This window comes from Streptomyces sp. NRRL B-1347 (assembly GCF_000720325.1).
In the GTDB taxonomy this organism is placed as follows: Bacteria; Actinomycetota; Actinomycetes; order Streptomycetales; family Streptomycetaceae; genus Streptomyces.
Map to the genome: position 1 here is coordinate 1 of NZ_JOJM01000062.1, position 56,588 is coordinate 56,588.

General features: G+C 72.3%; 50 protein-coding genes, 9 tRNA genes and 1 riboswitch (1 of these 60 running past the window's edge). Of the genes, 30 read left to right on the top strand and 29 right to left on the bottom strand.

The window, feature by feature from the left end; translation table 11 throughout:
- Positions 1-144: 144 nt before the first annotated feature.
- The 5 genes from purD to IG74_RS0135315 all read left to right on the top strand — a co-directional run bounded on the left by purD (position 145) and on the right by IG74_RS0135315 (position 7,199).
- Positions 145-1,398, top strand: coding sequence for a phosphoribosylamine--glycine ligase (purD, locus tag IG74_RS0135295; protein ID WP_030685647.1), 1,254 nt, complete (start codon positions 145-147; stop codon positions 1,396-1,398).
- A gap of 48 nt (positions 1,399-1,446) precedes the next feature.
- Positions 1,447-2,316, top strand: coding sequence for a hypothetical protein (locus IG74_RS0135300; protein ID WP_051856031.1), 870 nt, complete (start codon positions 1,447-1,449; stop codon positions 2,314-2,316).
- A 210-nt stretch (positions 2,317-2,526) separates the two neighbouring features.
- Entirely contained in the window at positions 2,527-4,425 is a 1,899-nt protein-coding gene (locus IG74_RS0135305; protein WP_030685651.1) for a hypothetical protein, read from the top strand.
- A gap of 245 nt (positions 4,426-4,670) precedes the next feature.
- Positions 4,671-6,185, top strand: coding sequence for a N,N-dimethylformamidase beta subunit family domain-containing protein (locus tag IG74_RS0135310; RefSeq protein WP_030685654.1), 1,515 nt, complete (start codon positions 4,671-4,673; stop codon positions 6,183-6,185).
- Between the two features lie 117 nt (positions 6,186-6,302).
- A complete protein-coding gene (locus tag IG74_RS0135315; protein WP_030685656.1) occupies positions 6,303-7,199 on the top strand; it encodes a phosphoribosylaminoimidazolesuccinocarboxamide synthase in 897 nt (298 codons plus the stop codon).
- Between the two features lie 51 nt (positions 7,200-7,250).
- Here IG74_RS0135315 and IG74_RS0135320 read toward each other — a convergent pair.
- The 8 genes from IG74_RS0135320 to IG74_RS0135355 all read right to left on the bottom strand — a co-directional run bounded on the left by IG74_RS0135320 (position 7,251) and on the right by IG74_RS0135355 (position 11,940).
- A tRNA-Gly gene (locus tag IG74_RS0135320) sits at positions 7,251-7,323 on the bottom strand.
- Between the two features lie 23 nt (positions 7,324-7,346).
- Positions 7,347-7,955 (bottom strand): response regulator transcription factor, encoded by a 609-nt coding sequence (locus tag IG74_RS0135325; protein WP_030685658.1) that lies wholly within the window; start codon positions 7,953-7,955, stop codon positions 7,347-7,349.
- Positions 7,952-9,253, bottom strand: coding sequence for a sensor histidine kinase (locus IG74_RS0135330; RefSeq protein ID WP_234334552.1), 1,302 nt, complete (start codon positions 9,251-9,253; stop codon positions 7,952-7,954). Before IG74_RS0135330 ends, IG74_RS0135325 begins: the two co-directional genes overlap by 4 nt.
- A gap of 13 nt (positions 9,254-9,266) precedes the next feature.
- Complete coding sequence (locus IG74_RS0135335; protein ID WP_107059101.1) at positions 9,267-10,076, bottom strand: ABC transporter permease; 810 nt, start codon at positions 10,074-10,076, stop codon at positions 9,267-9,269.
- Complete coding sequence (locus IG74_RS0135340) at positions 10,073-11,077, bottom strand: ABC transporter ATP-binding protein (RefSeq protein WP_051856033.1); 1,005 nt, start codon at positions 11,075-11,077, stop codon at positions 10,073-10,075. Before IG74_RS0135340 ends, IG74_RS0135335 begins: the two co-directional genes overlap by 4 nt.
- A 173-nt stretch (positions 11,078-11,250) precedes the next feature.
- Positions 11,251-11,326: transfer RNA gene (locus IG74_RS0135345), tRNA-Gly, on the bottom strand.
- Positions 11,327-11,403: 77 nt separating this feature from the next.
- Positions 11,404-11,478 (bottom strand) — tRNA-Gly (locus IG74_RS0135350).
- A 144-nt stretch (positions 11,479-11,622) separates the two neighbouring features.
- On the bottom strand, positions 11,623-11,940 hold the full coding sequence (locus IG74_RS0135355) for a histone-like nucleoid-structuring protein Lsr2 (RefSeq protein WP_030685668.1): 318 nt from the start codon (positions 11,938-11,940) through the stop codon (positions 11,623-11,625).
- Positions 11,941-12,373: 433 nt separating this feature from the next.
- Here IG74_RS0135355 and purS point away from each other — a divergent pair, with 433 nt between their 5' ends.
- The 8 genes from purS to IG74_RS0135395 all read left to right on the top strand — a co-directional run bounded on the left by purS (position 12,374) and on the right by IG74_RS0135395 (position 19,664).
- Positions 12,374-12,646 (top strand): phosphoribosylformylglycinamidine synthase subunit PurS, encoded by a 273-nt coding sequence (purS, locus tag IG74_RS0135360; protein ID WP_030685671.1) that lies wholly within the window; start codon positions 12,374-12,376, stop codon positions 12,644-12,646.
- Positions 12,643-13,326 carry a phosphoribosylformylglycinamidine synthase subunit PurQ gene (gene purQ, locus IG74_RS0135365; RefSeq protein ID WP_030685673.1) on the top strand — a complete coding sequence of 228 codons (684 nt, stop codon included), beginning with the start codon at positions 12,643-12,645 and terminating at the stop codon, positions 13,324-13,326. Before purS ends, purQ begins: the two co-directional genes overlap by 4 nt.
- Positions 13,323-15,572, top strand: coding sequence for a phosphoribosylformylglycinamidine synthase subunit PurL (gene purL / locus IG74_RS0135370; protein WP_030685676.1), 2,250 nt, complete (start codon positions 13,323-13,325; stop codon positions 15,570-15,572). The genes purQ and purL overlap by 4 nt, the downstream gene beginning before the upstream one ends.
- Positions 15,573-15,694: 122 nt before the next feature.
- The gene (locus tag IG74_RS0135375; RefSeq protein WP_030685678.1) at positions 15,695-16,207 is read left to right on the top strand and encodes an ArsR/SmtB family transcription factor; all 513 of its coding nucleotides are present in this window, start codon (positions 15,695-15,697) and stop codon (positions 16,205-16,207) included.
- A 71-nt stretch (positions 16,208-16,278) separates the two neighbouring features.
- Positions 16,279-17,184: a M23 family metallopeptidase gene (locus tag IG74_RS0135380; RefSeq protein ID WP_051856036.1), complete on the top strand. Its 906-nt coding sequence runs from the start codon at positions 16,279-16,281 to the stop codon at positions 17,182-17,184.
- A gap of 59 nt (positions 17,185-17,243) precedes the next feature.
- Positions 17,244-17,921, top strand: a complete 678-nt coding sequence (locus IG74_RS0135385) for a TetR/AcrR family transcriptional regulator (protein ID WP_051856038.1) — start codon at positions 17,244-17,246, stop codon at positions 17,919-17,921.
- A 9-nt stretch (positions 17,922-17,930) separates the two neighbouring features.
- Positions 17,931-18,728 carry a maleylpyruvate isomerase family mycothiol-dependent enzyme gene (locus IG74_RS0135390; RefSeq protein ID WP_030685683.1) on the top strand — a complete coding sequence of 266 codons (798 nt, stop codon included), beginning with the start codon at positions 17,931-17,933 and terminating at the stop codon, positions 18,726-18,728.
- A gap of 90 nt (positions 18,729-18,818) precedes the next feature.
- On the top strand, positions 18,819-19,664 hold the full coding sequence (locus IG74_RS0135395; RefSeq protein ID WP_030685685.1) for an META domain-containing protein: 846 nt from the start codon (positions 18,819-18,821) through the stop codon (positions 19,662-19,664).
- A 57-nt stretch (positions 19,665-19,721) separates the two neighbouring features.
- On the opposite strand, the gene IG74_RS0135400 is transcribed toward IG74_RS0135395, so the two are convergent.
- Positions 19,722-21,131: a sulfatase gene (locus IG74_RS0135400; RefSeq protein WP_030685687.1), complete on the bottom strand. Its 1,410-nt coding sequence runs from the start codon at positions 21,129-21,131 to the stop codon at positions 19,722-19,724.
- A 268-nt stretch (positions 21,132-21,399) separates the two neighbouring features.
- The gene (locus IG74_RS54785; protein WP_420709999.1) at positions 21,400-21,498 is read right to left on the bottom strand and encodes a putative leader peptide; all 99 of its coding nucleotides are present in this window, start codon (positions 21,496-21,498) and stop codon (positions 21,400-21,402) included.
- A gap of 260 nt (positions 21,499-21,758) precedes the next feature.
- Between IG74_RS54785 and purF the strand changes: the two genes are divergently transcribed.
- Positions 21,759-23,285 carry an amidophosphoribosyltransferase gene (gene purF, locus IG74_RS0135405; protein ID WP_030685689.1) on the top strand — a complete coding sequence of 509 codons (1,527 nt, stop codon included), beginning with the start codon at positions 21,759-21,761 and terminating at the stop codon, positions 23,283-23,285.
- A gap of 32 nt (positions 23,286-23,317) precedes the next feature.
- Complete coding sequence (purM, locus tag IG74_RS0135410) at positions 23,318-24,400, top strand: phosphoribosylformylglycinamidine cyclo-ligase (protein ID WP_030685691.1); 1,083 nt, start codon at positions 23,318-23,320, stop codon at positions 24,398-24,400.
- A gap of 116 nt (positions 24,401-24,516) precedes the next feature.
- On the opposite strand, the gene IG74_RS0135415 is transcribed toward purM, so the two are convergent.
- Together IG74_RS0135415 and IG74_RS0135420 are read right to left on the bottom strand one after the other, a co-directional pair.
- Positions 24,517-24,774 (bottom strand): DUF3073 domain-containing protein, encoded by a 258-nt coding sequence (locus IG74_RS0135415; protein WP_030685695.1) that lies wholly within the window; start codon positions 24,772-24,774, stop codon positions 24,517-24,519.
- 384 nt (positions 24,775-25,158) lie between these two features.
- The gene (locus tag IG74_RS0135420; RefSeq protein WP_030685697.1) at positions 25,159-26,241 is read right to left on the bottom strand and encodes a Leu/Phe/Val dehydrogenase; all 1,083 of its coding nucleotides are present in this window, start codon (positions 26,239-26,241) and stop codon (positions 25,159-25,161) included.
- A 236-nt stretch (positions 26,242-26,477) separates the two neighbouring features.
- Between IG74_RS0135420 and IG74_RS0135425 the strand changes: the two genes are divergently transcribed.
- Together IG74_RS0135425 and bldC are read left to right on the top strand one after the other, a co-directional pair.
- Positions 26,478-27,350, top strand: a complete 873-nt coding sequence (locus tag IG74_RS0135425) for a hypothetical protein (protein WP_030685698.1) — start codon at positions 26,478-26,480, stop codon at positions 27,348-27,350.
- Between the two features lie 531 nt (positions 27,351-27,881).
- Positions 27,882-28,088, top strand: a complete 207-nt coding sequence (bldC, locus tag IG74_RS0135430; RefSeq protein WP_003949541.1) for a developmental transcriptional regulator BldC — start codon at positions 27,882-27,884, stop codon at positions 28,086-28,088.
- Between the two features lie 514 nt (positions 28,089-28,602).
- Here bldC and IG74_RS0135435 read toward each other — a convergent pair.
- From IG74_RS0135435 to hrpA, 3 genes are all read right to left on the bottom strand, one after another.
- On the bottom strand, positions 28,603-28,830 hold the full coding sequence (locus tag IG74_RS0135435; RefSeq protein WP_030685700.1) for a DUF6274 family protein: 228 nt from the start codon (positions 28,828-28,830) through the stop codon (positions 28,603-28,605).
- Positions 28,831-29,069: 239 nt separating this feature from the next.
- Positions 29,070-29,144: transfer RNA gene (locus IG74_RS0135440), tRNA-Asp, on the bottom strand.
- A gap of 92 nt (positions 29,145-29,236) precedes the next feature.
- Positions 29,237-33,178: an ATP-dependent RNA helicase HrpA gene (gene hrpA, locus IG74_RS0135445; RefSeq protein ID WP_030685703.1), complete on the bottom strand. Its 3,942-nt coding sequence runs from the start codon at positions 33,176-33,178 to the stop codon at positions 29,237-29,239.
- An 83-nt stretch (positions 33,179-33,261) separates the two neighbouring features.
- Between hrpA and IG74_RS0135450 the strand changes: the two genes are divergently transcribed.
- From IG74_RS0135450 to IG74_RS0135460, 3 genes are all read left to right on the top strand, one after another.
- Positions 33,262-33,642: a hypothetical protein gene (locus IG74_RS0135450; protein WP_158857881.1), complete on the top strand. Its 381-nt coding sequence runs from the start codon at positions 33,262-33,264 to the stop codon at positions 33,640-33,642.
- 68 nt (positions 33,643-33,710) lie between these two features.
- The gene (locus IG74_RS0135455; RefSeq protein WP_037826597.1) at positions 33,711-34,481 is read left to right on the top strand and encodes a DsbA family protein; all 771 of its coding nucleotides are present in this window, start codon (positions 33,711-33,713) and stop codon (positions 34,479-34,481) included.
- Positions 34,478-35,329 (top strand): cytochrome c biogenesis CcdA family protein, encoded by an 852-nt coding sequence (locus tag IG74_RS0135460; RefSeq protein WP_030685708.1) that lies wholly within the window; start codon positions 34,478-34,480, stop codon positions 35,327-35,329. Before IG74_RS0135455 ends, IG74_RS0135460 begins: the two co-directional genes overlap by 4 nt.
- Positions 35,330-35,632: 303 nt before the next feature.
- On the opposite strand, the gene IG74_RS0135465 is transcribed toward IG74_RS0135460, so the two are convergent.
- From IG74_RS0135465 to IG74_RS0135480, 4 genes are all read right to left on the bottom strand, one after another.
- Positions 35,633-35,709 (bottom strand) — tRNA-Phe (locus tag IG74_RS0135465).
- Positions 35,710-35,736: 27 nt separating this feature from the next.
- Positions 35,737-35,811, bottom strand: a tRNA-Asp gene (locus IG74_RS0135470).
- A 39-nt stretch (positions 35,812-35,850) separates the two neighbouring features.
- Positions 35,851-35,923 (bottom strand) — tRNA-Glu (locus tag IG74_RS0135475).
- A gap of 80 nt (positions 35,924-36,003) precedes the next feature.
- On the bottom strand, positions 36,004-37,599 hold the full coding sequence (locus tag IG74_RS0135480; RefSeq protein WP_051856052.1) for a metallophosphoesterase family protein: 1,596 nt from the start codon (positions 37,597-37,599) through the stop codon (positions 36,004-36,006).
- A gap of 66 nt (positions 37,600-37,665) precedes the next feature.
- Between IG74_RS0135480 and IG74_RS0135485 the strand changes: the two genes are divergently transcribed.
- The 4 genes from IG74_RS0135485 (at position 37,666) to IG74_RS0135500 (ending at position 41,567) form a co-directional block, all read left to right on the top strand.
- Entirely contained in the window at positions 37,666-38,016 is a 351-nt protein-coding gene (locus IG74_RS0135485; RefSeq protein ID WP_030685713.1) for a metallopeptidase family protein, read from the top strand.
- Between the two features lie 155 nt (positions 38,017-38,171).
- Entirely contained in the window at positions 38,172-38,726 is a 555-nt protein-coding gene (locus tag IG74_RS0135490) for a hypothetical protein (RefSeq protein WP_030685715.1), read from the top strand.
- Between the two features lie 349 nt (positions 38,727-39,075).
- Positions 39,076-41,313, top strand: coding sequence for a DEAD/DEAH box helicase (locus tag IG74_RS0135495; RefSeq protein WP_030685717.1), 2,238 nt, complete (start codon positions 39,076-39,078; stop codon positions 41,311-41,313).
- Positions 41,314-41,494: 181 nt separating this feature from the next.
- A tRNA-Lys gene (locus IG74_RS0135500) sits at positions 41,495-41,567 on the top strand.
- A 115-nt stretch (positions 41,568-41,682) separates the two neighbouring features.
- Here the strand turns inward: IG74_RS0135500 and IG74_RS0135505 are convergent.
- A complete protein-coding gene (locus tag IG74_RS0135505; protein ID WP_030685720.1) occupies positions 41,683-42,564 on the bottom strand; it encodes a GNAT family N-acetyltransferase in 882 nt (293 codons plus the stop codon).
- 49 nt (positions 42,565-42,613) lie between these two features.
- Complete coding sequence (locus IG74_RS0135510; RefSeq protein WP_030685722.1) at positions 42,614-43,402, bottom strand: VOC family protein; 789 nt, start codon at positions 43,400-43,402, stop codon at positions 42,614-42,616.
- Between the two features lie 290 nt (positions 43,403-43,692).
- On the opposite strand from IG74_RS0135510, the gene IG74_RS0135515 reads away from it, so the two are divergent.
- On the top strand, positions 43,693-44,346 hold the full coding sequence (locus IG74_RS0135515) for a TetR/AcrR family transcriptional regulator (protein ID WP_030685725.1): 654 nt from the start codon (positions 43,693-43,695) through the stop codon (positions 44,344-44,346).
- A 40-nt stretch (positions 44,347-44,386) separates the two neighbouring features.
- On the opposite strand, the gene IG74_RS0135520 is transcribed toward IG74_RS0135515, so the two are convergent.
- The 4 genes from IG74_RS0135520 to IG74_RS0135535 form a co-directional block, all read right to left on the bottom strand.
- Complete coding sequence (locus IG74_RS0135520) at positions 44,387-44,584, bottom strand: hypothetical protein (protein WP_030685728.1); 198 nt, start codon at positions 44,582-44,584, stop codon at positions 44,387-44,389.
- Between the two features lie 59 nt (positions 44,585-44,643).
- Positions 44,644-45,867, bottom strand: coding sequence for a mannosyltransferase family protein (locus IG74_RS0135525; RefSeq protein WP_051856070.1), 1,224 nt, complete (start codon positions 45,865-45,867; stop codon positions 44,644-44,646).
- A gap of 132 nt (positions 45,868-45,999) precedes the next feature.
- Positions 46,000-46,470, bottom strand: a complete 471-nt coding sequence (locus tag IG74_RS48235) for a hypothetical protein (RefSeq protein WP_051856072.1) — start codon at positions 46,468-46,470, stop codon at positions 46,000-46,002.
- Positions 46,463-46,960, bottom strand: coding sequence for a SigE family RNA polymerase sigma factor (locus tag IG74_RS0135535; RefSeq protein ID WP_030685735.1), 498 nt, complete (start codon positions 46,958-46,960; stop codon positions 46,463-46,465). Before IG74_RS0135535 ends, IG74_RS48235 begins: the two co-directional genes overlap by 8 nt.
- A gap of 268 nt (positions 46,961-47,228) precedes the next feature.
- On the opposite strand from IG74_RS0135535, the gene IG74_RS0135540 reads away from it, so the two are divergent.
- From IG74_RS0135540 to IG74_RS0135560, 5 genes are all read left to right on the top strand, one after another.
- Complete coding sequence (locus tag IG74_RS0135540) at positions 47,229-48,479, top strand: alginate lyase family protein (protein ID WP_078869307.1); 1,251 nt, start codon at positions 47,229-47,231, stop codon at positions 48,477-48,479.
- A 67-nt stretch (positions 48,480-48,546) separates the two neighbouring features.
- Positions 48,547-48,620: transfer RNA gene (locus IG74_RS0135545), tRNA-Met, on the top strand.
- A 237-nt stretch (positions 48,621-48,857) separates the two neighbouring features.
- On the top strand, positions 48,858-49,970 hold the full coding sequence (locus IG74_RS0135550) for a PP2C family protein-serine/threonine phosphatase (protein ID WP_051856078.1): 1,113 nt from the start codon (positions 48,858-48,860) through the stop codon (positions 49,968-49,970).
- Between the two features lie 231 nt (positions 49,971-50,201).
- Positions 50,202-50,371, top strand: a riboswitch (cyclic di-AMP (ydaO/yuaA leader).
- A gap of 11 nt (positions 50,372-50,382) precedes the next feature.
- Complete coding sequence (locus IG74_RS0135555) at positions 50,383-51,519, top strand: M23 family metallopeptidase (protein WP_030685742.1); 1,137 nt, start codon at positions 50,383-50,385, stop codon at positions 51,517-51,519.
- A 180-nt stretch (positions 51,520-51,699) separates the two neighbouring features.
- Positions 51,700-52,644: an aldo/keto reductase gene (locus IG74_RS0135560; protein WP_030685744.1), complete on the top strand. Its 945-nt coding sequence runs from the start codon at positions 51,700-51,702 to the stop codon at positions 52,642-52,644.
- A 2-nt stretch (positions 52,645-52,646) separates the two neighbouring features.
- On the opposite strand, the gene IG74_RS0135565 is transcribed toward IG74_RS0135560, so the two are convergent.
- From IG74_RS0135565 to IG74_RS0135580, 4 genes are all read right to left on the bottom strand, one after another.
- Complete coding sequence (locus tag IG74_RS0135565; RefSeq protein ID WP_030685746.1) at positions 52,647-53,975, bottom strand: PrsW family intramembrane metalloprotease; 1,329 nt, start codon at positions 53,973-53,975, stop codon at positions 52,647-52,649.
- A 61-nt stretch (positions 53,976-54,036) separates the two neighbouring features.
- On the bottom strand, positions 54,037-54,804 hold the full coding sequence (gene trmB / locus IG74_RS0135570; protein WP_030685748.1) for a tRNA (guanosine(46)-N7)-methyltransferase TrmB: 768 nt from the start codon (positions 54,802-54,804) through the stop codon (positions 54,037-54,039).
- 72 nt (positions 54,805-54,876) lie between these two features.
- On the bottom strand, positions 54,877-56,085 hold the full coding sequence (lhgO, locus tag IG74_RS0135575) for an L-2-hydroxyglutarate oxidase (protein WP_030685750.1): 1,209 nt from the start codon (positions 56,083-56,085) through the stop codon (positions 54,877-54,879).
- A 97-nt stretch (positions 56,086-56,182) separates the two neighbouring features.
- Positions 56,183-56,588, bottom strand: partial view of a hypothetical protein gene (locus IG74_RS0135580; protein ID WP_030685753.1) — the end only. Its footprint extends 1,043 nt past the window's final position; the window shows 406 of its 1,449 coding nt (coding positions 1,044-1,449); its start codon lies off the right edge, out of view — the gene reads right to left on this strand; the stop codon is at positions 56,183-56,185.

Genomic DNA, 56,588 nt, shown 5'->3' on the forward strand with positions numbered 1-56,588 from the left:
CGCGAGCTGCAGTTACTCCTCGCGATCTGGATCGGCGCCTGCCCCACCTGTCACCGCGACATCCCCGACCCCGCACCAACCTGACCAAGCCCTACTAGGACACCCGTACCAAACCCACCCGCCCCGCCGGGCTAGGCTGACCCCGTGAAGGTCCTCGTCATCGGCAGCGGTGCCCGCGAACACGCCCTGTGCCGCTCCCTGTCCCTCGACCCGGCGGTCACCGCCCTGCACTGCGCGCCCGGCAACGCCGGCATCGCGGACGCGGCCGAGCTCCACCCGGTGGACGCCCTGGACGGCGCCGCCGTGGCCGGGCTCGCCCGTGAGCTCGGGGCGGATCTCGTCGTCGTGGGGCCGGAGGCGCCCCTCGTCGCCGGAGTCGCCGACGCCGTGCGGGAGGCGGGGATCCCCTGCTTCGGGCCGTCCAAGGAAGCCGCGCGCCTGGAGGGCTCCAAGGCCTTCGCCAAGGACGTGATGGCCGGCGCCGGAGTGCCCACGGCACGCTCGTACGTCTGCACCACCGCCGCGGAGGTCGACGAGGCGCTCGACGCCTTCGGCGCGCCGTACGTGGTCAAGGACGACGGCCTCGCCGCGGGCAAGGGCGTCGTGGTCACCGGCGACATCGAGCAGGCGAGGGAGCACGCCCGCGCCTGCGGCCGCGTCGTCATCGAGGAGTTCCTCGACGGCCCCGAGGTGTCGCTGTTCGCCGTCACCGACGGCGAGACCGTCGTCCCGCTGCGCCCCGCCCAGGACTTCAAGCGCGCGCTCGACGGCGACGAGGGCCCCAACACCGGCGGCATGGGCGCCTACTCGCCGCTGCCGTGGGCCGACCCCAAGCTCGTCGACGAGGTCCTCGACACGGTGCTGCGACCGACGGTCGACGAACTGCGGCGCCGCGGCACGCCGTTCGCGGGACTGCTCTACGCGGGGCTCGCGATCACCAGCAGGGGCGTGCGCGTCATCGAGTTCAACGCCCGCTTCGGCGACCCCGAGACGCAGGTCGTCCTCGCCCGGCTCCGGACCCCGCTCGCGGGCGTCCTGCTCGCCGCGGCGAACGGCACGCTCGCGGACCTGCCGCCGCTGCGCTGGAGCGACGACGCCGCCGTCACCGTCGTCATCGCCTCGCACAACTACCCGGACACCCCGCGCACCGGCGACCCCATCGTGGGCCTCGACGCGGTCGCCGCGCACGACGCCCCGACCGCGTACGTCCTGCACGCGGGCACCAAGCGCGACGGCGACGCGGTCGTCAGCGCGGGCGGCCGCGTGCTGTCCGTGACGGCGACCGGCGCCGACCTGACGCAGGCCCGCGAGCGGGCGTACACGGCGGTGGCTCGCATCAGCCTGGACGGCTCCCAGCACCGCACGGACATCGCGGAGAAGGCCGCCCGCGAGCAGTAGGAACGCCGGATAGCCGGGGGCGACCAGGTCGTGACGTAACGTAAAGCCATGGCCTCGACCCGTCCCCGCGCCCGCCTCCTGTACGTCACCGACCTCGGCTACGAGGCGCGCGGACGGCGCTACTGCGACGAGGACATCCACCTCTCCGCCCGGCTGCGCGAGGACTTCGACGTCGCGCTCTGCCACCCGCTGGACGCGGCCGCCCTGATGGACGGCTTCGACCTCGTCGTCGTACGCAACAGCGGACCCGTCATCCACTACCAGGAGGCGTACGACGCCTTCCGGGACCGCGCCCTGCGCGACGGCGTACGCGTGTACAACCCGCTGACGGGCCGCGCCGACATGGCGGGCAAGCAGTACCTCGTCGAACTGACCGCCGAAGGCCTTCCGGTCATCCCGACCGTCGACCGCAGCGAGGACCTCGACCGGCTGCCCGACGCCGCGTCGTACGTCGTCAAGCCCAAGCTCGGCGCCGACTCCATCGGCCTGCGGACGGTCGCCCGCGAGGACCTCGCGGGCCTGGACTTCACCGAGGGCGGCGGGCTCCTCGCCCAGCCCCGGATCGACTTCGGCTACGAGGTGTCCTTCTACTTCGTCGACGACGCCTTCCAGTACGCGCTGTACGCGCCCCGGCCCGACCGGCGCTGGGAGCTCGAACGGTACGACCCGACGGCCGCCGACCTGGACTTCGCGCGGAGGTTCGTCGGCTGGAACACGCTCCCGTACGGCATCCAGCGCGTCGACGCCTGCCGGGCGCCGGACGGGCGGCTGCTCCTGGTCGAGCTGGAGGACCTCAATCCGTATCTGTCCCTCGACCTCATCGGCGCCGAGGGGCGGCGGGACTTCGCCGGGAACCTGGCGGCCTCGCTCCGCCGTTACCTGGTGGACAGCTCTGCCCAAAGCCATTCCATCGAGTGACCGCTGGCCCATCCGGCTGACGCTGACCAGCGTCCCAACTAGGGTGCGGCGCAGGCGTTCCGGCACTCACAGCCAAACAGCCCACCGGCATTGCGATGTCGGTGGCGGGTGCCACAGTGGGGGAGTGAGCAACGCCATCGACGTGCGCCGCCGGCTCCGGCCGACGGCCGAGCTGTGAGGCAGTAGGGGGTGTCTTCGGTCGTGTCAGGTATGGGTGAGGAGGCGGGCGCGCAGGCCGCGCGCTCCCGGGCTCTCGCCGTGCTGCGCATCCGCGGCAGGGCGCTGGCCGTCGCCCTGCTGCCCGCGGCCGTCGCCGTCGTCCTGCTGGCCGCCACGGCCACGGGCCGCGTCGAGGGCACCGCCTGGGCGGCGGCCCGCTGGACCGTCACGGTGCTCGCCGTGCTCGCCCTCGCCGCCGCCGCGGTCGTCGCCCTGGTCGTCGCCCGCGCCAGACCGGCCCTGAGCCCCACGGTCCCGATCAGCGAAGCCGCGGCGCCCGACCTGTACCGCCTGGTGCGCGACCTCGCCGACCGCCTGGACGTCCCCGCGCCCTCCGCGATAGCGCTCACCCCGGACTGCGACAGCTGGCTGGAGGACCGCACCCACCCGGCCCACGGCGCGTGCGCGCGACGCCGCGACGCCGGGGCACCCCAGGACGACGCGGCCCCCGCGGGCGGTGACGACCACGCCGAGGACGCCGAGGAAACGGACTCCGGCACGCGCATACGCGGCGGCCGCCCGGCCAAGGGCCGCGCCCCCGCCGCCCCGGTGCTCGTCATCGGCTCGCCCTTCCTGTGGTGGATGCGGGTCGGCGAGCTGCGCGCGGTCCTCGCCCCCGTCGTCGCGGGCACCGGCCCCTCGGCCCACCCGGACATAGCGGCCGCCCGCCGCTTCGTGCGCGGCCTGGACGCGGCCGTCGCCGTCGCCTCCGCGCCCGGCCGCGGACCGCTCTCGCGCACCGTGCTCGGCGGTGTCGGCTGGGTGGCGCGGCTGCTGCTCCGCGGCTGCCGGATGCACGCGGCGGAGATGGAGCGCGGCGTCGCGGCCGCCGCCGCCGAGCGCGCCCAGACCGTGGACTACGGCGCGCGGATCGTCGCCCAGGAGCAGGTGGGCCTCGCGTACGCGGGCTGGGACCGGCTCCTGACCCGGGTGGCGCTGCCCGCCTGGCGCATGGGCCGGTGGCCCTCGCGGCTCGACGCGGGCGTGGTGTCGGCCCTCACCGAGCTGTCCCGCAGGGACCGCCTCGCCGAAGGCTTCGCCTCGCGGCTCGGCGAGCGCCCCGCCTGCGACCTCCTGGAGGAGCCCGGCGCGGTGGACGAGGCCGCCTCGCTCCTCGCCGCCCGGCTCTTCCACGGCGGCCCCGCCGAGTCGGGGCCCGGCTGGGCCCCGGTGGCCTGGCAGGAGTACCCGGACGAGATCGTCGACCGCAAGTGGCGCATGGACGCCGCCCGCCTTCACCGCGTGCTCGACGCGCTCGGCGTCAGCCGCTCCTCCGACCCCGAGGCCCCCGACCCCGAGGGCCCGACGCTCGGCCGGGTCATCGACCACCTGACGGACCCGGAGCGGGCGGCCCGCCGCGGCCCCGGCACCCGGGAAGCCGACGCCTCCTACGCCGACGCGGACCCCGAGGACGCAGCCCTCGCCGACGAAGACCACGCGGGCGGCGACGAAGACCACGAAGACGCCGACCAAGACCACGAAGACGCCGACGAAAGCCGCAGCGGCCGCCTCGCCGCCGGGCTCAGCGCCGAGCTGGCCCGCGAGGAGGCCGCGGCCCCCGCCCGGCCCGCCCCCACGGGCCAGTCCCCGGACGACGCGCTCTGGGACGACGGCGCACTGCCCCTTTTCCCGCTCCAGCCGCCCCGCTCGGGCCGCGAGCTGCTCGCCGACCACGTCTCCGCGATGGTGTGCTGCGCGGCCATGGACACCGCGGGCGCCGCCCCCGGCCTCGACTGGCTGGACGGCCCCTCCCTGCTCCTGGGCGGCGAGCGCGCGGCCGACCTCACCCCGCGCGTCCTCACCCTCGTGGAGGACGGCGACCCGGAGCCGCTGCGCGCCTGGCTCACCACCCAGGGCATCCGCCCGGAGAAGCCCCTGCGTCTCGTCTGACGCTCCGCCCCCCAGGGCACCCCGCCGTCCTCCCCCTCCACTCCCGGAGCGAAACGTTCCGGTCATCGCCGGTCTCGTTAATTCACGACGAACGGTGACGGACCGCGTGCGTAATGTGATGTGCTGGTGCAGGGAAAGGGAAAGACCGCCGCGGCCCGCGGCGGCTCCGCCTCCGCACCGGCACGGAGCCATCGACCACGCAGCGGCGGAGAACAGGCTCGGGGGAGCGAGGGAGGGGACAACGCATGGGACCGGAGCCGATCCGCCGCTGGGAGTCGGGTGCCCTCGCCCACGCCGTGACCGACCCCTTCGGCCAGGGCCCGCTGCCCTGGCTCCGGGGCACGGAGCACTACTTCGACGACACCGGCCAGGTCGTGCCCTGGTACGTCGACCACGCCCCGGCGCCCGGCGCCACCGGGCCCGCCCCCGCCCCGCGCACCGGCGGCGGCCCCCGCACCGCCGACGACGTGCACCGGCAGATCAAGGGCTTCACGAGCACCGGCGCCGCCGCCCCCGGCGAGGCCCTCGACTTCCACATCACGGTCGACCCGCCGCAGCAGTTCAGCGTGGACATCTACCGCATCGGCCACTACGGCGGCGACGGCGCCGCGAAGATCACCACGAGCCCCCGCCTCGCCGGCATCGTGCAGCCCCCGCCGCTCACCGCCGACCGCACCGTGTCGTGCCACCACTGGTGGCTGTCCTGGCGCCTGCAGATCCCCGCGTACTGGAACATCGGCGCGTACGTCGCCGTCCTCACCACCGTCGACGGCTACCGCTCCCACGTGCCCTTCACCGTCCGCGACAGCCTCTCCCAGGGCGAGCTGGGCCACGCCCCGTCCGCCGATCTGCTCGTGGTGCTGCCCGACATCACCTGGCAGGCGTACAACCTCTACCCGGAGGACGGCCGCACCGGCGCCAGCCTCTACCACGCCTGGGACGACCACGGCCGGCTCCTCGGCGAGGGCGAGGCCGCCGTCACCGTCTCCTTCGACCGGCCGTACGCGGGCGCGGGCCTGCCCCTGCACGTGGGCCACGCCTACGACTTCATCCGCTGGGCCGAGCGGTACGGCTACGACCTCGCCTACGCCGACGCCCGCGATCTGCACGCGGGCCGCATCGACCCCTCGCGCTACCGCGGCCTGGTCTTCCCGGGCCACGACGAGTACTGGTCCGCCGCGATGCGCCGCACCGCCGAACTGGCCCGGGAGAACGGCACGTCGCTCGTCTTCCTCTCCGCCAACACCATGTACTGGCAGGTGGAGCTGGGCCCGTCCCCGTCCGGCGTCCCCGACCGCCTGCTGACCTGCCGCAAGCGCCGCGGCCCCGGGAAGGCCGCGCTGTGGCGGGAGATCGACGTCCCCGAGCAGCAACTGATGGGCATCCAGTACGCGGGCCGGGTCCCCGAGCCGCACCCGCTGATCGTCCGCAACGCCGACCACTGGCTCTGGGAGGCGACGGGCGCGCACGAGGGCGACGGGATCGAGGGCCTGGTCGCGGGCGAGGCCGACCGCTACTTCCCGCGCACGGCGCTGCCCGAGCACCAGGACCGCATCCTGCTCGCGCACTCCCCGTACGAGGACAGCGAGGGCAGCGTCCGCCACCAGGAGACCTCGCTGTACCGGGCCCCGTCCGGCGCCCTCGTCTTCGCCTCCGGCACCTTCGCCTGGTCCCCGGCGCTCGACCGCCCCGGCCACATCGACGCCCGGGTCCAGCGCGCCACCGCCAACCTCCTCGACCGGATCTGCAAGCGCGACTGACCCCGGCCCGGGCCCCGCCGCGGACCCGTCCCGTCGAGACTCGGCCAACCCTTGGCCAAGACCACTCCCCGCATACGGGAGAATCGGAGCACTTGGACAGAACCACGGGGAGGAACCGTGTCCGGATTCGTCGAAAAGCCTGAGCCCATCCAGGTTCCGGGCCTGGTGCATCTGCACACCGGCAAGGTGCGCGAGCTGTACCAGAACGAGGCGGGCGACCTCGTGATGGTCGCCAGCGACCGCATGTCCGCATACGACTGGGTGCTGCCGACCGAGATCCCGGACAAGGGCCGCGTACTGACCCAGCTGTCGCTGTGGTGGTTCGACCAGCTCGCCGACATCGCCCCGAACCACGTGCTCTCCACGGACCTTCCGGCCGGGGCGCCCGCCGACTGGGAGGGGCGCACGCTGATCTGCAAGCGCCTGGAGATGGTGCCCGTCGAGTGCGTCGCCCGCGGCTATCTGACGGGCTCGGGCCTCGCCGAGTACAACGAGACGCGCACCGTCTGCGGCCTCGCCCTTCCCGAGGGCCTGACCGACGGCTCGGAGCTGCCCGCGCCGATCTTCACGCCCGCCACCAAGGCGGCGGTCGGCGAGCACGACGAGAACGTCTCGTACGAGGAAGTGGCGCGCCAGGTCGGCGCCGAGACGGCGGCCCAGCTGCGGCAGACCACGCTCGCCGTGTACGGCAGGGCCCGGGACATCGCGCGCGACCGGGGCGTGATCCTCGCCGACACGAAGTTCGAGTTCGGCTTCGAGGGGGAGAGCCTGGTCCTCGCCGACGAGGTCCTGACCCCGGACTCGTCCCGCTTCTGGCCCGCCGACTCCTGGGAGCCGGGCCGCGCCCAGCCGTCCTTCGACAAGCAGTTCGTCCGCGACTGGCTGACGTCGGCCGCGTCCGGCTGGGACCGCCACGGCGAGCAGCCGCCCCCGCCGCTGCCCCAGGACGTGGTGGCGGCCACCCGCGCCAAGTACGTCGAGGCGTACGAGCGGCTCACCGGCACCGCCTGGTAGCCGGGCGCACGACGAAGCCCCCCGGTTCCGAGAATCGGGGGGCTTCACTTGAGCGGACGACCAGGTTCGAACTGGCGACCTCAACCTTGGCAAGGTTGCGCTCTACCAACTGAGCTACGTCCGCGCTGCGCCTTAGCGCGATAGCTACTATACCCAACCTCGCTCGCGGGCGAGACGCACTGCCGCGTGCCGGTTCTCGGCACCGGTCTTGGTGACCGCCGACGAGAGGTAGTTCCGGACCGTTCCCTGGGACAGCGAGGCGCGCTCGGCGATCTCCGCGACGGACGCGCCGTCGGCGGCGAGTTCGAGCACCTCGGCCTCGCGGGCGGTCAGCGGGGAGTCCCCCGCGGAGATCGCGTCGGCGGCCAACTCCTGGTCCACGTACCGCCGTCCGTCGTGCACGGTGCGGATGATCTCGGCGAGCTGCTGCGCGCTCACCGTCTTCGGTACGAACCCGCGCACACCGACCGCGAGCGCCCGCTTGAGGTGGCCGGGGCGGCCGTGGCTGGTCACGATCATGACCCGGCAGTCCGGGAGTTCGTCGCGCAGGGATGTGGCCACGCTCACACCGTCGGCGCCCGGCATCTGGAGGTCGAGCACGGCCACGTCGGGCCGGTGGGCCCGTGCCATGGCGAGGGCCTCGGGCCCGGAGGCGGCCTCGGCGACGACGGCGAGGTCGTCCTCCAGGCTGAGCAGGGCGGCGAGCGCGCCGCGGATCAGATGCTCGTCGTCGGCGAGCAGCACGCGCACGGTCACGAGGCCTTCGCCTCCGGGGTTCCGGCCAGGGCGGCGTGCTCAGCGGTGTCGGCGCCCTCGGTGGTCTCGCCCGGGTGCGTCCCGGCGGGCATCGGCACCCGCGCGGTGAGCCGGAAGAGGCCGCCGTCGGCGGCGTGCTCAAGGGTGCCGTCCACGGCGGCGAGCCGCTCGCGCAGGCCGGCGAGGCCGGTGCCGCCGGTGGCCGCCCGGGCCTCGGGCACCCCGTCGTTCTCGATGGTCAACGTCGTCCGTCCTTCCGTGACCGACACGGTGATGGCGCAGTGCTGTGCGTCGCCGTGGCGCAGCACGTTCGTGGTGCCTTCCCGCACCACCCAGCCGAGGGCCGACTGCACCGCGGCGGGCAGGCCCGCGGGTTCGCCGGTCACCCGGCAGGTGATCCCGGCGGCCTCCAGGACCCCCTGGGCCCCGGCGAGTTCCACGCCGAGCTCGACCTCGCGGTAGCCGCGCACGACTTCCCTGATCTCCCGCTGCGACTGCTGTGCGATCCGCTGCACCTCGACCATCTGGTCCACTGCCTCGGGCCGCCCGCGCCGGGCCAGCTGCGCGGCGAGCTCGCTCTTGAGGGCGATGACCGCGAGGTTGCGCCCCATCACGTCGTGCAGGTCGCGGCCGAAGCGCAGCCGCTCCTCGGCGACGGCGAGCCGGGCCTCGACCTCGCGGGCCCGGTCGGCCTCCCACATCACCGAGAGCGTCCAGGCCCCGCAGCGCGTGCTGAGCAGGGCCACACCGGCGCCGAACGCGACGAGTACGGCGATCATGATCAGGCGCACGTCGTGCATCCCGATCGCCGCGAAGCCGCCCACCGTCGCCGCCTCGACGAGCGCGAAGCGCCCGGCGAAGTCCCGCAGCGGCAGGGCGAAGGCGAGTGCCTCGAAGTGCGGTACGACGAGGAAGGCGAGGGCGAAGCTGATCATGCCGCCCTGGATGCCGCCCACCGCCTGGAGCGCGAGGGCGAGGACGAGCATGACCACCATCAGGGAGCGCGACACGGCGAGGTCGCGCGCGGGGTACGGGGCGCGCCCCAAGTAGTGGTCGAGCGCCCGCCGCAGGCTGCGGTTCACGTGCACGCACTGGGCGGCGGCGGTCACGATCATCGCCCAGCCGAGCAGCTGCGCCGCGAGGTCCGGCTCCAGGCTCAGGCCGAGCGGCAGCGAGCCCCAGCTCAGGAAGAGCAGCCAGGGCATGGCGTGCCAGAGCGCCACGGACTGGAGCTCCACCCGCTGGATCTTGCTGCGCTCGTGCCAGCCGCGCTGCCAGGCCCGCATCCGGCCGACCACGTCGATCTCCTCCTCAGCGCCGGGGCTCCCAGCGGAACCACCGTCGTACAGCAAACACGCCGATCGCGATCCAGGCCACCGCGGTCGCGAGGGTGCCCAGCGCCTCGGTGAAGGACAGCTGCCCGGTCCAGCCGCCGCGGATCAGTTCGATCACCGGGGAGAGCGGCAGGAGTTCGCAGCCGCGGGCGAGCGGGTCCGGCAGCACTTCGAGCGGGACCATCGCGCCGGAGCCGAAGAACGAGATGAAGAGCAGCGGCATGGCCGCGACCTGCGCGCTCTCCACGCTCCGGCTGAAGCTCGCGGTCACGGCCGCGAGCAGGGGCCACATCGCGAGGCCCGCGAGCAGCCCGAGGGCGGCGTAGTGCGGTGCCTCGGGCGCTCCGACGTCGAGCAGTGCCACGCAGCCCGCGGTCAGGAGCAGGGACTGGACGAGGCCGATGGTCACGGAGGGCAGCGCGGCGCCCGCGAGGATCTCCGCGTCCCGCACCTCGCCGGTGCGCAGCCGCTTGAGGACGAGTTCCTCGCGCCGGGCCGCGTACACGTTCACCAGGGCCGAGTAGACGGCGAAGAGCAGGGCGAAGCCGATGGCGCCGGGCAGGACGACGGAGCCGACGGAAAGGCCGGTGCCCTCCAGGTCCATGCCTTCGGCGGCCTGGCGCACGCTGAACGGCATGACGAGCGGCAGGAAGAGCGCCCCGAACAGGGTGCCTTTGCTGCGGCCGAGGAGGGTGAGTTCGGCCCGTGCGAGTGCGCGCAGGCGCCCGGCCGGGGTGGTGCGCGCGGTGCGCTCCGTCACGGGGCGGGTCGTGGTCATCGTGCTCATGCCGCTTCCTCCTTGACCGCGCCGGCGGCGTCGGCCGCGCGGACCTTGTCCGTCATCCGGGTCCCGCCGGGCGTGCCGTCCGTGGCCGTCGCGTTCCGCGCGATCCGCAGGAAGGCCTCTTCGAGCGAGGCGGCGCGGATGTCGAGCCCGTGCAGTTCGACGCCTGCCCGCTGGGCCCAGACGAGCAGTTCGGTCGCGGAGCGCTGGAGCGCGGTGGTGCGCAGCCGTACCGTGCGGCCGGTCAGCTCGTGGCCGGTCACGCCGAGTTCGGCGAGCGGCGGCAGATCGCCGAGGAAGTAGCCATCGGGCAGGTCGAAGGAGATCTGCGAGGGCTGGGTGGCGACGACGTCGGCGACGCGCCCGGTGGCGGCGATGCGGCCCTCGTGCATGATCGCGAGTCGGTCGGCGAGCTGCTCGGCCTCCTCCAGGTAGTGCGTGGTGAGCAGCACGGTGGTGCCGTTGTCCCGCAGGGCGCGCACCAACTCCCAGGTCTCGCGGCGGCCTTCGGCGTCGAGGCCGGTGGTCGGTTCGTCGAGGAACAGCACCTCGGGGTCGCCCATGAGCGCCATGGCGAGGTCGAGCCGGCGCTTCTCGCCGCCGGAGAGCTGCTTCACGCGGGTGTCGCCGCGCCGGCTGAGCCCGACGGCCTCCAGGGCCTCGCCGACGGGCCGGGCCCCGCTGGTGCATCCGGCCCACATGCGCGCGGTCTCGGTGACGGTCAGCTCGGAGGGGAAGCCGCCTTCCTGGAGCATCACGCCGATGCGCGGGCGGACCGCGGCCCGGTCGCGGTAGGGGTCGTGTCCGAGGACGCGGATGGTGCCCGCGGCCGGTTCGGTCAGGCCTTCCAGGAGTTCGACGGTGGAGGTCTTGCCCGCGCCGTTCGTCCCCAGGAGGGCGAACAGCTCGCCCTGTCCCACGGTGAACGAGATCCCCCGGACCGCTTCGAAGCCGCCCGCGTAGGTCCGCCGCAGGTCGGTGACGTCGATCACGTGCTCAGTCATGGCTCAAGCGTTTCGCGGCCGGGGGCGGACCGGCAGTGCGGCCTGTCATCGGCACCCGTGACAAATGTCAGATCACCGCGCCGCGAGCCACGGAACGGGCGGGACAGGGGGAGCGAGGAGAACAGGTGGGAACAGCAAGAAGCCCGGTACCTGGGGTACCGGGCTTCTCCTTGTGGAGCGAACGACGAGGTTCGAACTCGCGACCTCAACCTTGGCAAGGTTGCGCTCTACCAACTGAGCTACGTTCGCATCTGCTCCCGACCGGCTTTCACCGATCGGTGCGAGCACCAGCCTACCGCACCCGGAAGGGTGGTCGGTCACTGGTGTGGAGCGGGTGACAGGGATCGCACACTGCGCCTTCCCCCTGGAAGGGGGATGTTCTACTACTGAACTACACCCGCACGCTGCTGTGGGATTCGGCCTTTCGGCCTTGCCCCTCGGCGTGCTCCAGACTTTAGCTGATCACCAGGGGTGCCGCGCAAGTCGGCTGCCCAGCACCCCTGGAGGGTGGATCCGGCCGGGGTCGGCGGAGACCCGGCCGGAGCTCAGTTGGCGGCTTCGAAGGCCTCGTACACCTTCTTCGGGATGCGCCCCCTGGGCGGCACGTCGAGCTGGTGGGAGCGGGCCCAGGCGCGCACGGCGGCCGGGTCGGCCGTCACCGCCGTGTGCCGGTAGACCTTGCCGGACTTCGACTTCTTGCGGGCCGCTTGCAGGTAGGGGGCCAGCACCTTGCGGAGTTTCTCGGCATTGGTTTCGTTGAGGTCGATCTCGTACGACCTTCCGTCGAGACCGAAGGCGACCGTTTCCGCCGCTTCTGAGCCGTCGATGTCGTCATAGAGAGTGACCACGACACGCTGCGCCACGAATATCGGTCCTTTCGTGCGACGCCACCGCATATGACATGCGCTGATGCCGACTGTCCGGCAGTTTTGGGACAAAGTATCGGCTATTGCCAATTCCTTTGTACAGGGCCCGGCAATGAAGCGGGAAGTCGGCTAAATCTCACCGCGTGTTCCGGCGGCGCGGCGCCGGGAATGCCGCCCCCTGGGCGCACCTCAGCAGACTGTCCGGGGCGAGGCGCCGGACGCAATGGCGAACTGTGATCTTTTCCAGGATTTTTCGCGCACGCGTCGGGAGCGACACCCGGATGACCAGCGGATCCGCGAGTCCGAGTGACTGGCGTCACGTATGTTGCTACGAATCTACGCGGGTAGAAATTTTGTGCGGGTAGTCTGAAGGAACCTGCTCAGCACCACGCCTGGCAGCACACGCAAGCACCACACACCGGGAGTGCCAGTGGCACGCGTCGTAGTCGACGTCATGCTCAAGCCGGAGATCCTCGACCCCCAGGGACAGGCGGTGCAGCGTGCACTGCCGCGCCTCGGATTCCAGGGCATCTCCGATGTACGTCAGGGAAAGCGCTTCGAACTCGAAGTCGACGGGCCGGTGGACGACGCCGCGCTCGCCCGTATCCACGAGATGGCGGAAACCTTCCTCGCCAACACGGTGATCGAGGACTTCGTCGTAAAGGTGGAGGCCACCGAGAACGCCGTGGGAGCCGACAAGTGACTGCCCGAATCGGAGTCGTCACTTTTCCGGGCACCCTCGACGACCGCGACACCCAGCGCGCCGTGCGCGTCGCGGGCGCGGAGGCCGTGCCGCTGTGGCACCGGGACAAGGACCTCAAGCAGGTCGACGCCGTGGTGCTGCCCGGCGGATTCAGTTACGGCGACTATCTGCGGGCGGGCGCGATCTCGCGTTTCTCGCCCGTCATGGAGTCGGTCATCGACCAGGCCAAGGCGGGAATGCCGGTCCTCGGGATCTGCAACGGCTTCCAGGTCCTGACCGAGACGCACCTGCTGCCCGGCGCGATGCTGCGCAACAACCACCTGCACTTCATCTGCCGCGACCAGAAGCTGCGGGTCGAGTCGGACAGGACCGCCTGGACCGCCGACTACGAGGCGGGCCAGGAGATCTCCATCCCGCTGAAGAACATCGACGGACGCTACGTCGCCGACGAGCGCACCCTCGACATGCTGGAGGCCGAGGGCCGCGTCGCCTTCCGCTATCTGGACGTGAACCCGAACGGCTCGCTGCGCGACATCGCGGGCATCACGAACGAGGCCGGGAACGTCGTCGGCCTCATGCCGCACCCCGAGCACGCGGTGGAGCCGCTGATCGGGACCGGCCGCACGGACGGCCTGGGGTTCTTCACCTCGATCCTGAAGAAGCTGGTGGACGCCCGATGACCCTCGACACCGTCAAGCACGCGACGGAGAGCCCCGAGGCCGCGCAGCCCTGGAAGGAACTCGGCCTCAAGGAGGACGAGTACGCGCGGATCAGGGAGATCCTCGGCCGCCGCCCGACCGGCGCCGAGCTCGCCATGTACTCCGTCATGTGGTCCGAGCACTGCTCGTACAAGAGCAGCAAGGTCCATCTGAAGCAGTTCGGCGAGAAGGTCCCCGAGAACGACGCGATGCTCGTCGGCATCGGCGAGAACGCGGGCGTCGTCGACGTCGGCCAGGGCTACGCGGTCACCTTCAAGGTCGAGTCGCACAACCACCCCTCGTACATCGAGCCGTACCAGGGCGCCGCGACCGGCGTCGGCGGCATCGTGCGCGACATCCTCGCGATGGGCGCGCGCCCGGTCGCGGTCGTGGACCCGCTGCGCTTCGGCGCCGCCGACCACCCCGACACCAAGCGCGTCCTGCCCGGCGTGGTCGCGGGCATCGGCGGCTACGGCAACTGCCTGGGCCTGCCGAACATCGGCGGCGAGGTCGTCTTCGACTCCTGCTACCAGGGCAACCCGCTGGTCAACGCGGGCTGCATCGGCGTCATGAAGCACGAGGACATCCACCTCGCGAAGGCCTCGGGCGCGGGCAACAAGGTCATCCTGTACGGCGCCCGTACGGGCGGCGACGGCATCGGCGGCGTGTCCGTCCTGGCCTCGGAGACCTTCGAGTCGACCGGCCCGGCCAAGCGCCCGGCCGTCCAGGTCGGCGACCCCTTCCAGGAGAAGCTCCTCATCGAGTGCACCCTGGAGATCTTCAAGGAGAAGCTGGTCGACGGCATCCAGGACCTCGGCGGCGCCGGGCTCTCCTGCGCCACCAGCGAGCTGGCCTCGGCCGGTTCGGGCGGCATGCGCGTCGAGCTCGACACCGTGCCGCTGCGCGACGCGACCCTCTCGCCCGAGGAAATCCTCATGAGCGAGTCGCAGGAACGCATGTGCGCGATCGTCGAGCCGGACAAGGTCGACCGGTTCATGGAGATCTGCGAGAAGTGGGACGTCATCGCGACCGTCATCGGTGAGGTGACGGACGGCGAGCGCCTGGAGATCTTCTGGCACGGCGAGCAGATCGTGGACGTGCCGCCGCGCACGGTCGCGCACGAGGGCCCGGTCTACCACCGCCCCTACGCGCGCCCCAGCTGGCAGGACGCCCTCCAGGCCGACGACGCGGCGAAGCTGCCGCGCCCGGCGACCGCCGAGGAGCTGAAGGACCAGGTCCTGAAGGTCGTGGCGTCCCCGAACCAGGCCTCCAAGGCGTGGATCACCGACCAGTACGACCGCTTCGTGCAGGGCAACACGATCCTGGCGCAGCCCGAGGACGCGGGCATGGTCCGCGTCGACGAGGACACCAACCTCGGCGTCGCCATGGCCACGGACGGCAACGGCCGGTACGCGAAGCTCGACCCGTACGCGGGCGCGCAGCTCGCGCTCGCCGAGTCGTACCGCAACGTCGCCGCCTCCGGTGCCAAGCCGCTCGCCATCTCCAACTGTCTGAACTTCGGCTCGCCCGAGGACCCGGACGTGATGTGGCAGTTCGCCGAGGCCACCCGTGGTCTCGCGGACGGCTGTCTGGCGCTCGGCACCCCGGTGACCGGCGGCAACGTCTCGCTGTACAACCAGACCGGCGAGACGGCGATCCACCCGACGCCCGTCGTGGCCGTGCTCGGCGTCATCGACGACGTCACGCGCCGCACGCCGATCGCCTTCAAGGAAGAGGGCCAGCTCCTCTACCTGCTCGGTGAGACGGGCGAGGAGTTCGGCGGCTCGGCCTGGTCGGGGGTCGTCCACGACCACCTCGGCGGGCTGCCGCCGAAGGTCGACCTGGAGCGCGAGCGGCTGCTCGCCGAGATCCTGATCTCGGCCTCGCGCGACGGCATGATCGACGCCGCGCACGACCTGTCCGACGGCGGCCTGGTCCAGGCGGTCGTGGAGTCCTGCCTGCGCGGCGACAAGGGCGCCCGGCTCGTCGTGCCCGACGGCCTGGACGCCTTCACGTTCCTGCTCTCGGAGTCGGCGGGCCGCGCGGTCGTGTCCGTGCCGCGCAGCGAGGAGCTCCGCTTCACCGACATGTGCGGCGCCCGGGGCCTCCCGGTCACGCGCATCGGTGTGGTCGACGGCGACGCCGTCGAGGTGCAGGGCCACTTCGCGCTGTCCCTGAGCGAACTGCGCACGGCCCACACGGAGACGATCCCCGGGCTCTTCGCCTAGGACGCCGCCCCGCTCGTCGAGCCCCCGCCCGGACCTTGTCCGGGCGGGGGCTCCGTCGTTCCGGGACGCGGCCGCGCCGACCCGCACTTGTCTGGAGTTACGTAATTACGTAATCTGCGATCATGGAATGGGAGGAGCGCGTCGCCGAGCTCGAACGGCGCATGGCGGCACTGGAGAGCGCGGGCCGCGACCGCGAAGGGGCCGCGCCCGTCGTGAGCGAGAGCGACTTCTGGGCCCTTGAGGGCCTGAAGGCGCAGCTCGCCGAGCACGGGGCCGCCGACGGCGGCGTGCTGTACACGGGGGCGGTGCGGCTGCCGACCGGGGAGCGCTACGACTGGCAGACCGGCCAGTTCACCGAGGTGCTGCTCGACGGCGACTGGTCCGAGGCCGCCGACTCCTTCGCCGCGCTCGGCCACGCCGTCCGGCTCCGGCTGCTGCGCGAGATCCTCGGCGGCCGCCGCACCGTCGCGGAGCTTGCCGCGCTCGACGGGGTCGGCACGACCGGCCAGATCTACCACCACCTGCGCCAACTGACCGGCGCCGGCTGGCTGCACACCACGGCCCGGGGCCGCTACCAGGTCCCGGCGGACCGGGTGGTGCCGCTGCTCGTCTTCGTCGCGGCCGCCCGGCCCTGACCGCACCGCGTCCGGCCCGACCGCACCGCATCCAGCCTGACCGCACCGCACCGCATCCAGGGGGAACAAGCGTGTCCATACACAAGCTCGCCGCCGTCCTCGGCCGCTTTCTGTGGCTGGTCTTCTTCGCGCAGGCGACCGCCGGGTTCTTCGTGGACCTGCCGTACAACTACTGGGTGGGCTGGCTCCCGGCCCTGGCCGCCATCGGCCTCCAGCTGCTGCCGGGGCGCAAGGCGCGGGAGCAGATCGCGAACGACCCGCCGGCGCCCGTCGAGGTGGCGGCCCCCGTCACCGGCCGCTGGTCCGCGCTCAACAGCCCGGCCGACAAGGTGCCGAGCCACGGCACCCACGGCCTCGCCCAGACGTACGCCATCGACATCACGGCCGAGGGCGACGAGTCGGGCAAGCACGCGCGGCCCGGCTTCTCCTGGTTCTGGCCGGTGGCCCGGCGCAACCGCGCCTACCCCGCCTTCGGCGCCCCGCTGCTCGCCGTCGCCGACGCGACCGTGGTGCACGCGGAGGACGGGCAGCGCGACCACCTCAGCCGCACCTCCCTGTTCGGGCTCCTCTACTTCTTCTTCGTCGAGGGCGTGGTGCGCAGCGCGGCCCCGCCCCGCCGCGTCATCGGCAACCACGTCGTGCTCGACCTCGGCGACGGCGTCCACGCCCTGTACGCGCACGTGCGGCGCGGCTCGCTCACGGTGCGCGTCGGGGACCGGGTGAGCGTGGGCCAGGCCGTCGGGCAGTGCGGGAACTCCGGCAACTCCACCGAGCCGCACGTCCACTTCCAGCTGATGGACGGGCCCGACGCGGACACGGCGCGCGGGGTCCCGTTCCGGTGGCGCGGGTTGGGAGTGCCCGCCAACGGGGAGGTCTTCACGGCGGAGGCGAAGACGCGGGCGGATGCGCGGGCGGATGCGCAGGCGCCCGCGGCCCCGGGAGCGAGCGCGACGGTCAGCAAGTCCCTGACTCAGTGAATCCCTGACCGGGTAAATCTTTGAGCTCAGCCAAAAATCATCCGCATACAATGCGGAGCATGGCACAGAGAGACGCGCTGGCCGCCGCCGAGGCGCCCCAGGCCCGTCGGCCCGGGCTGCGCGAGCGCAAGAAGCGGCAGACCGCCGAGCGCATATGGCGGGCCGCGGTGGACCTCTTCGTCGAGCGCGGCTTCGACAAGGTGTCCGTCGCCGAGATCGCCGAGGCCGCCGACGTATCGAAGATGACCGTCTTCAACTACTTCGGTACGAAGGAGGACCTGGTCCTCGGGCCGATGGAGGAGCACGTCGCCGACGCCGCCGACGCGGTGCGCGGCCGCGCACCCGGCGAGTCCGCCGTGGACGCGCTGCGCCGCCAGCTGCTCGGCGCGATCGCGGAGCGCTCCCCGGCCGTCGGCCTCGGCGACGACCAGCGCTCGCTGCAGACGCTGCGCCTCGTCCTGGAGACACCCGTGCTGCTCAAGCGGGCGCACGACTTCCATCTGCGCGGCCAGACCCTGCTCGCCGACGTGCTCGCCGCGGAGATCGACGAGCCGGTGCTCGCCCAGGTCGCCGCCGCGCAGCTCATCGGCGTACGCAACGCGGTCTGCTCGGACGCCATGCGCCGCCGCATGGCGGGCGAGCCGCTGGACACGATCGCGGCGGACGCCGAGCGGCACGCGCGGGCCGCCTTCGCCCTCCTGGAAAAAGGACTCAGCGGGTTCGCGGTGAAGGCTTAGGCTCCGGCTATGCCACCGGCCAAGAAGCGCGTGCGCGCGTACGACCCGACGAAGATCCGCACCGCCGTCCTCGCCCAGTACGCGACCGTGCGGGAGGCGGTCGCGGGCCTCACGGACGAGCAACTGGCCCGGCCCACGCGGCTCGGCGACTGGACCGTGCGCGAACTGGCCGCGCATCTGACGATGGTGCTCGGCTCCGTCGCCCGGTACCTGGACGCGCCCGAGCCGGACAAGCTGGAAGTACCGCTCCAGGACTGGGCGTTCCGGACCTCGTCCGCCGCGGTCCAGGTCGACGAGGACGTGCACGGCATCGTGGCCGCGGGCACCGACGTCGACGGCCTGTTCGCGCACGCCCTGGAGCGGCTCGCCGAGACGCTGCCCGGCGCCGCCGACACCCGCCTCGTGCCGTCGCGCTTCGGCGGCATGACCCTCGCCGACTTCATGGTCACGCGCACCGTCGAACTCGTCGTCCACACCGACGACCTGAACGACGCCGTGCCGGGGCTCGACGTGCCGTACGACCGCCAGGCCCTGGCCGCCTGCACCCGTCTGCTCGCCGACACGCTGGCCCTCAAGGCCCCCGGCGGCTCGGTGGAGGTGCGGATTCCGCCGTACGCCGTGGTGCAGTGCGTCGAGGGGCCCCGGCACACCCGCGGCACCCCGCCGAACGTCGTCGAGACCGACCCGCTGACGTGGATCCGGCTCGCGACCGGGCGTACGACTTGGGCCGCCGCGCTCGACGCCGCGAAGGTCAGCGCGAGCGGCGAACGGGCGGATCTGGGCGGGCTCCTGCCGCTGATGTCGTAGCCGGTAGGGGGCGGCGGCCCGGCGGGCGGCGGGCCGCGGCGCCGCCCGCCGGGGAGGGAACCGGTCCGCTCGTCGCCCCGTCACAGTGACATGTACAAGCAGCGCGTAACCCAGACCCTCACCGTCCTCGCCGCAGCCGGTCTGCTCGCCGCCTGCGGCTCGGAGTCCGGCTCCAAGGACTCCGGCAAGTCCGCCAGGGGAGACTCCGGCTCCGGCGCTTCCAAGACCTCCCTGACCGGCGTCCGCTGGAACGTCGAGAGCCTCACCGTCGACGGCAGGAAACAGAAGGCGCCGGACGACGTCTACGTACGGCTCGGCGGCAAGGGCGGCACCGGCGGCCACTTCGGCTGCAACGGCTACGGCGCCGACGTCTCCGTGCAGGGCGACACCGTCCGCTTCAAGCCCGGCATCCACACCGAGATGGCCTGCGACGCACTCGACTTCGAGAACAGCCTCGCCCGCGCCCTGGACGGCAAGCTCAAGGCCGACGTCGACGACGACCGCCTGACCCTCACCAACGCCAAGGGCGACCGGATCGCCCTCACCTCCCGGCCCGTGGCCCCCGGCGCCCCGCTCCAGGGCACCACCTGGACCGTGGACACCGTGGGCGAGGACGACTCGGCGCGGCCCCTGCCGAAGCAGGTCGCGGGCAAGGCCCGGCTGGTCTTCGGCAAGGACGGCACCGTGCGCGGCAACCTCGGCTGCAACGACGTCACCGGCAAGGCCGAGGCGCACAACGGCGCCCTCGCTTTCGGGGCGCCGAAGCTGACCCGCATGATGTGCGTGGGCCCGAAGGCGAAGACCGAGGCCGACCTGCTCAAGCTGTTCGACGGCAAGGCCCGGTACGAGGTCAAGGACGACGGCCTCACCCTCACGGCCGAGGACGGCACGGTGGTCACCGCGACCGCGACCCTGTCCGCGCACACGAAGAAGTAGCCGGCCCGCTCCGCGACCGCGAGAGCGGCCCGCCGCACCCCCGCGCGGAGCAGGCCCTCACGCCGCCGGATACGGCAGCAGCTCCGCGTCCGTCCGCTCCCACGCCGCCCGCAGCTCCGCGAGGAGCGCCGGTTCCCGGCGCGCCAGATCCGCCTGTTCGCGCTGGTCGCGGCCCAGGTGGAAGAGCTGGTCCGCACTGCCCTTGCCGCGGTAGTACTTCCACGGCCCGCGCCGCAGCGCCCGCTCGCCCCGCACCCGCCAGAACAGGTCCCGCTCGCCCGGCTCCGTGCCGCGCAGCAGGTACCGGGCCAGGCTCGTGCCGTCGAGCGGCCTGGCCGGGTCGGGCCGGGCCCCGGCGAGTTCGAGCAGCGTCGCCGTCCAGTCGGGCGTGTACACGGGCAGGTCACTGACCTGCCCGCCGTCCAGACGGGCGGGCCAGCGCACGATCGTCGGCACCCGGATGCCGCCCTCCCGCAGCGAGCCCTTGTTCCCGGACAGCGGCCAGTTGTAGGAGAAGCGCTCGCCGCCGTTGTCGGAGGCGAAGAAGACGAGCGTGTCGCGCTCCTGCCCGGACTTCTTCAGGGCGTGCAGCACGTGCCCGATCGACCGGTCCAGGTCCTGCACCAGCTCCGTGTACGTGGCGATCGACCCGCCGTCCCGGTGCTGGAGGGCACCGCGCTCGCCCGCCTTGATCCGCCGCACGATCTCCGCGCTGGTCTCGGTGTCGCCGTCGGCCACCCACGGCCAGTGCGGGGTGGTGAAGTTCAGGTTGAGCAGCCACGGCCGGTCGTGGTCGCGCCGGACGTACTCACTGGCCCGCTCGGTCAGGATCCGCGTGTAGTAGCGCAGGTCCTTGTGGGTCGCGTCGCCCTCGTACAGGTCGTACTCGCCGCTCAGGCCGAGCTTGGAGTAGTACTCCAGGGCCCCGCCGAAGTTCCCGAAGAACTCGTCCCAGCCCGACTTGGTGGGCGAGTAGTCCGGCAGGTAGCCGCAGTGCCACTTGCCGATCAGGGCGGTCGCGTACCCGGCGCCGCGCAGCAGTGAGGCGAGCGTGGGGTGGGTGGGGTCGAGGCCCACGGACTTGTCCGCGATGGGCTCGGCGAGCCCGCCCTCGGTGCGTCCGGGGAAGCGCCCGGTGTACAGACTGAAGCGGGTCGGGGAGCAGGTCGCGGAGCCGGAGTAGGCCTGGGTGAAGCGCACGCCCTGCCGGGCGAGGCGGTCCAGGTGCGGGGTTCTGATGTGCGGCGAGCCGTAGGACGACAGGTCGGCCCAGCCGAGGTCGTCGCCGAGCACGAAGAGGATGTTGGGCCGTCGGCCGGCCTTCTCGTCGGGCCGCTCACGGGCGGCGAAGGGCCGCTCGGCGGGGGCGGCGACGGCCTCCCCGGCCCCGATGCCGACGGCAGCGGCGGCGCCCGCCACACCCCCGGTGAAGGCACGCCGGGACAGTGGGCTCTCGTACGAAGACACAAAGGACTCCTGGGCAGGGAAGGCCCCCGTCGCGGGGGGCGTGCGGACGCGGTGGCGGGGCGCGGCCCGCGAGGGTGGAGTGGCGCCCCTGGCGGGGCGGGAGAGCGCGCCGGAGCGCGGGGGAAACCGGGCGGCCCGGGCGGAAAAGCCCCCGGAGAGACCCCGGGGACGCCCGGGGTGACCCGAAGGGGGAACGTTTCAGCGTGACAAAGGTCCCACGGGTCAGAGCCTCAAACCGCCCTGAAACGGGGCGAAATGGAAGACCGGCTCAGGCGTCGGAACGACAGATCGCGCTCGCGACGCGGGCCAGATCGACATGGCGGCGCCACACGAGCGGGACCGTGAGCGGGTCACCGAAGGGCTGCATGAACCAGGAGCCTCACGGAGCCCACGGAGGGCTGTCAATGCGCTGTCGTGCCTGTTCACGAGGGTTTCGCACGGCCGAAGCAACCCCGCAAGGAGAAGATCGGAAAGGGGTCCGCCGCGAGGTCCGCGCTCCGGCTGCTTGGCGGAACATACATATTCGGCCGCGGCCCTCCGAGCCCCCGTAAAGACCGCGCCTACGCTCCGTACAGGACCCGTATCCCCAATTCGGACCAGTGGTCGATCTCGCCTACACTCGGTGCCGTGCCACGTGGTGACGGTCGACTCAATCACGATCTGCTCCCCGGCGAGAAAGGCCCCCAGGACGCTTGCGGCGTCTTCGGTGTCTGGGCTCCGGGCGAAGAGGTCGCAAAGCTCACGTACTTCGGGCTCTACGCCCTCCAGCATCGGGGTCAGGAATCCGCGGGAATCGCGGTCAGCAACGGCTCCCAGATCCTCGTCTTCAAGGACATGGGCCTCGTGTCCCAGGTCTTCGACGAAACCTCCCTCGGCTCCCTCCAAGGTCACATCGCGGTCGGACACGCCCGCTACTCGACCACCGGGGCCTCCGTCTGGGAGAACGCCCAGCCCACCTTCCGCGCCACGGCCCACGGCTCCATCGCCCTCGGCCACAACGGCAACCTCGTCAACACGGCCCGCCTGGCCGAGATGGTCGCCGACCTGCCGAAGGAGAACGGCCGCGCGACCCAGGTCGCCGCGACCAACGACACGGACCTGGTCACCGCGCTGCTCGCGGGCCAGACCGACGCCGACGGCAAGCCGCTGACCATAGAGGAAGCCGCCGCCGCGGTCCTGCCGCAGGTGCAGGGCGCCTTCAGCCTCGTCTTCATGGACGAGCACACGCTGTACGCGGCCCGCGACCCGCAGGGCATCCGCCCGCTGGTGCTCGGCCGCCTCGAGCGCGGCTGGGTCGTCGCCTCGGAGTCCGCCGCGCTCGACATCTGCGGCGCCAGCTTCGTCCGCGAGATCGAGCCGGGCGAGTTCGTCGCCATCGACGAGAACGGCCTGCGCACCTCTCGATTCGCGGACGCGAAGCCCAAGGGCTGTGTCTTCGAGTATGTCTACCTGGCCCGTCCCGACACCGACATCGCGGGTCGGAACGTCTACCTCTCGCGCGTCGAGATGGGTCGGAAACTGGCCAAAGAAGCGCCGGTCGACGCCGACCTGGTCATAGCGACGCCCGAGTCCGGCACCCCCGCCGCGATCGGCTACGCGGAGGCCTCCGGCATCCCCTTCGGCGCGGGCCTCGTCAAGAACGCCTATGTCGGCCGGACCTTCATCCAGCCCTCCCAGACCATCCGCCAGCTGGGCATCCGGCTGAAGCTGAACCCCCTCAAGGAAGTCATCAAGGGCAAGCGCCTGGTGGTCGTCGACGACTCGATCGTCCGCGGCAACACCCAGCGCGCCCTGGTCAAGATGCTCCGCGAGGCGGGCGCCGCCGAGGTGCACATCCGCATCTCCTCGCCCCCCGTGAAGTGGCCCTGCTTCTTCGGCATCGACTTCGCGACCCGCGCCGAGCTGATCGCCAACGGCATGACCGTGGACGAGATCGCCACGTCGCTCGGTGCCGACTCGCTCTCGTACATCTCCATCGACGGCATGATCGAGGCGACCACGATCGACAAGCCGAACCTCTGCCGCGCCTGCTTCGACGGCGAGTACCCGATGGAGCTGCCCGACCCCGAGCTGCTGGGCAAGCAGCTCCTGGAGACGGAGCTGGCCGCGGGCCCGGCGGCCACGGCCGCCGCCGACGCGATCCGTCGCCCCTGAGCCCCATCATCAACCCCGAAAGATCCCAGGCAATGTCTGAGACAACTGCTGGTACTGGTGCCTCCTACGCCGCGGCGGGCGTGGACATCGAAGCGGGTGACCGCGCCGTCGAGCTCATGAAGGAGTGGGTCAAGAAGACCCAGCGGCCGGAGGTGGCGGGCCTCGGCGGCCTCGGCGGCTTCGCCGGGCTCTTCGACGCCTCCGCTCTCAAGCGCTTCGAGCGGCCGCTGCTCGCCTCCGCGACGGACGGGGTCGGCACCAAGGTCGATCTCGCCCGGCAGCTCGGCGTGTACGACACCATCGGCCACGACCTGGTCGCCATGGTCATGGACGACATCGTCGTGTGCGGCGCCGAGCCGCTGTTCATGACCGACTACATCTGCGTCGGCAAGGTCCACCCGGAGCGCGTCGCCGCCATCGTCAAGGGCATCGCCGAGGGCTGTGTGCTCGCCGGCTGCGCGCTCGTGGGCGGAGAGACGGCCGAGCACCCGGGCCTGCTCGGCCCGGACGACTTCGACGTCGCGGGCGCGGGCACGGGCGTGGTGGAGGCCGACCGCGTGCTCGGCTCCGATCGCATCCGTAAGGGTGACGCGGTGATCGCCATGGCGTCCTCCGGTCTTCACTCCAACGGGTACTCGCTGGTCCGGCACGTGGTCTTCGACCGCGCCAAGATGACCCTCGGCCAGCAGGTCGAGGAGTTCGGCCGCACCCTCGGCGAGGAGCTCCTGGAGCCCACCAAGATCTACTCCCTGGACTGTCTGGCGCTGACCCGCACCACTGACGTGCACGCGTTCAGCCACGTCACCGGCGGCGGTCTCGCGGCCAACCTGGCCCGGGTGATCCCCGACGGCCTGCACGCCACCGTGGACCGCTCCACCTGGGCGCCGGGCGCCGTCTTCGACCTCGTCGGCAAGGCGGGCCAGGTCGAGCGCCTGGAGCTGGAGAAGACCCTGAACATGGGCGTCGGCATGATCGCCGTCGTGCCCGAGGACTCGGTGGACGTGGCCCTGGCGACGCTCGCCGACCGCGGCGTCGACTCCTGGGTCGCGGGCGAGATCACCGACCGCGGCGACCACGCCACCGGGGCCGAGCTCACGGGCGACTACGCCAAGTAATTCACCGCACAGCACGAAACCCGGTCCGGCGAGCTGCCCGGACCGGGTGAAGTGCGTTGTGGTGTTGTCCGCGAGAGGTGCGGACGTCAACCGCGAAGACGTACCGAACTACGAGGTCAAGCGCCGCGGCGCTGCTGCGACGGGCCGGACTCGTCCGCGTCCTCGTCGTCATCGTCGTCGGTGTTGTACAGATCCGCGTACTGCGCGTACGGGTCTTCGTCGTCCTCGTCCTCCAACGGCTCGCCGTTCGGCGGCTGCTGCGAAGTCGAAGCGCCCAGCTCGTTGGCCAGACGCGACAGGTCAGTCCCGCCGCTGTTGTACTTCAGCTGGCGGGCGACCTTTGTCTGCTTGGCCTTGGCCCGGCCGCGCCCCATGGCTCGACCCCCTCGGTATCGGGGCTCATGGCCCCAGAGTCTTGACACGCGTTCATGATCCGGAACGGGCTCTCCGTGGAGAGACCGGTCCGTAGGGCTTCCACGGTACCTGTTCCTGCGGCCGTACGGTACGTCGCCCGCAGGACGCGCCTAGGCGCACGACCGGCAAGGAGCCCTTTCCTCGCTGGTCAGCTGCGATTTTAACCTCTTCTTGGCGAGCGACCCGCCGACGGGCGTGAGTCTTCTCTCCCGATGACGCCGGCGGGCCCCGAGGGAGGCCTTGTCAGGGGCCGATCAGGCCGTTCTGGAGGCCGTATTCAGTTGTCCGTGGGCTGCGTTCCGTTGCCTTTCGGACACTTTGCGCAGCCTTTCGTCCGGTACGCGTCAGCCGCGACGGGCCTCCGCGATGCGCTGCTCGGCGATCCTGTCGGCCGCGGCGGCGGGCGGAATCCCATCGGCCTTCGCGCGAGCGAATATGGCGAGCGTGGTGTCGTAGATCTTCGAGGCCTTCGCCTTGCAGCGGTCGAAGTCGAAGCCGTGCAGCTCGTCGGCGACCTGGATCACGCCGCCCGCGTTCACCACGTAGTCCGGGGCGTAGAGGATGCCGCGGTCGGCGAGGTCCTTCTCGACGCCGGGGTGCGCGAGCTGGTTGTTGGCCGCGCCGCACACGATCCGCGCGGTGAGGACCGGCACGGAGTCGTCGTTCAGGGCGCCGCCGAGGGCGCACGGCGCGTACACGTCCAGGCCCTCGGTGCGGATCAGGGCCTCGGTGTCGGCGACCGCGGCGACCTGCGGGTGCTTGTCCGTGATGCGGCGCACGGACTCCTCGCGCACGTCCGTGATCACGACCTCGGCGCCGTCCTCGATGAGGTGCTCGACGAGGATGTGCCCGACCTTGCCGACGCCCGCGACGCCGACCTTGCGGCCGCGCAGGGACGCCTCGCCCCACAGGGTCTTCGCGGAGGCGCGCATGCCCTGGAAGACGCCGAAGGCGGTGAGCACGGACGAGTCGCCCGCGCCGCCGTTCTCGGGGGAGCGGCCGGTCGTCCAGCGGCTCTCGCGCGCCACGACGTCCATGTCCGCCACGTACGTGCCGACGTCGCAGGCGGTCACGTAGCGGCCGCCGAGGGAGGCCACGAAGCGGCCGTAGGCGAGGAGCAGCTGCTCGCTCTTGATCCGGTCCGGGTCGCCGATGATGACGGCCTTGCCCCCGCCGTGGTCGAGCCCGGCCATGGCGTTCTTGTACGACATGCCGCGCGCGAGGTTCAGCGCGTCGGCGACGGCCGCTTCCTCGGTCGCGTAGGGGTAGAAGCGCGTGCCGCCGAGGGCGGGGCCCAGGGCGGTGGAGTGGATGGCGATGACGGCCTTGAGTCCGCTGGCGCGGTCCTGGCAGAGCACGACCTGCTCATGACCCCCCTGGTCCGACTGGAACAGGGTGTGCAGGACGCCGTCGGTTACATCGGTCACGGTGGTGACTCCCGGTTACGTAGCGGCGGTTGGACGGGTGCCCGTGCGGGTGGCGGGTCCCGTTGTGGCATGAGAGTAGAGCCTCGCGGGGACCCACCGCCGCATGGAGGTCGGCAAGACTCTGTCCCCTCCTCGCGGGGGTCACTCTCCCGGGCTGCGAGACGGAGTACGACGGTGTTCGGCCATGGCACGATCTGCAGTGTTTTCCAGCCGGTAGGCGGGGGAGGGGAGGAGCCGTGCCCAAGGTGTCCTCGGTGGTCGTCCCGTATGCGTCGTACTTGCGTGTGTACGAGCCCCTCGCCGCCTTTCCCGAGCCCGAGCGCAGCCACTGGGCGCGCTACGCACGCCGCTCGGAGCGGCCCTCCTGCCAGGACGAACTGCGGGCCTCGCTCGCCGATCTGGCGCCCACGCCGCCGATCCCGGTGCCGGTGCACGAGAGCCGCGACGCGTTCGTGGTCGAGGCGGACGGCGTGGTGTGCGTCTGCCCCTGGCGCACCCGGCTGCGCGGCTGGCAGGCCCTCGGCGACCTGGCCGAGCAGCTGCCCGCGCCGGTCCTGGACGCGGTCATCCCGCCGGTGGTGCGCCGGCAGGCGACCGCCGACTACGAGGCGTGGCTGGCCCGCAACCCCGACGCGCGCCCCTGGATCCGCACCGCGACCTGGCACGTCCCGCTGAACTGGTTCGTCCTGGTGGCGGACGAGGAGCGCTTCTACGACACGGGGTACGCCGACGCCTGTGACGAGGGCGAGCCGCCCGGGGCCGCGGCGCCCGTCCTGCGGTACCGCACGCCGATGGTGCAGGCCCGCCGCCGGGTCGCGCGGGGCCTGAAGGCGCTGCGCGACGCCATGGACGAGGGGCCGCTCATCGACGGCCTGGTGGACGTGGGCCGGTGGCTGGAGGAGTTCCACCCGCGCTCGCTCGTCGAGCTGGACTACGGCGGCCTGGTGCACACGCTGTCGCGGGAGACGCTCGACGAGGACCACTCGGCGGCGGACGTGGCCGCGGGCATCGAGGCGCTGCGCGACGGTGACGGCGTGGGCGCGGGCGAGGCGTACGCGCGGCTCGTCGAGCGGTGGCGCGCGGTCCGGGAGCGGCAGTTCTCGAACTGACGTCGCGTTCCTTGACGAAGCCGTGACCCCGAGCCGGCGGTTTTCCCCTGGAAGTAGTGCATCCTGGGCTTTCCTTGTCCCGGCGCCGGGACGTAGGTCCCGATCCGGGCCTTTGCCTCAAGCGTGATGGACCGCACTTAACTGACCCTTGCGCTGATCAGCCTTCCTCATGCCAAAATAGGACAAGGAGTCCGGACAGGGCTCCTTCCGTCCAACTACGGGCGGAATGCTCTGCATTGCACGCTATGGGGGGTCTGTTGACTCCTGATCGCTCTGTGACTGATCGTCACTGTGGCGTGACTGTCCGCTATGGCATGGTCCATCGGCTTCCGTCGCTGATGGACACCTGGGAGGGCAATTCCATCGGTTTGGCCGACGCGGCTGGACGGATGGTGTAGTTGTAGTGCCGAGGACAAGCCGTTCGTCCTATAACCGACTCGACTCGCGTCCGCCATTTCGGGCAACGCGGGTCAAGGTGCAGAATTTAGAGGAATGAACCGAGAAGGTTCGGTTCTCCCGAGGAGGCCGCTCATGACCGCTCGCACCCCTGATGCCGAGCCGCTGCTGACCCCGGCTGAGGTTGCCACGATGTTCCGCGTCGACCCCAAGACGGTCACGCGCTGGGCCAAGGCTGGCAAGCTCACGTCGATTCGCACGCTCGGCGGGCACCGCCGTTACCGCGAGGCCGAGGTCCGCGCACTGCTCGCGGGCATTCCGCAGCAGCGCAGCGAGGCCTGACGCAGGGCGTTATCGCAGCAAGAAGTACACATCGGACGAAGAGCACCATCGCTGCCGGGTCCCCCAACCCGGCCGTACCGTCCGACCCATAGCTCCACACGACGCGGGTCCTGCCCCAACGGGGCCCCTGCCTGAGCCACTTGGGTGCGTCGTCGATCGCGCTGGACTCCGCCGGGTCCAGCGCGATCTTTTTGTGTCCGGGCTCCCGTGCCGGGGCCGCTCGCCCTACACGCTCTCCCAGGCTTCAACAAGGTGGCTCACAGGGGCGCTCAACAGCGCGCACCGCGAGGCTCTACCGGTAGGTGCAATTGCACATATTAGATTGACCTGTTGTAGGGCGGGTGTAAGTTCAACGGTTTCTGAAACTCATTCGGTGACTACCGTCACACGCACCGTGGCTTGTTGGCTTTGCCGCCCTTGCGCTAATGGGGCGTAGCGCCCGGACGGGGAGAACACTCCCGCTTCCGTGGCTCTCAGCTTCGCACCGCGCGGGTGCCGTGCGCGGCGGCTTTGGTCATGCCTTGGGGGGACTTTCGTCCTCGCATTGCCCGGTGTGCCGCTCGGCGGCCTCGGGCGTCTCTGTGGCCTCGTGCGCGTCGTCGGCGGGCTCCATCGCCAGGCGCAGCAGCCGGTGGCAGATGGGGCAGTGCCGGGTCACGTGGCGGTAGCTCGACGCTGCGGCGAGATGGGCGCGCAGCAGGGCGCGCGTCTCGTGCCGTGCGGATGCGGGGACTGGCGTCATGCCTCACCTCCGGGGGGCGTGGCCGCCCCTGGGCCCCTGGGTCCTGCTGACTGGGGTACCGGCGGAATGTGACGCCGTCAAGAAGGGCGGCGCGGAATCGGGCCGGGGGCCTTGGGCGGGTTGTCGCCCTTCGGGCTCGTCCTCAAACGCCGGACGGGCTCGAAGGATGCCGACGCGTCCGTTGGGCTGTCGCAACGCGAAAGCGGGCCGCACCTTGACGGTGCGGCCCGCTTTTTCTGCGGTCCTGACGGGATTTGAACCCGCGGCCTCCACCTTGACAGGGTGGCGAGCACTCCAAACTGCTCCACAGGACCAGGTTTCGCGGCGCTTGTACTGCGTTGCGCTGCGAGAAGGACTGTACAGGAGTGCAGGCCAGCGGTCGAACTCACCCTGGGTGTCCGTCCGGTTACGGCACCGCCGCGTCGATGGCCTTCACGATGCGCTTGTCCGAGACGGGGTAGGCCGTGCCGAGCGCGTGGGCGAAGTAGCTGACGCGCAGCTCCTCGATCATCCAGCGGATGTCCAGGACCTCCTGCGGGACCGGGCGGCCCCGCGGCAGCTGCTCCAGGAGCCAGGCGTACTCGTCGCGCATCTCGCGGACCTTCTCCATGCGCGTGGTGTCGCGCTGCACGTTCGCCGGCATCTGCTGGAGGCGGCGGTCGGCGGCGACCATGTAGCGCATCAGGTCCGGCAGCCTGCGGATGCCCGCCGCGGTGACGAAACCGGGCTTGATGACGGCGTCCAGCTGCTCCCGCACGTCCTGGAGGTTGGCGAGCAGCGCGGGGCTCCTCGTCGACTTCAGGCGCCGCTCACAGGCCTGCCAGGCGGCGAGGACCTGCTGGACCTGCGCGACCGCGCGGACCGTCGTGTCGACGATCTCGGCGCGCACCTTCTCGTAGAGCTTGCGGTACGACTCCTCGTCCCACACGGGCCCGCCGAAGTCCGCGATCAGCTTGTCCGCGGCGGCGGTCGCGCAGTCGGCGAAGAGGGCGGGCATGGAGCCGTGCGGGTTCGCCGACAGGGCGAGCTTCTGCTGGTTGGTCAGCTTGTCCTGGGCGAACTTGGCCGGATTCACCGGGATGTTGCGCAGGATGAGCCGGCGCGTGCCCTTCCACATGGCCTGGGCCTGCTCCGCCTCGGTGTCGAAGAGGCGTACGGAGACCGTGTCGCCGTCGTCGACCAGGGCCGGGTAGGCCTTCACGGGCTGGCCCGCCCTGCGGGTCTCGAAGACGCGGCTGAGCGACCCGATGGTCCAGTCCGTGAGGCCGGTGCGCTCGATGGTGGCGCCGCCCGTGCGCTCCGCGGTGGCGGCCGCCGCCTGCGACAGGGCCTTGCGGGCCTTCGGCTTGAGCTGGAGCTTCAGGGCCTCCAGGTCCTTGTCCTCGGCGAGCTTGCGGCGCCGCTCGTCGGTGATCCGGAAGGTGATCTTCAAGTGGTCGGGTACGCGGCCGAGGTCGAAGTCGTCGCCGTGCACCGGCACGCCCACCATCTTCTGCAGCTCGCGGGCGAGCGTGACGTGCAGCGGCTCCTGCAGCGGCACGGCCCGCTTCAGGAACTCCTTGGCGAAGTTCGGCGCCGGGACGTAGTTGCGGCGGATCGGCTTCGGCAGGGAGCGGATCAGCTCCGTGACGACCTCCTCGCGCAGGCCGGGGATCTGCCAGTCGAAGCCCTCCGCCGAGACCTGGTTGAGCACCTGGAGGGGGATGTGGACCGTCACGCCGTCCGCGTCCGCGCCCGGCTCGAACTGGTACGTCACCCGGAACTTCAGCGGGCCCTGCCGCCACGAGTCCGGATAGTCGTCCTTCGACACGTCGCCCGCGCGCTCGTTGATGAGCATGGAGCGCTCGAAGTCGAGCAGCTCCGGCTCGTCGTGGCGCTTCTTCTTCCACCACGAGTCGAAGTGCGCGCCCGACACGACGTCCTCGGGCACGCGCTGGTCGTAGAAGTCGAAGAGCGTCTCGTCGTCGACGAGGATGTCGCGGCGCCGCGCCCGGTGCTCCAGCTCCTCGACCTCGGTGAGCAGCCTGCGGTTGTCGGCGAAGAACTTGTGGTGCGTGCGCCAGTCGCCCTCGACGAGCGCGTTGCGGATGAACAGGTCGCGGGAGACCTCGGGGTCGATCCGCCCGTAGTTCACCTTGCGGTCGGTGACGATCGGGACGCCGTACAGCGTCACCTTCTCGTACGCCATCACGGCCGCCTGGTCCTTCTCCCAGTGCGGCTCGCTGTACGTGCGCTTGAGCAGGTGCTGGGCGAGCGGCTCGACCCACTCCGGCTCGACGCGCGCGTTCACCCGGGCCCACAGGCGTGACGTTTCGACGAGCTCGGCGGACATCACGAAGCGCGGCGGCTTCTTGAACAGCGCCGAGCCCGGGAAGATCGCGAACTTCGCGCTCCGCGCCCCCAGGTACTCGTTCTTGGCGCCTTCCTTCACGTCCTTCATGCCGATGTGCGACAGCAGGCCCGCGAGCAGCGAGATGTGGACCTGCTTCTCGGCGGCGTCGCTGTCGTTCAGCTGGATGCCCATCTGCTTGGCGACCGTGCGCAGCTGGGTGTAGATGTCCTGCCACTCGCGGATGCGCAGGAAGTTCAGGAACTCCCGCTTGCACATGCGGCGGAAGGCGGAGGAGCCGAGCTCCTTCTGCTGCTCGCGCACGTACCGCCACAGGTTCAGATACGCCAGGAAGTCCGACGTCTCGTCCTTGAACCGGGCGTGGTTCTGGTCGGCCTGCGTCTGCTTGTCGGCGGGGCGCTCGCGCGGGTCCTGGATGGACAGGGCGGCGGCGATCACCATGACCTCGCGGACGCAGCCGTTCTTGTCGGCCTCCAGGACCATGCGGGCCAGGCGCGGGTCCACGGGCAGCTGCGCCAGCTTGCGGCCCTGCTGGGTGAGGCGCTTGCGCGGGTCCTTCTGCGCCGGGTCGAGCGCGCCGAGCTCCTGGAGGAGCTGGACGCCGTCGCGGATGTTGCGGTGGTCCGGCGGGTCGATGAAGGGGAACTTCTCGATGTCGCCGAGGCCCGCCGCGGTCATCTGGAGGATGACCGACGCCAGGTTCGTACGGAGGATCTCCGCGTCCGTGAACTCCGGACGGGCGGTGAAGTCGTCCTCGGAGTACAGGCGGATGCAGATGCCGTCGGAGGTACGGCCGCAGCGGCCCTTGCGCTGGTTGGCGCTGGCCTGGCTGATCGCCTCGATGGGCAGGCGCTGCACCTTCGTGCGGTGGCTGTAGCGCGAGATGCGGGCCGTGCCCGGGTCGATCACGTACTTGATGCCCGGGACGGTCAGGGACGTCTCGGCGACGTTGGTCGCCAGGACGATTCTTCGGCCGGTGTGCTGCTGGAAGACGCGGTGCTGCTCGGCGTGCGAGAGCCGCGCGTACAGCGGGAGCACCTCGGTGAACTTGTACTTCCTCTTCTCCAGGGCGTCCGCCGTGTCGCGGATCTCGCGCTCGCCGGAGAGGAAGACGAGGATGTCGCCCTTGCCCTCGGCCTGGAGCTCCTCGACCGCGTCCGTGATCGCGGTGATCTGGTCGCGGTCCGGGTCGTCGCCCTCCTCCTCCAGGAGCGGGCGGTAGCGCACCTCCACCGGATACGTCCGGCCGCTGACCTCGACGATCGGGGCGTCACCGAAGTGCCGCGAGAAGCGCTCGGGGTCGATGGTCGCGGAGGTGATCACGACCTTCAGGTCCGGGCGCTTCGGAAGCAGCTGGGCGAGGTAGCCGAGCAGGAAGTCGATGTTGAGCGAGCGCTCGTGGGCCTCGTCGATGATGATCGTGTCGTAGGCGCGCAGCTCGCGGTCCGTCTGGATCTCGGCGAGCAGGATGCCGTCCGTCATCAGCTTCACGTACGTGTTGCCGCTGACCTGGTCCGTGAAGCGGACCTTCCAGCCGACGGCCTCGCCCAGGGGCGTGTTCAGCTCGTCGGCGACGCGCTCGGCGACCGTGCGGGCCGCGATGCGCCGCGGCTGCGTGTGGCCGATGAGGCCGCGCACGCCCCGGCCGAGCTCCAGACAGATCTTCGGGATCTGGGTGGTCTTGCCGGAGCCCGTCTCACCCGCGACGATCACGACCTGGTGGTCGCGGATCGCCTCCAGGATCGCGTCCTTCTTCTGGCTGACCGGCAGCTGTTCGGGGTAGGTGATCGCGGGCACGCCGTCGGCGCGGCCCGCCATCCTGGTGGCGGCCTGGTCGATGTCCGTCGCGATCTCGGCGAGGACGGTGGCCCGGGCCTCGGGCTTGCGGATCCGGCGCGCACCTTCGAGCCGCCGGCCGATGCGGTGCGCGTCGCGCAGCGACAGCTCCGACAGGCGGGGGGCGAGGGCGTCGAGGGTGAGGGCGGGCTGCGTAGACATACGCGGTCCAGGATCTCACCCGGTGCTCACAGGTGGCCAACCGATTTCCCGGGGCGCGCGCCGCGGCACGTACCATTCCGGGCATGTTGTCCCGTGTGCGTACGCCGTGGTGCCCCCTGGTGGCGGTGCTGCTCGTGGTGCTCGGGGCGTTCTGCGGGCCCGCCGTCGCGGACCGGCCCGCGCCGCCCGTCGAGCAGGCGGCACACGTCTTCGTCCAGGACGCCGACGGGCGCGGCGCGCCGGGCTGCGGCCGGAGCGACACCTCCGACCTGGGGCAGCGGCCCGCGGTGCCGCCGCGCCAGGGGCCCGGATACGAGCTGCCGCCGTCGGCGTACGCGGCCCGTGTCGTCGACTGCGGCACCTGGGGCGGCGAGCTCGCCGCCGTGCGGGCCGTCGCGTCGCTGCGCGCGCCGCCGCCGCTCACACCGCCGTCACCGGTGGACCTCTCCGTACTGCGCGTGTAGGAGGCCCCTGTCTCAGGGGCCCCTTCAGTCACGCACGCCTACGCACGCAACAGGAGAAGCGCAGCACCATGTCCACTTCCCGCAAGAATTCCCGCAAGAAGAAGAACATCGCCGTCGTCGCCGCGGTCGCCATCGCCGCAGGGGCGCTCGGTCTCGCCTCGTACACGGCCACCAAGCCGGGGGACTCCTCGTCCTCAAAGTCCTCCGCGTCCGCCGGGAAGGGCACGGACTCCGCCGCGCCGGAGGCGGGTGTCTTCCCCGAGCTGGAGGCCCTCGCGCGCCGCGACGCCAAGGACCCGCTCGCCCAGGGCAAGGCCGACGCGCCCGTCGTCATGATCGAGTTCGCGGACTTCAAGTGCGGCTTCTGCGGCAAGTTCGCCCGTGACACCGAGCCCGACCTGGTGAAGAAGTACGTCGACAACGGCACCCTGCGCATCGAGTGGCGCAACTTCCCGATCTTCGGTGAGGACTCCGAGCGGGCGGCGCGCGGCGCCTGGGCCGCGGGCAAGCAGGGCCGGTTCTGGCAGTTCCACCAGGCCGCGTACGCGGACGGCGCCAAGGAGAAGGGCTTCGGCGAGGGGCGGCTCAAGGAGCTGGCGCGCGAGGCCGGGGTCAAGGACGTCCCGCGCTTCCTGCGGGACGCCGAGAGCGACGCGGCCAAGGCGGCGGTGAAGAAGGACCAGGACCAGGGCTACAAGCTCGGTGCCACGTCCACGCCGTCCTTCCTGATCAACGGGCGGCCCATCGCGGGCGCGCAGCCCCAGTCCGTCTTCGAGGAGGCGATCGAGAAGGCGGCGGCGAGCCGGGCCGCGGGCGGCAAGGGCGGTGCCGGCAAGTGACGGCCGACGTCGGATACTTCGCCGCCTTCCTCGCCGGGCTCCTCGCCCTGGTCAGCCCGTGCAGCGCGCTGCTGCTCCCGGCGTTCTTCGCGTACTCGATCGACTCCACGTCGCGGTTGCTCGCCCGGACCGGGATCTTCTACGCCGGGCTCGCCACGACCCTCGTGCCGCTGGGCGCCGCCGGGTCGACGGCCGGGCGGTTCTTCTTCGGGCACCGGGAGCAGCTGGTCTTCTGGGCGGGCTGGACGATCATCGCGCTCGGGGTCGCGCAGGTGGTGGGGCTCGGCTTTGCCTCCCGCCGTCTGGCCGAGCTGTCCGGGCGCATCCGGCCCACCACGGCGGTGTCGGTGTACGCGCTCGGCGCCGTCTACGGGCTCGCCGGGTTCTGTGCGGGCCCGATCCTCGGCAGCGTCCTGACGGTCGCCGCGGTGAGCGGCAGCCCGGTGTACGGGGGCGCGTTGCTCGCCGTGTACGCGCTGGGGATGGCGGTGCCGCTGTTCGTGCTCGCCGCGCTGTGGGAGCGGTTCGACCTGGGGCGGCGGCGGTGGCTGCGCGGCCGCGCCTTCCGCGTGGGCCGGCTTGAGCTGCACACGACGTCCCTGCTCTCGGGCCTGTTCTTCGTGCTGCTCGGTGCCCTGTTCCTCGCCTACGACGGCGCTGCCGCGCTGCCCGGCCTCCTCGACGTGGACGACTCGTACACGGTCCAGGAGCGGGCGAGCCGCATCGGCGACGCGGTTCCGGACTGGGCGGCCCTGCTCGGCCTCGTCGCCGTGGCGGCCACGGTCGCCGTCACGGCGGCCGTCCGCACCCGCCGCCCGGACTCCCGCCCGACCCCGGACACGGAGTGACCCCACCCTCCGGGCGGACCTACGGGTCCGCCCGGGGGCGGTTGTCCGGGGTGTGCTGATGGAGTCCCCCCGCCAACTGGCGCGCGGGGCAAGCCGTTTCACGTGAAACATCACCCGAGGGGCCTGCCCGTGGGCCGGGCTCGCGCCTCTCCCTGACGAGCCATGGGGCGAGTACGGAAGCCTCTGGCGGTGGCTGGGGCCTGGCCGAGCCGACGACCTTCTGGGCGCGGCCTCCGCCTCGACAGGGTGGCGAGATGGGGCGGGAAACAGTGAAGCCCCCGTCCGGAGGGCGGGGGCTTCTTGTGGTGGCTGGGGCCGGGATCGAACCGGCGACCTATCGCTTTTCAGGCGATCGCTCGTACCAACTGAGCTACCCAGCCACGCAGCTCGCCGAGGCGATCTGCAAGCGGTCCTGACGGGATTTGAACCCGCGGCCTCCACCTTGACAGGGTGGCGAGCACTCCAAACTGCTCCACAGGACCTTGCGTTGTGCGAGCACTAGTCTCGCACAGGGTGTTGCGTGCCCCCAACGGGATTCGAACCCGTGCTACCGCCTTGAAAGGGCGGCGTCCTAGGCCGCTAGACGATGAGGGCTATCGACCCGCCTGGGCGCTTCGCAGCGCGTCGGGGACGTGAGAAGCATATGGGATGCGGGGACCTATCGCCAAAACGGTTTACGGAGGAGGTCCCGGCGGGGGTGTCGACGGCTCGGCCCCGGGCTGGTTCTCCTTGGGGAGATGGCGGCTGACCTCGGCCTTCGTGAGGCCGAGCCCGCCGAGCTTGATCTCGTCCCAGGCCTGGAGCCGCTTGGTGGCGCGGTCCAGATAGAGCACGGAGGTCTCGACGGGGTCCGGGTGCTCGCCCTCGACGGCGCGCAGCCCGCTGCCGCCCGTGGAGCCCTCGATCCGCAGCCGGGTGCCCTTGTCCATGACCTCCATCTCCTGGTGGTGCAGATGCCCCGCGAGCACCAGCGGCACCGTGCCGTCCGTCTCGCGCGCGGCCACCGGGTTGTGCGCGACCGCCACGTCGACGGGGGTGCGCGCGGCAGCCTGGGCCCGCAGGGACGAGGCGAGCGTGATGCCCGCCACCTCCTCCGCCGGGTCGCCCGCCGCCTTCGTGGAGCGGTCGGGCGTGAACTGGGGGTCGCCGATGCCCGCGAACCGCAGGCCCGCGACGTCGACGGGCTTGCCGTCGTCCAGGACGTGCGTGTTCTTGAGCTTCTTCAGATAACGCTGCGTGGTCGCGGAGTCGTGGTTGCCGCGCACCCACACATAGGGCGCGTCGAGGTCCTCGATGGGGTCGAGGAAGGCGTTCTCAGCGGCGGTGCCGTGGTCCATGGTGTCGCCGGAGTCGACGATGACGTCGATGTCGTACTGCTCGACGAGCGAGTTCACGATCTTCCAGCTGGCCGGGTTGAGGTGGATGTCGGAGACGTGCAGGAGGCGGATCGTGGAGGGGTCCGGCTCGTACGCGGGCAGCGTCGACGTCACGTCGTACAGCTTGGTGACGTTCGTCACCAGGCGCGCCAACTCCCGCTGGTAGACGTCGAATTCGCTGACGATGTTGCGCGCGTTGCCGACCACGGATGGCGCGCTGCTGAGCAGCCCCGAGAACTTCGGCTCCAGGACCGAGCGGGGGTTCCAGGTCGCGAACGCGGCCACGCCGGACGCGGCGAGCAGGGTCAGGGCGAGGCCGCCCGCGGCGAGCGCGCGGCGGGGGCGGCGGTAGACGGCGAGGCCGAGCGCGGTGGCCCCGGCCACGACCGCGGCGCAGGAGCGCACGGCCAGGTTCAGGGTGCCGTTCGCCACGTCGGACGCCACCTCCTCCTGGAGGCCGGAGATCCGCTCGGGGTGGTCGACCAGGGCCTCGGAGCGCACCGGGTCGAGGCGGTCCACGTCGACGTCGAGGCGGATCGGCGCGGTGTGCGAGCGCAGCTCCAGGGCGCCGAGCGGCGACACGTCGATCTTCGTGCCGCCGGTGAGCGAGGGCCGCAGCGCCATTCGGGTGTCCATGGGCCCCACGGACGTACGGACGCTGCCGACGACCAGCAGGCCGAGCCAGGCGCCGAGCACCACCACGGCGATCAGGCCGAGGGAGCGGGCGAAAGGGTGCGGCGGCTTGCCGAGCTCGGGCAGGGCACGCCGCTGACGTGCGCTTTCGCGGGCGCTCCGGTGTGCGTGCCGGAGGGTGCGGGCGCGGCCGATGAGAGCGGAGGGGGCACCGCGCAGGCTGCGCAGGTGCCGTAGAACGACCGTGACGTCGCGCCCCATTGGGCGCGTATGCCCATGCGGAGAGGTGGCTATGCCTGCCGGTGATCGACGGTCGACAATGGGCCTGTGCTGGAGATGACGCGCGAGGAGTTCGAGGAACTGGTGGCCGAGGCGCTCGACCGGATCCCGCCGGAGCTGACACGGCTCATGGACAACGTGGCGGTGTTCGTCGAGGACGAGCCGCCGAGCGACGACCCCGAGCTGCTCGGGCTCTACGAGGGCACGCCGCTGACCGACCGCGGCGAGTGGTACGCCGGGGTGCTGCCGGACCGGATCACGATCTACCGGGGGCCGACGCTGCGGATGTGCGAGTCGCGCGAGGACGTGGTGGCGGAGACGGAGATCACCGTCGTGCACGAGGTGGCGCACCACTTCGGGATCGACGACGAGCGGCTGCACGCCCTCGGGTACGGCTGAGCCCGGGTCCCGGTGCGCGTCCGGCGTCCGCCCCGTACGGCCGCGTCCGTGCCGGGCGCGGGTCCTTCTTGGGGCGGCACCGCGCGTGTCCTCTTGCCGGGCGCGGGAGTTGGGCAGGGCGTCTCTCTCCCCCTGCGCCTCGGAGGTGCTCGGCCGTGCGCCAGTTCTACGTTTCCGTCCGATGGGCCGCGACCGTGGTGGCCGTCGCGGCGACCGCGGGCTGCATGAGCATCGGCGACGACGGGAGCGGTGCGCCCGTGCCCGGGAAGTCGGCCAAGGAGCGCGGGGGCGCGGCCGCGCCCGACGGCGGCACGGTGCTGCCCGGCGGCGAGCGCGGGCGCGGTGACGACGGCGGCCGCGACGGCGGCGACGGCAAGGGGAAGAAGGGCAAGGGCAAGCGCGGCGACAAGGACGAGGCGTCGCCTGCGGCCGACGGCGACGACGAGCCGGGCAGCAAGCCGTCGCGGGCCGGGTCCGGCACCACCGCCGCGTCGGTCGAGCCGACGAAGAACGGGCGGCCGACGCCGACGCGCACGAAGCCGGGGCCGCGGCCCACGAAGACCACCCCCACCCCGGACCCGCCGTCGCCCGAGCCGCCCGCGCCGACGCCGGACCCGACGACCCCGGAGCCCTCGTCCTCTGCGCACGGCGAGGCGGAGGGGCCGGTCAAGGAGCAGGGGGAGCCTTCGCCGGAGGCGGGCCCGGCGTAGCCCGTGGGCGGGGCCCGCGGGGCCCGCGGGGCGGCTGGGGCGCGGGGAAAGCGGCCTCCGGCCTCGTCCTCAAACGCCGGACGGGCTTGATTTCCGCGCCGTGCCGATGCCGCCCCCGAAGCATCCGCAGCCCCTCCGATGCCGGGGCTCTGGGGTGCACATTTGCCAATCAGGGTGGTAGGTGCGTATGGTGGTAGATCGTTTGATCCCATTTGCCCGGCGCCGACACAGAAGAGCGCCGCGTGGCGCGTACTCTCCCTTGCCGTGGCTGACCGCATAGAGGCGGTCCATTGCGAAATCACGGAGTTGACGGGCGCGTGCCGAGACTCCGGAAGGTTTCGCATTTCGCATGTCCATTTCCAGTTCTGACCACGCCGTCCTGCCCGAGAACGAGTCCGCCCTCGACGCGGCCGAGGCCGTCGTCGAGGCCGCTGCGGCCGTCGAGCCCGAGGCCGTAGCGGCCGAGGTCGTCGAGGTCGCCGAGACCGTCGAGCAGGTCGTCGAGGCCGAGGCCCTTGAGGCCACCGACGCCGACACCGACGCCGACGCCGACAGCGACGCCGAGCCCGAGATCACCTTCGGTGACCTCGGTCTGCCCGACGGCGTCGTCCGCAAGCTCGCGCGCAACGGCGTGCACACCCCCTTCCCGATCCAGGCCGCGACCATCCCGGACGCCCTGGCCGGCAAGGACATCCTCGGCCGTGGCCGCACCGGCTCCGGCAAGACCCTCTCCTTCGGTCTGCCGACCCTGGCGCGCCTCGCCGACGGCTACACCGAGAAGAAGAAGCCCCGCGCGGTCATCCTGACCCCGACCCGCGAGCTGGCGATGCAGGTCGCCGACGCCCTCCAGCCCTACGGCGACGTCCTCGGCCTGAAGATGAAGGTCGTCTGCGGCGGTACGTCCATGGGCAACCAGATCTACGCCCTGGAGCGCGGCGTCGACATCCTCGTCGCCACGCCGGGCCGACTGCGCGACATCATCAACCGCGGCGCCTGCTCCCTGGAGAACGTCGAGGTCGCCGTCCTCGACGAGGCCGACCAGATGTCCGACCTGGGCTTCCTGCCCGAGGTCACCGAGCTGCTCGACCAGGTCCCGGCCGGCGGCCAGCGCATGCTGTTCTCGGCCACGATGGAGAACGAGATCTCCACGCTGGTCAAGCGCTACCTGGTCAACCCGGTCAGCCACGAGGTCGACGCCGCCCAGGGCGCCGTCACGACCATGACGCACCACATCCTGATCGTGAAGCCCCGCGACAAGGCGCCGGTCACCGCCGCGATCGCCGCGCGCAAGGGCCGCACCATCATCTTCGTCCGCACCCAGCTGGGCGCCGACCGCATCGCGGAGCAGCTGCGCGACGCCGGTGTGAAGGCCGACGCGCTGCACGGCGGCATGACGCAGGGCGCCCGTACGCGCACCCTCGCCGACTTCAAGGACGGCTACGTCAACGCGCTCGTCGCGACCGACGTCGCCGCCCGCGGCATCCACGTCGACGGCATCGACCTGGTCCTGAACGTGGACCCGGCCGGCGACCACAAGGACTACCTGCACCGCTCCGGCCGCACCGCCCGCGCGGGCCGCTCCGGCACGGTCGTCTCGCTGTCCCTGCCGCACCAGCGCCGCCAGATCTTCCGCCTCATGGAGGACGCGGGCGTCGACGCCTCGCGTCACGTCATCAACGGCGGCGGCGCCTTCGACCCGGAGGTCGCCGAGATCACCGGCGCCCGCTCCATGACCGAGGTGCAGGCCGACTCCGCCAGCCAGGCCGCGAGCCAGGCCGAGCGCGAGGTGCAGGGCCTGACCAAGGAGCTGGAGCGCGCCCAGCGCCGCGCCGCCGAGCTGCGCGACGAGGCCGACCGCCTCACCGCGCGGGCCGCGCGCGAGCGGGGCGAGGACCCGGCGGAGGCGCTCGCCGCCGCTGCCGCGGAGACCGCCGCCGAGGCGGCCTCGGCCGAGGCCGAGCCGGTCGCCCTGCCGGAGCAGACGGACCAGCCGCAGGCCGAGCGCACCGAGGGCGACCGCCCGTCGTACGACCGTCGCCCGGCCCGTGACGACCGTGGTGGCCGTTCCTTCGAGCGTCGTGACGACCGTGGTGGTTTCCAGCGTCGTGACGACCGCCGTGACGACCGTGGTGGCCGTTCCTTCGACCGTGACCGTCGTGACGACCGTGGTGGCCGTTCCTTCGAGCGTCGTGACGACCGTGGTGGTTTCCAGCGTCGTGACGACCGTGGTGACCGTGGTGGTTTCCAGCGTCGTGACGACCGCCGTGACGACCGTGGTGGCCGTTCCTTCGACCGCGACCGTCGTGACGACCGTGGTGGCCGTTCCTTCGAGCGCCGCGACGACCGCGGTGGCTTCCAGCGCCGTGACGACCGTGGCGGCTTCCAGCGCCGCGACGAGCGTCCGTCCGGCCACCGGGGCAGCGACCGTCCGTTCAACCGCGACCGCCGCGACGACCGCCCCGCCGGTGGCGGCTACCGCTCCGGCGGCCACGACCGTCCGTCGTACAACCGCCGTGACGACCACCGCTCCGGTGGCTCCTCCTTCGGCCGCCGCGACGACAAGCCGCGCTGGAAGCGCAACGGCTGACACACGGTCCGGCACGCAGCCGAGAGCTGCTGGCCGATAGCCAACGAAAGCGGGCACATCCTCGGATGTGCCCGCTTTCGTACGCGGATCGAGCAACCGCCGCGGCCGCGCCGTCGATACCCGATCGGACTGCGGGGCCCGGCGGGCTATGCTCATGGGTGCGCCGACATCGCGTCGGCGAGGACCGTTAGCTCAATTGGCAGAGCAGTGGACTTTTAATCCATTGGTTGTGGGTTCGAGTCCCACACGGTCTACCGGAAGCGGGACAGGGAGACCCTCTCTGACCTGCCGCGCGGCGCCCGGGGCCACTTCGGTGGGCCCGGGCGCCGCGTCGTTTCCCGCGGGTGCGGGGGCGGGGGCGGGGCGTGCCTACAGGTCGAGTTGGTACTCATGGGCGGTGTGCGTCGGCAGGTAGCCGAGTTCGTCGTTGACGCGCCGCATGTGCGGGTTGTTGTCGGCGGTGTCGGTCAGCAGGCCGCCGAGTCCGGGGTGGTGCGCGCGGGCCCGGAGGATCGAGGCGGCCTTCATGCGGCGGGCGAGGCCGTGGCCGCGGTGTTCGGGCAGGACCGCGGTGCCGTAGTGCTGGCCGTCGCCCGTTCCGCTGCCGGGGACGACGAGTTCGGTGAAGCCGACGACGGAGCCGTCCGCCCGGTCGACGGCCGCCACGGTGTGCAGGAGGTCCCCGCGCGCGGCCACGGCGGCGGCCGCCGCCCGCACCCGGTCGAGGTCCCAGACCACCGTGCCGTGGTCGACGGTGCCCATCGGCATGTCGTCCATGGCCCGGCGCGACGCCACGAAGGTGTCGGCGAGTTCGTCGGGCACCGTTCCCTCCCAGGCCGTCAGCCGGTAGGCGGCGTGGGGTGCTTCGGCGGTCGCGGTGAGCGCGGGGAGGTCGGCGTCGGCAAGGGGCAGCCGGGCGTAGATGAGGGCAAGCGCCGGGCGGAAGTCCTTCGCGGCCAGGAAGGAAGCGCCGGGGGAGCGCGCCTCGGCCTGGGCGATGACGCTGCGCCGGCCGTCGTCGCGGGCGGCGGCGACGGCCGCGTCGAGCAGCAGGGACCCCACCTGGCGGCGCCGTTCGGCGGGATGGACCTGGACGTCCAGTTCGGCGAGATGGCGCTGGCCCTCCTTGGCGAACAGGCGCAGGAAGGCGCGTCCGACGGGGTTGCCGTCGGGGTCCGAGGCCAGCCAGACGAGGCGGCGGCCCGCGGAGTTCTCCTCGGCGTCGGTCAGGGCGGTGATGCGCAGGGACAAGCTGGCTCCGTCATGAGAGGGCGGGTCGGGGGGAGGGGCGGAAGGGCCGTTACTGGGCCCAGGGCAGGGCCCGGGTGCCCTCGGTGCCGGGCACGGAGGCCACGCCGTCCGCGCGCATCGCGACGTGCGCCTCGGCCGCCTGCGGGGCGTGGACCTGGCGGAGCACGTCCGGCGGCAGGACGAAGGTCTGCCCGGCCGTGACCTTCTCGGTGCGGCCCGCGCAGGTGACGTCGAGGGCGCCGGCGGTCACCGTCCAGACCTGCTCGCGGCTGACGGCGTGCTCGGGGCCGGTCCGGCCCGCCGCCATCGCGACGGTCCAGGTGCTGAGTTCCGTGCCGCCCCGGCTGGGGGCGGCCAGGCCGGTCATGCGGGCGTTCGGGGACTCGGTGACGTTGTCCTCGGTGGGGCTGATCACGCGCAGGGCGGGCTGCTCGGGCTCCTCGTCCCGCGCGGGCTCCTCAGGGGCGGCCCACTCGACGAACTGGACGACGATCCCGTTCGGGTCCGTGAGCTGGAACAGCCGCTCGCCCCAGGGCTCTTCGCGCAGCGGCATGGTGATCGGGGCGCCCGCCGCGCGGAGCCGCTGCTCCTCGGCCTCGATGCCGGTGACGGTGAGCGCGAGGATCAGGCCCGTGGCCCGCTGGTCGCGCTGCTCGGGCGGGAGGACCTCGGTGCCGCGGCGCAGCAGCACGACGTCGGCGGCGGCGTCGTCGCGGGTCAGGGACGCGAAGCCGTCGGCGGCCATGGCGACCTGGTAGCCGAGGTGGGTGCGGAAGAAGTCGAGGGAGGCGTCCACGTCGTCGACGGTGAGGGAGAGGGTGGAGGTGGTGACGCGCAAGGTGGCTCCTGGCAGGTTCGGGTGGCGAATCAGGGACGGAGTACGGGGACCTGGCGGCTGCGCTGCTGCTCGGACGCCTCGGCGTCGGCGAGGACGCCGATGGGACTGGGCGAGGGCGCCGATGGAACTGGCGAGGGAGCTGGGCAGGGACGCCGATCGAGCTACGTGGGCTTGCGCATCGAATCCGTTCAGCTGGGCGATTTTTGCGACGGACGTAACTTTACGACGGCCTAGATCGAACGTCAAGCATATTTTTGCTACGAGGGTAAGATTGCCCCATGGCTAATGAGATGGGGCTCCGCGAGTCCAAGAAGCAGGAGACCAGGCAGCTGATCTCCGACTGCGCCACCAGGCTCTTCATCGAGCAGGGCTTCGAGCAGACGACGATCACCGAGATCGCCGCCGCGGCCCGCGTCGCCAAGAAGACGGTCACCAACTACTTCCCCCGCAAGGAAGACCTGGCCCTCGACCACCACGAGGCGTTCACGCAGGGCCTGGCCCGGACCGTCGCCGAGCGCGAGCCAGGGGAAGAGCCGCTCACCGCGCTCGGGCGGACGTTTCGCGCCGCCCTCCTTGAGCACAGCCCCGTCGTCGGCTTCACCGGCCCCGCGTTCGCCCGCATGGTCGCCGAAAGCCCCACCCTCAGTGCCCGCCTTCGCGAACTGCACGACCAGCGGGAGGAGGCGCTCGCCGCGGCGCTGACCGCCGCTGCCTCGGATCCCGCGCCGGATCCCGCCCCGGATCCCGCGCCGGCCATCGCGCCCCGGGCCGCCGCCGCCCTGATCGCCGCCGCGGACCGGCTGCTGTTCCGGCGCATCCAGGAACTCACCCTGGCCGGCCACTCCGACGACCGGATCGAGGCCACGCTGATTCCGGAGGCCGACCACCTCCGCGCCCTCCTCGCCGCGGCCCTCGGCGGCCATCCCGGCGCGGCGGGCTCGTGAGGGCCGGGCGGTAGGTGCCGCCCGGGCTGGAGGGCCGGGCTCAGTCGCCCAGGTTCTGGTCCCCGCCGCTCCGGTCGTTCCTGCGGGCCTTCTGGTAGCGGTCCGCCGCCTCGCCCGCCGCGGACGTCAGCCGGGCCGCCGCGCGGACGCCGCGCGGGGCGTTGCCGCGTACCGTCCAGACGACCGCGCCGAAGCCCGCGAGCGCCAGCACGAGCAGCACGATGAGCAGTACGAGCATGGGCCCACCCCTCGGTCTCTCTGTCGGATTCCCCGTGGCTCCTGATCCTCTCAGGTGCCCTAGCCCGCCCAGCGGCCCGTCAGGAACGTCAGGGCGCAGAGGGTCATGAGGGGCCCCGCCAGACAGACGTACGCCGTACGGACGCGCGGCGCGCGCAGGCTCCACGAGGCGAGGACGACCCACAGCGGCCACCACAGGAGGGTGGCGCGCGGGAGGGACATGTACCAGTACGAGGTGCCGAGGGCGACGAGCGCCAGACCTATGTACACGGCCTCCGGCCAGCGGCGGCGGAAGAGGAGGAAGCCGGTCAGGACCAGGCCGAGGACCATGGCGAGCAACTCGGCCTGGAACTCGACGGCGTAGCCGGTGGGCGAGGTGTGGTGGAAGGCCGCGCCCCAGGTGTTGTGCCAGGACTCCCACGGCGTGTGGAAGTCGCGGTACCAGCCGCGTTCCTCGGCGTGCTTCCACGCCATCCAGTCGCCCGTACGGGACTTCAGGTACCAGCTGTACGCGAGCGGCGGCAGCGCGGGCAGCAGCAGCCAGGGCAGGGCGCGGCCGTCGCGGTGGGCGCGGACCGTGGTGAGGAAGTGGACCGCGAGCGCGGCGGCGAGGAACAGGCCGCTCACCCGGACCGTGGTCGCGAGGGCGGCCAGCGTCGCCGCGAGCGGCCAGGCGCGCCGCCGCGCCGCCAGCCACGCGGGCAGGGCGAAGGCGAGGAACAGCGCCTCGGTGTAGCCCGCCGCGAGGAAGACCGCGCACGGCGACAGGAGGAAGAACAGGACGGCCCGGCGGCCCGCGTCCGGATGGGGGACGTGGTCGCGGGCGATGCGGGCGAGGGCCAGGACCGCGACCGCCCCGGCGACGAGGGAGACGAGCAGGCCCGCCGCCGCCCAGTCCGGTACGACGGCGTGGACGGCGCGCAGGGTGAACGGGAAGCCAGGGAAGAAGGCCTCCCGGTTGTCCCAGCCCTCCATCCCCGGGCGCAGGTCGCCGGGGAAGTAGCCCTCCTGGGCTATGCGCAGGTAGTGCCACCAGTCCCACTGCTGCCAGGCGGACAGCGGGGACGCGGCGTGGCGGGTGCGGGAGTCGGGCGGGAACAGCCAGGTGGCGCAGTACGCCGTCGTCCACAGGCCCGCGCGCGTGACGACGTAGAGGAAGAGGACGTCCGCGTCCTCCCTGCTGAGGAGGCGCCACCGGCCGCGCCGCGGGGCGCCGCGCCGCCGGGGGACGTGGACGGAGGCGGCCGTCCGCGACCGGGGCCGGGGCGGGGAGGAAACGGACAAGACGGTACCTCCGTAAGTGGTTCGGGACGTTTCGGGGCGCGCGAGGGCGTCGCACGGCGGTGAGCCGCGCGGCGGGGAGAGGGCCTGCCGCAGGGAGGCGGTGCGGCCCCGTCGCTCAACAGGCCCGGGGCGTCAGCCTCGTGGCGCCTCCGTGGCCCCGAGCGCCGTGCCGAACGTCCCCTCGCTCTCCTGCGGGTACGTGGCGGAGCCCGGCGGCGCACTGCTCTCCGGGTCCCCCAGCTGCGACTCCGTCTCCGAGGTCTCCGTCGGCGGCGGGAAGCTCGCGCTCGGCGGGGGCGGCGACTCGGAGTCCAGGGTCGGCGAGGGCGAAGGGGAGGGGGAGGGCGTGAGCGGGGGCGACGGCGACCGCGGGCCCGAAGGGACGGTGGCGGGCTGCGTCGGCTCGGAGGTGTACGACACGGCCAGCGCGCCCGCGCCCGCGACGACCACGGTCGCGGCGACGGCGACCGCCGTGACGAAGACGCGGTGCGCCCGGCGCCCGCGCCGGACGACGGCGGAGACGGGCGGCACACCGGCACGGGCACGGCCGGCGTCGGCGGCCTCCTGGAACAGCGAGCGCAGGGGGTCGTGCGGTTCAGACACCGGGGGCCTCCTCGGTACGCGGGTCTGTCAGACGGAGGGCGAGCGCGGCGCGGCCGCGCGACAGATGGGTCTTGACCGTGCCGGGGGACAGGCCGGTCTCCCCGGCGATCTGCTCGACGGAGAGGTCGCACATGTAGTGCAGGGCGAGCGTCCGGCGCTGCTGCGGCGGCAGTTCGCGCAACGCCTCGACCAGGGCGACCGACTCGGGTCCCGGCCCCTCGGCGTGCGGCGGCGCACCGCTGCGCTGCCAGGCCGACGCCGAGCGGCGCACGCCGCGCCAGCGGCTCACCGCGAGCCGCCAGGCGACGGTGCGGATCCACGCCTCGGGCCGGCCGTCGCGGTCGAGCCGCCCCCGGCGGCTCCAGCCCTTGACGAACGCCTCCTGCACGACGTCCTGCGCTTCGTGCAGGTCACCGAGCATCACGTACAGCTGACCTGTCAGCCGCGCGGCCGCTTGCGCGTAGAACTCCTCGAACTCCTCGACGGTCAACAGATTGCTCCCGGATCTCCTTGGTCTCACTGTGCATACGCCTGCGGGGGCGTGCCCGGATGACATGGAGGCTGGACTCGCACGGTGAGCCCGGTCACAGGCGCACCCAAAGGGGCGCGGGGCCGTGTCGATATGCGGCTCCGCCGCGTGGGCGCGACCAGCCAAGACGGCGCCGCAGTCGAAAGACAGCCCACGACCAGCCCAACAAAACCTGCGGCCCTGGCGCACGCGCGGCACGCTGCCAGTGAACGTGATCCGGAGGTGCGGCATGGCGGCTCAGGCACAACCAGGGGCCCGGTCCCGCGGGGGCATACGCGGGCGGCGGATCCGCGCGGCGGCCGCCGCCCTGCTCCTCGCCCTCGCCGCCCCCGCCTGCGGCGGCTCCGACGAGCCCGGCGCCGCGGCGACCGGCCCCGCCCGCCGCGCCGACCTGCCCTTCACCCACCCGGGCGTGCTCGTCAGCAAGGCCCAGCTCGACCGGGTGCGCGCCCACGTCGAGGCCCGCGAGCAGCCCTGGCTCGGGGCGTACGAGCAGCTGCGCGCCAGCAAGTACGCGGCCGCCGACTACCACCCGAAGCCGTACGCCGTGGTCGCCTGCCCGCCCGGCAACCAGCCGGGCCAGGGCTGTGTGGAGGAGCGCGAGGACGCCCTGGCCGCGTACACCCAGGCGCTGCTCTACAACATCACCGGCGACCGCGCCCACGCCGTGAAGGCCACCGGGATCATGGACGCCTGGGCCCGCGTGGTCACCCGGCACACGGAGGCCAACGCGGGTCTCCAGACCGCCTGGGCCGCCAGCTCCTGGGCGCGCGCGGCCGAGGCCGTGCGCTACACGTACGACGGCTGGGCCGACGGCGACCTGCTGCGCTTCGAGCGGATGCTCCGCAACGCCTATCTGCCCCAGGTCGTGGCCGGCTCGGTCGAGTCCAACGGCAACTGGGACCTCGTGATGGCCGACGCCGTCATCGGCATGGCGGTGTTCCTCGACGACCACGCGGCCTTCGAGGAGGCGGTGGGCCACTTCCGCACCCGCGTGCCCGCGTACTTCTATCTGAAGTCCGACGGGCCGCTGCCGGTGGCGCCCAAGGGCAGCGAGCTCGACACGGCGGACGAGCTGAGCCGGTACTGGTTCGGGCAGCGGAGGTTCGCCGACGGGCTCTCGCAGGAGACCTGCCGCAACTTCAAGCACGCCGGGTACTCCCTCGCCGCCACCGCCCACATCGCGGAGACCGCTTGGCACCAGGGCGTCGACCTGTACGGCGAGGTCAAGGACCGGCTGCGGGCCGCGTTCGAGTTCCACTCCGGCTACCAGCTCGGCGCCACCGCGCCCGGCTGGCTGTGCGGCGGCAGGCTCCAGCGCGACCTCGGGCCCGACACGGAGGTCGGCCTGAACCATCTGCGCGGGCGCCTGGGCATGGACCTGCCGCACACCCGGAAGCTCACCCTGGAACGGCGCCCGGAGGGCACCGACGACCTCTTCGTGGCGTGGGAGACGCTGACGCACGCCGAGAACACGTGAACACCTGGGCCTCCCGGGAACCGGTTCGCGTTCTGTGCCCCTGATGGCGTACTGTTGGGTTCACCGACGCGGGGTGGAGCAGCTCGGTAGCTCGCTGGGCTCATAACCCAGAGGTCGCAGGTTCAAATCCTGTCCCCGCTACTATGCCGCCCGCGCCACCGCCCCGCGCCAGGGCGCACGCTGCCCGCCGGGTCACCCACTCGGAGCACGCCGGGTCGCCCCCGGGCCCCAACGCGGGAAGCCTTGGGCCGATGCGGCGGGTCTGCGGCGGGAGTGGAACGGTGGTTGCTTTGGGCGGTGGGGGCCTCCGCGCCGGGGGCGGTGACCTCCGTGTCGGCAGCGGTAGCCTCCGCGCCCGCGGTGGGGCGAAGGAGCGCCATGGCCGCTGAGGAGGGCCCCGGTCTCCCCCGCGAGCGGGCCCTCACCCGGGCGCTGCCCCCGCTCCTGATCGTCGTCGGGGTCGTCTTCGACGCGCTCACGCCGCCCCAGTTCACCGCGTCCCCGCTGTTCGCCGCCGCGCCCCTGATCGCGGCCCCGTTCTTCTCGCTCGCCACCACCGTGGCGACGGCCGCCGTGTCCTGCGTGGCCGTGCTCGCCCTGCGCATCGACAACCACGGGGGCGTGGACGTCGAGGTCGTCACCTCCTTCGTCACCATGCTCACCGTCGGCGCCCTCGCCGTCGTCATCAACCGCGTCGTCCGCCGCGGCGACGCCCGCCTCGCCTCCGCCCGCTCCATCGCCGAGGCAGCGCAGCGGGCCGTCCTGCCGCAGCCGGATCCGCGCATCGGCGGCCTCGACGTCGCCGCCCGGTACGAGGCCGCGCAGGCGGGCGCCTTCATCGGCGGCGACCTGTACGCGGTGCAGGACACCCCGCACGGCGTCCGGCTCGTCGTCGGCGACGTACGCGGCAAGGGCATGGGCGCGGTGGCCGCCGTCGCCGTCGTCATCGGCGCCTTCCGCGAGGCGGCCGAGCAGGAGGCCACCCTGGAGGCCGTGGCGCAGCGCCTGGAGCGGGCGCTCGCGCGCGAGGGCACGCGGCGTGACGGGCTCGACGCCTTCGAGGGGTTCACCACGGCGGTCCTCGCCGAGATCCCGCGCGGCGACGGGACCGTACGGCTCGTCAACCGCGGCCACCCGGAGCCGCTCCTGCTGCGCGCCGACGGGCGCCTGTGCGTGCTCTCGCCCGCCGAACCCGCCCTGCCGCTCGGCATGGGCGACCTCGGCGCCTGGCCCGACCGCGCGGACGAGACCGACTTCCCGCCGGGCTCCACGCTGCTGCTCTACACCGACGGGCTCAGCGAGGCCCGGGACGCGCGGGGCGCCTTCTACGACCCCGCGATCCGGCTCGGCGGCCGCATCTTCTCGGGCGCGGACGCCCCCGACGCGCTCTTGTCCACCCTCGTCACCGAGGTCATCGACCACACCGGCGGCGGCGCCAACGACGACATGGCGCTCCTCGCCGTACGCCGTCCCGTCACACCCAGTGACTGAATGGAGCCCCAGCGCAGCGCAACTGACGACCCGTCATGCGTCGGTGAAGATCGATCCCGCTGCGCAGCGTCATGACGCGCGCTCAACTCGCCCTATTCCCAACCCTGATGTCCCGTTGTGTTCGTGGCGTAAGCGTTAACGATCAACCCGAACAGCTTGGAATACCGACCCGCTGTCTATTAACGTTCGATAACGCAGCGCGGTCGTCCCAGCCGTCACACCCGGCGGCTCCGCGCGCACGCGCCTAATCCCGCAAGGGAGCCGGGGAACCACCATCTTGGGGTGAATCGGACGCCTTTCACGTACGCGGACCCGCATCCGCCGTACGCGAGGAGCGGCCGTAGGAGACCTTCCTGCTCCGAACCCGTCAGCTAACCCGGTAGGCGAGAAGGAAGGAAAGGAGTGCGCCCCCGTGGCGTCCAACCGGCCTGCCCCAGAAGCGCTCTGCATACCGAACGGCAGTCTCACCGAAGGTGCCGACGGCGGTGACGGCGGCGACGGACCCGGGGGACACACCGGGTACGCCGGTTACGACGGCTACGCCGGTTACGCGGCCCAGGAGCCCCCGGCCTCCTGGGAGGAGTGGAACCCCACCGCGGAGTCCGTCCGCCCCGTGCGCGGCAAGCACCGCATCCACAAGAAGGGCGGCGGCGGCCTCGCCCGCAGCTCCACCGTCCTCGGCGTCGGCGTCATCGCCGCCGTCGGCGCGGGCGGCATCGCCACCGCGCAGGGCGGCAAGCCGCCCGTCTCCATCTCCCTGCCGGACATGGCGTCCGTCGCGGACTCGCTGCCCGGCGTCGGCTCCCTGATCGACGGCGATGACACCGCGGAACCGGCCACCGCCGCGGCCGCCGCGCCGCTCAGCTCCGCGGGCGTCACCGGCGCCGACGCCGAGCGGGGCACCACGGACGCCGGCGAGGCCCTGCGGGCCCGCATCCTCCAGCAGGCCGAGAACCAGCACCACCAGGCGGACGACGCGCAGCGCAGGCAGGCCGAGGACGCGGCCGTCGCGAAGGCCGCCGCGACCGCCAAGGCCCAGCAGGGCAAGGCGGCCGCCGACGCCAAGGCGAAGGCCGCGGCGGAGAAGCGCGAGAAGGAGGAGGCGGCCCGCAAGAAGCGCGAGGCCGAGCGCCTCGCGAAGCTCGCCAAGAGCTTCACGCTCCCCGTCACCTCGTACGTGCTGACCTCGCACTTCGGTGACTCCGGCTCCATGTGGTCCTCCGGCAGCCACACCGGCCTCGACTTCGCGGGCTCCAGTGGCACCCCCCTCAAGGCCGTCCACTCCGGCACCATCACGGAAGCGGGCTGGGCGCGCGCGTACGGCTACCGCACGGTCCTCAAGCTCGATGACGGCACCGAGATCTGGTACTGCCACCAGTCCTCGCTCGCCGTCAGCGTGGGCCAGAAGGTCAGCACGGGCGACGTCATCGGCCGCATGGGCGGCACGGGCAACGTCACCGGCGTCCACCTCCACCTGGAGGTCAGGACCAGCGGCGGCGGAGCCATCGACCCGCTGTCCTGGCTGCGGAGCAAGGGCCTGACCCCCTGACCCGCTGATTTTCCGCACCGCGGAACCCCCGGACCGCGCGGCTCCCCGGCAGCACGGCCCCCTCGACTCCGGCGGCCCTGGCGACGACCCCCCGACGCCAGGGCCGCCGGTCACGTCTTTCAGCCGGAAACGGCTGTCTGCTGTCGGAATTCCCGACTCCGTAAGGATGTTGGCCCCCGTATGACCATTCTTCGCCCTCTGGGATCGTCCGACCTCGAAGTCTTCCCGCTCTCCCTCGGCGGCAACGTCTTCGGCTGGACCGCTGACCAGGACCAGTCCTTCGCCGTCCTCGATGCCTACGCCGCCGCGGGCGGCAACTTCATAGACACCGCCGACGCCTACACGTTCTGGGTGCCCGGCAACAAGGGCGGCGAGTCCGAGACCGTCCTCGGACAGTGGATGGCCGCGCGCGGCAACCGGGACGACGTCGTGGTCGCCACCAAGGTCGGCGCGCTGCCCGAGTACAAGGGGCTGTCCGCGAGCACCATCAAGGCCGCGGCCGAGGAGTCGCTGCGCCGCCTCGGCACCGACCACATCGACCTGTACTACACGCACTACGACGACCCGTCCGTGCCCGTGGAGGAGTTCATCACCGCCCTCGACGAGCTCGTGCGGTCCGGCAAGGTGCGCGCGATCGCCGCGTCGAACATCACCCCCGAGCGCCTCCAGGAGTCCCTCGACTTCTCCGACCGCGAGGGCCTGGTGCGGTACGTGGCGCTCCAGCCGCACTACAACCTCGTCTCGCGCGACACCTACGAGGGCCCGCTCCAGGAGATCGCGTCCCGCTCCGGCCTCGCCGCCGTGCCGTACTTCGGCCTCGCCGCGGGCTTCCTGACCGGCAAGTACCGCCCGGGCACGGAGGTCGAGAGCGCCCGCGCCGAGAAGGCGGGCGAATACCTGGCGACCGAGCGCGGCCGCCGCGTCCTGGCCGCCCTCGACGAGGTGGCCGCGGCCCACGACGCTGAGGTCGCCACCGTCGCCCTCGCCTGGCTCGCCGCGCAGCCGACCGTGGCGGCGCCGATCGCCTCGGCCCGCACCCTGGAACAGCTCCCGGCGCTCCTCGCGGTGGGCGACCTGGAGCTGACCGACGCGGAGCTCGCGGCCCTCACGGCGGCCTCCGCCTGACGTCAGGGCCGATAGGGGTTGTGGCACGGGGGCAGCACCGGGCCGTACGCCCCGACGGGCCCGTACGCGGCGTGCGGCAGCGGCCCCATAACCGGGGCCGTGGCCCGCGCCGCGTACCCGAGCGCGGGCGCGGCCACGGCCCTGCGCTCCCACAGCGCCTCCAGGAGCTCCCGCTCGCGCACGGTGAAGTCGGCGCCGACCCGGCCGTGCCGGGCCCGGTGCCGGAGCAGCGCGAGGGACGTCGCGCACGTCTCGTACTCGACGACGGCGCGGCCCGCGGGCTTGCCCAGGTGGAAGGCCGCGTAGTCGCGGGCGAGGGTGCGGGCGGGCAGGGAGCCGAGCGCGTACGGCTCGGGCGCGGTGAACCAGCCCGCGGCCACGTACACGGGCAGCTCCTCGCGCACCAGGCGCAGCTCGCGCTGGCGCAGCCAGACGGCCAGCCAGGTGAGAAGCCCGAAGACCGGCAGCATGAAGGCCGCGTACACGACGAAGAAGCCGTACTCGCCGAAGCCCGCCGAGCCGTTCCAGAAGGCGTGCAGGCCCATCGCGAGGAGCAGTCCGACGCAGGGGAGCAGCGCGCGGCGGGCGGTGCGGTGCTCGGCGGTCACGGCGGCGACGCCGAAGCCGATGCCGGTGAGCACGGTGAAGAGCGGATGCGCGAACGGTGACATGACAACGCGGACGAAGAAGGTCGCGGCGGTCACCGAGGCGAGCCCGCTCTCGCCGCTGAGCTGGTCGGTGCCGAAGGCGTTGCCGAGGTAGAGGATGTTCTCGGTGAACGCGAAGCCGGTGGCGGTGACGCCCGCTATCACGAACCCGTCGACGACCCCGGTGAAGTCGGCTCTGCGGAACAGGAAGACGAGCAGCACGGCCGCCGCCTTCGCGGTCTCCTCGACGACGGGGGCTATGACGGTCGCGCCGAGGGTGTCCGCGCTGGTCGGGTCGGCCGTCGCGGTGGCTATCCAGCGGGTCGCGAAGCTGTTCGCCACGATCGCGATGAGCGCGGCCGCGCACGCTCCCCAGGAGAAGGCGAACAGCAGGTTCCGCCAGGGTCCCGGCGCCACCCGGTCCAGCCAGCGGAACGCGCCGATCAGCAGCGGCACGGGGAGCGTCGCGAGGCCGAGCCCCACCAGGAAGCCCTCGGTCCCGGTCTGCTCGCGCACCAGGGCGAGGATCACGAGACCGGAAAGGGCGAGGAGGATGACGAGGCCCGTGGCCCGGATGGCCCCGCGCTGCCACCAGTGCGGATGCCGGGGTCCGGGTGCTCCGGCGGACCCGTCGGGCCCGCCGGGCGGCGTCGGGTGGCTCGGGAGTGCGGGGCTGGTGGCCACGGATCGACCCTAACGAGGGTTGGGGCCGCTCGCGACGGTGCCTCGGACCCGGTGGCCCGCCTCAGTCCTGGGAGAGCGTGGCGGCCCTGCGGAACAGCAGGTCGTTCACCACGTGACCCTTCCGCAGGCCCTGGCCCTCGAAGCGGGTGAGCGGCCGGAAGTCGGGGCGCGGCGCGTACCCGCCGTCCGCCGTGGTGTTCTCGAAGTCGGGGTGCGCGCCGAGCACCTCCAGCATGTGCTCCGCGTACGGCTCCCAGTCCGTGGCGCAGTGCAGGACCGCGCCGGGCTTGAGGCGGGGCGCGAGCAGCGTCAGGAACTCCGGCTGGATCAGGCGCCGCTTGTTGTGGCGGGCCTTGGGCCAGGGGTCGGGGAAGTACACGCGCGCGCCGTCCAGGCTCTCCGGGGCGAGCATCTCCCGGAGCAGGATCACGGCGTCGCCGTTGGCGACCCGGATGTTGGACAGGCCGTTCCGCTCCGCGAGATTCAGCAGGTTGCCCTGGCCGGGGGTGTGCACGTCCACGGCGAGGATGTTCGTGTCCGGGTCGGCGGCCGCCATCTGCGCGGTGGCCTCGCCCATCCCGAAGCCGATCTCCAGGACGACGGGCGCGTCGGAGCCGAACAGCTCCTGGAGGTCGAGCACCTTCGCGCCGTCGATGTCGAAGCCCCACTTGGGCCACAGCCGCTGCAGCGCGTCGCCCTGCGCGGTGGTGACCCGGCTGCGGCGCGGCGTGAAGCTGCGGATCCGCCGCTCGAACCGGCCCCCGGAGGGGTCGGGCACGGGACCTTCGGGGAAACGGGGGGCGCCCTTCGGGCGGGAGTTCTCAGACACAGTGCCCCGATTTTAGTGCGGCAGGACCCGGCGGGGCTTCCCGAGCCGCTCCCGCGGGGGCCAGTCCGCGGGTCAGCCAAGGGTGGCGAGCACCCGGCGGGCCACCTCCCGGCCGATGGGCAGCGAGGCGGTGGCCGCGGGGGAGGGCGCGTTCAGCACGTGCACGGCCCGTGCTCCCTCGCGGATCAGGAAGTCGTCGACGAGCGTGCCGTCCCGCAGCACGGCCTGCGCGCGCACGCCCGCGGCCGCGGGCACCAGGTCCTCCGCCCGCACCTCGGGCAGCAGCCGCCGCACGGCCTCGGTGAACGCCTCCTTGGACAGCGATCTGCGCAGCTCTCCCGCCCCGTACCGCCAGTGGCGCCGGGCGATCTGCCAGGAGCCCGGCCAGGCGAGCGTCGCGGCGAGCTCGCGGGGCCGCACCACCGACCAGTCGTACCCCTCGCGGGCAAGCGCGGGCACCGCGTTCGGCCCGACGTGGACGCCGCCGTCGACGCCGCGCGTGAGGTGCACGCCGAGGAAGGGGAAGGCCGGGTCGGGCACGGGGTACACGAGGCCGCGCACCAGGTCCGGCCGGGCGAGGGTGAAGTACTCCCCCCGGAAGGGCACGATCCGCATGTCGGGCTCGTCGCCGGTGAGGCGGGCGATCCGGTCGCAGTGCAGGCCCGCGCAGTTGACGAGGACCTTGCCGCGCAGGACGTCGCCGCGCGCGGTGCGCACGGCGACGCCGAGGCCGGGGCGGCGGTCGACGTGGACGACCTCCGCGTCGTACCGCACGTCGGCGCCGGAGGCGTGGGCGAGCTGCTCGGCGACCGCGCCGTAGTCGCAGATCCCGGTGGTGCCGACGTGGATGGCGGCGATGCCGCGCACGTCCGGTTCGTACTCCGCGATCTGGGCGGGGCCGAGCTCGCGGACCGGGATGCCGTTCTCCCGGCCGCGCTGGACGAGGGAGTGCAGCCGGGGCAGCTCGGCGCGGTCGGTGGCGACGATGAGCTTGCCGGTGACCTCGTGCGCGATGCCGTACTCGGCGCAGAACTTGACCATCTCGGCGGCGCCGCCCACGGCGAAGCGCGCCTTCAGGGAGCCGGGGCGGTAGTAGATCCCGCTGTGGATCACACCGCTGTTCCGCCCGGTCTGGTGCCGGGCGGGCCCCGCCTCCTTCTCCAGGACGGTCACCCGCGTGCCGGGCGCGGCCCGGGTGAGGGCATGGGCGACCGAAAGCCCGACGATCCCGCCCCCCACGACGAGCACGTCACAGTCATACGCCACGGCACCCCGACCCATCGTTCAGCACCTCCCACCCCGATAGTGCCCTGCACCACTGACAACGCCGTTAAACGTGGTCCTGGGCACCCGTGGCGCGGAGGCGTCGTGTCGCCGCTCACGCCGGGGCGACCAGCAAGGGGCGCGCCCGCTCCCGCAGCTCCACCACGCGGGGCTCGTCGCCGTAGGGCTCCAGGCGGTGCAGCAGGTCCTTCACGTACTCCGTGGTGCGTGCGGAGGAGATGCGTCCGGCGACCTCCACCGCCCGTACGCCCTGCTCGCAGGCCGCGTCCAGGTTCCCGGACTCCAGCTCGGCGACGGCGGAGACGACGAGCCGCAGGCCGTGCGAGCGGACGAACTCCTCGGTGGGCCGCGACAGGGCCTGCTCCGTGAAGCGCCGGACCTGGCGGGGCGCCTTCAGGTCGCGGTAGCACTCGGCGGCGTCCGCGGCGAAGCGGTCGTAGCCGTAGAAGCCGAGCCAGGAGGGGTCGTGGTCGCCGTCGCGGGACCGCTCGAGCCAGCCC

Excerpts from the sequence above, each read along its gene's own strand:
- IG74_RS0135300 (WP_051856031.1), top strand. The coding sequence starts at position 1,447 with ATGGCCTCGACCCGTCCCCGCGCCCGCCTCCTGTACGTCACCGACCTC.
- IG74_RS0135305 (WP_030685651.1), top strand. The coding sequence starts at position 2,527 with ATGGGTGAGGAGGCGGGCGCGCAGGCCGCGCGCTCCCGGGCTCTCGCC.
- IG74_RS0135310 (WP_030685654.1), top strand. The coding sequence starts at position 4,671 with ATGGGACCGGAGCCGATCCGCCGCTGGGAGTCGGGTGCCCTCGCCCAC.
- IG74_RS0135335 (WP_107059101.1), bottom strand. The coding sequence starts at position 10,076 with ATGAGCACGATGACCACGACCCGCCCCGTGACGGAGCGCACCGCGCGC.
- IG74_RS0135340 (WP_051856033.1), bottom strand. The coding sequence starts at position 11,077 with ATGACTGAGCACGTGATCGACGTCACCGACCTGCGGCGGACCTACGCG.
- purL (WP_030685676.1), top strand. The coding sequence starts at position 13,323 with ATGACCCTCGACACCGTCAAGCACGCGACGGAGAGCCCCGAGGCCGCG.
- IG74_RS0135375 (WP_030685678.1), top strand. The coding sequence starts at position 15,695 with ATGGAATGGGAGGAGCGCGTCGCCGAGCTCGAACGGCGCATGGCGGCA.
- IG74_RS0135385 (WP_051856038.1), top strand. The coding sequence starts at position 17,244 with ATGGCACAGAGAGACGCGCTGGCCGCCGCCGAGGCGCCCCAGGCCCGT.
- IG74_RS0135390 (WP_030685683.1), top strand. The coding sequence starts at position 17,931 with ATGCCACCGGCCAAGAAGCGCGTGCGCGCGTACGACCCGACGAAGATC.
- IG74_RS0135395 (WP_030685685.1), top strand. The coding sequence starts at position 18,819 with ATGTACAAGCAGCGCGTAACCCAGACCCTCACCGTCCTCGCCGCAGCC.
- IG74_RS54785 (WP_420709999.1), bottom strand. The coding sequence starts at position 21,498 with ATGCAGCCCTTCGGTGACCCGCTCACGGTCCCGCTCGTGTGGCGCCGC.
- purM (WP_030685691.1), top strand. The coding sequence starts at position 23,318 with ATGTCTGAGACAACTGCTGGTACTGGTGCCTCCTACGCCGCGGCGGGC.
- IG74_RS0135415 (WP_030685695.1), bottom strand. The coding sequence starts at position 24,774 with ATGGGGCGCGGCCGGGCCAAGGCCAAGCAGACAAAGGTCGCCCGCCAG.
- bldC (WP_003949541.1), top strand. The coding sequence starts at position 27,882 with ATGACCGCTCGCACCCCTGATGCCGAGCCGCTGCTGACCCCGGCTGAG.
- IG74_RS0135435 (WP_030685700.1), bottom strand. The coding sequence starts at position 28,830 with ATGACGCCAGTCCCCGCATCCGCACGGCACGAGACGCGCGCCCTGCTG.
- hrpA (WP_030685703.1), bottom strand. The coding sequence starts at position 33,178 with ATGTCTACGCAGCCCGCCCTCACCCTCGACGCCCTCGCCCCCCGCCTG.
- IG74_RS0135450 (WP_158857881.1), top strand. The coding sequence starts at position 33,262 with ATGTTGTCCCGTGTGCGTACGCCGTGGTGCCCCCTGGTGGCGGTGCTG.
- IG74_RS0135455 (WP_037826597.1), top strand. The coding sequence starts at position 33,711 with ATGTCCACTTCCCGCAAGAATTCCCGCAAGAAGAAGAACATCGCCGTC.
- IG74_RS0135480 (WP_051856052.1), bottom strand. The coding sequence starts at position 37,599 with ATGGGGCGCGACGTCACGGTCGTTCTACGGCACCTGCGCAGCCTGCGC.
- IG74_RS0135495 (WP_030685717.1), top strand. The coding sequence starts at position 39,076 with ATGTCCATTTCCAGTTCTGACCACGCCGTCCTGCCCGAGAACGAGTCC.
- IG74_RS0135515 (WP_030685725.1), top strand. The coding sequence starts at position 43,693 with ATGGGGCTCCGCGAGTCCAAGAAGCAGGAGACCAGGCAGCTGATCTCC.
- IG74_RS0135520 (WP_030685728.1), bottom strand. The coding sequence starts at position 44,584 with ATGCTCGTACTGCTCATCGTGCTGCTCGTGCTGGCGCTCGCGGGCTTC.
- IG74_RS0135540 (WP_078869307.1), top strand. The coding sequence starts at position 47,229 with ATGGCGGCTCAGGCACAACCAGGGGCCCGGTCCCGCGGGGGCATACGC.
- IG74_RS0135550 (WP_051856078.1), top strand. The coding sequence starts at position 48,858 with ATGGCCGCTGAGGAGGGCCCCGGTCTCCCCCGCGAGCGGGCCCTCACC.
- IG74_RS0135560 (WP_030685744.1), top strand. The coding sequence starts at position 51,700 with ATGACCATTCTTCGCCCTCTGGGATCGTCCGACCTCGAAGTCTTCCCG.
- lhgO (WP_030685750.1), bottom strand. The coding sequence starts at position 56,085 with ATGGGTCGGGGTGCCGTGGCGTATGACTGTGACGTGCTCGTCGTGGGG.